Source organism: Marinicella meishanensis (genome assembly GCF_019931145.1).
Taxonomy (GTDB): Bacteria; Pseudomonadota; Gammaproteobacteria; order Xanthomonadales; family Marinicellaceae; genus Marinicella; species Marinicella meishanensis.
The window spans coordinates 115,343-171,565 of the sequence record NZ_JAIOUV010000011.1 but is presented as its reverse complement, the minus strand read 5'-3'; the positions used below and the strand labels follow the sequence as shown (position 1 = coordinate 171,565).

Genomic DNA, 56,223 nt, shown 5'->3' with positions numbered 1-56,223 from the left:
GGCCGCTGAAAACAATTGTTGACTGTCAAGACAGTTAATTGAGCCACAGCAAGTAAAGCTTCAGAATATCCGGGCCTGAACGTTTCTGACATATCCAAGCCATAGAGCCCGTTGGAGTGATTCGCCTTGTGTGATTTTTTGCGCCAAACAAGGATTGGCCTTGCCCTGACAGGACATCAGGGCAAAGTCGTTTCATTCACTGAAAATCGTCGGCATAGATCAAGTCGGTACACTCGGCGATCTGGGCTGGGTTGACCATAATGTGAAAGGCCGAATTGGGCAGCATGTCACTCAAGTCCTGGTTATAAATGCTCCAGCTGCCTGCTTCATAATACACCCCAATGGGCGCGTCATTGAACACCCCTTGCTCGCCACTTTGGGTGACTTGGAGTTCGGCACAAGCCACGCCATTGATCAAAGGGTGGTCCAAATAAGTGACTTGATCAAAGGTGTTGGCGGCACTGGCCACATGTTTGAACGCACTCTTGCTGGGTGGTTGGCTGTACACGTTGAAGTGGCTGTTGGCCGGGATGTTGGCCAAATCAAAGTTGGCAATCAGCCACGAGCCTGAAAAATACAACACGCCCACTGGATGCGGGTTGTATTCACCAATCCAGTTTTGCGTGACTTGTACGATGCGGTCGCTTTGATTGTTCAAACTGCTGTGGTCGATCACGGTGTTGTTGTTGCCGCCACTGGCGGTGTGTTCAATGGTGTTGGAGGTGTTGCCATATTGGTGCACATTGAAAGTGGCGTTGGGCTCAAAGGCGGTGAAGCCTTGGTTGAAGATGCGCCAAAAACCACTGGCATAGTAAATGCCTTCATGGTCGTTGTTGTAAACCCCGCTGCCACCGGGCGGGTTCCAGTTGGCGGTGACATGGATGTTGTCCAGGGCGCTGTTGTCATTGAAAGCATCGTTGTCCATGGTGCTGATGTGGCCGGCACTGTTGGTCACGTGGTTAAAAAACAAATCACCGCTTTCATAGGCCCCAATGTCGACCAATTGCGCGCCGACTGATGCGTCCCCTTTTTTGATTCGACTGGTGCCATCGGCATCGACAAATGGGGTGGCGCCCAAAGCCAACAAGGCCAGGCCATTGCCAGCCTCCAGGGCTGGAGAGCCCGGACGCAGGCGGCCATTGTGCAGGCCCATGATTTCGGGGTTGACATTCAAGTGGTTGGGACCTGGTATAAAATCTGGGTCTGAAAATGAATTCATGTAAGACAAATTGAAATCGTTGGTCAGGGTGGTTTGGCTGTCGGTATAAACAGCAGCGCTGCCATAGGCCATCAAATTGTTATACAGGTAGACATCGAGGGCCCCAGGGGTGGATTCATCGAAATTGAAAGCATCAAAGGCGCCCAAGGCGGTGTTGTTGACGATGTCAGCCGAGGTGGTGCCAGCAAATGACTGCAAAAACACCCCGCGGAACAATTCGCCGACAGCGTTGGCATAAAAAGCGTTGTTACCGATGTCCAAATCAACCAAAGCAGTACCGCCGGTGCTGAACGAAAACAAGCCACCGGTCTGACCGCCCCAGACCTCATTACCACCCACATCAAGGCTCAATTCAGTGTCGGCGTAGGTGAACAGTCCGATACCGATTGAATCAGGCCCTGCGGTGAACACACTGTTGCCATAAATGCGGCCAAAAGTGACCCCACTGCTGCCAGAAGTGGGGCTGAAACCGGTTTGTACGCGAATGGCACCGCGTGAATTGGAGCTGCCAGATGTGGCGGTGTAATGCACTTGGTTGTAATCCACATTGAGTGTCAGGGTTTGGTTGGAGAAGTTCAAGATGCGGATGCTTTCAAATTGGAAAGCATTGTCCAGCACCCGGTTGTTTCTGATGACCAAGGCGCCACCGGTGGTGGAGCCGGATTGGTGGTTATAAGCAATCCGTCCCCGCTCAAAAGTGAGGCCTTCAATGCGGGTGGTGCGATTGCTGTTGGCCACATGGGTCAATTCTACATGACGTCCAGCAGCAAACACCGGTCGATAACCGTTGCCAGCGACCAATGACACGGATTTGATGGCTGAGATGGACTCATCGATCACGGTTGACGTGTTGATGAAAATGGTTTCATATTCTGCCACCCCATCCACACAGGCTTGGAGGGTGGTGTTACAGGGCGCCACGGTGTCAGGCCAATTGGCGGCCTCGGTGAACCAGGCAAAGGTGAGTAAAATAATTGTGATCAGTTGTTTCATGATGGTCTCTTTGAATTTAAAATGACTTGTACTCAGGATTCGGATTTGTGACCAAAAAGATGACACATCACAGCGATTTCTTCGCCCATGGCCAGCAAGGGGTTGGGCCATGAGGCGGGTCTTTCAATGGCTGTTGTTGGGGCTGATTTGGTCACTGATGGCGGTGTTTTCGTGGGCCTATGTGGCGATACACGTGCATGAGCAAAACGCATCGCGTGCCGCGCAAATCAACAGCCAGTCCTTGGCTTTTTTCTGGGACCTGTCCAGCCGGGCACAGGTGGTTTCCAGTTTTCAAGACGAATGGCAAATGGTCGCGGACGGTTTGCTGAGTGCGGGGCCAGAACCGGCCATATCCATGCACTTCGCTGGGCAGTACCTGGATCCCCGATGGCAAGGGCTGTTGACCATCACCACCCGCGGCACGCTGCCTGAGGGCAGTCGTTTTCGACTTGAATTTTCAGACCAGACCACGCCGAGGTACTTTGATTCTGGTGAGCTGCCTGCTTCGAAGTTGAATCAAGCCATGGATTTGGCGCAATTGCGGTGGTCACAGAAAATGGGTGACGATGGCCATTGGTCAACCCAGTCAATGAATTGGTCTGACTTGCCCACATTGGATGCCTTGGTGGTGCGCTTTTACGGCCCAGCTGGCAGCACCTGGTCTTTGGGTTCCATCGAACTGGCCCAGTGGCCAGATACCCGCGGGCTGACCATTCAGGTCCAGCTTTGCCAAAACCAGCCATCGTGGTTTAACAGCGCGTGTTGGTTGACCAATCAAATGCACCACCATGATCAGCAGACCCAACGTGCTGGACTGAGCCAACAATTGGTGGTGCCGACATCACCGCTTGCACCGCTGTTGTGGCTGTTGTTTGCAGCGGGCTTGTTGTGGGTGGTGGTTGGCGCCTGGAGTCAGGCCTCACACCCGGTCAAACAGCGCCTGCGCCTGTTCGCTGTGGTGGGCTTGGTGCCTTTGGGTATCGGTTTGATGCACATCAAGTGGCCGTTTGATTTGGGCCAAATATTGTATTGGCTGGTGCCGTTGGGGGCGGTGGCTTTGATGTGGGGTTTCAGGACCCATTTCAAGCGCCCATCACAGTTTGGCTGGCCGGTGTTGATCGGGACTTTATTGGTGGCGCTGGTGATGTGGCTGTACTCAGGCCGGCACGGTGGCTTCATCACTGGTTTGCCCATGTATTTCCTGTGGGCCTGGGTGCAACAGCTGTTGTTGGGGCCGGTCATGACCGACCACTTGCGGACGGAATTAACGGTGTCAGATGGAACCCTTGCGGTGCTGGTCGGGGTGTTGTTTTCGGTGGTGCATGCGCCGAACCACATGCTCATGTTGGCCACGCTGGCTGGCGGTGTGGTGTGGTCCTACAGTTGGCTGCGCTACCGCAACCTGTACCTCAACAGTTTCTCACATGCCCTGTTGGCATTGATGTTCTATCAATTCATGAGCGACCCGTGGTTGGGCTCGGCGCGGATTGGGCATTTCTTTTTGTAGCGACTACGGGGCGATTTCAGGCGCGCAGTTTTTTGGCCATTTCGGCCATGCGTTTGCCTTGTGCCAGACACAATTGTTTCTCGTTTTTGTCGATGTCGCGATTGGATTCAAAGTCAGCCCAATGGGTGGCGCCATAGGGGGAGCCGCCTGATTGGGTGTACAGCAAAGACTTTTCGGAATAGGGCAAACCCATGATCAACATGCCAAAGTGCAACAGCGGCACCATCATGTTCATCAAAGTGGTTTCTTGACCGCCGTGCAAAGATGAGGCGGTACAAAACACACTGCCAGGCTTGCCTTCCATGGCCGCAGAAAACCACAGGTTGCCGGTGGTGTCGATGAATTTTTTCAAGGGTGAAGCCATGTTGCCAAAGTAGCTGGGGCTGCCCAGCACCATGCCGTCACAGTCGATCATGTCTTGTTCGGTGACCAGCACGTCATTGGGTGCCTCGGCATCGGGCAAGTCTGACTCCACGGTGCGCAACACCGCTTCACATCCGTCAATCGACTCAACGCCTCGGGCCATCAGCCGCGCCATGCGTTGGGTGTTGCCGTGTTTGGAGTAGTACAGGATCAGGATGCGGGTCATGAGAACAAATCCAGGACATTTTCGGGTGGGCGACCAATCACCGCGCGGTCTTGGTGCACCACGATGGGGCGTTCCAGCACTTTGGGATGCGCTTGTAACAAGGCCAGGACGCTGGCCTCATCGGCTTCGGCAAAGCCATGTGCTTTGTACTCGCTTTCTCCGCGTCGCAAAATGGCTTGCGCGGGCAGGCCCAAGGCTATGAGCAACTGTTGCAGGGTCGCAACCGAGGGTGGTTGCTCCAGGTACTTGATGATTTCGATGTCATCGGTGTGCGCTTGTAACAGCGCCAAAGTGGCTCTGGATTTGGAACAACGGGGGTTGTGATAAATGGTGTATTGGGCCATGTGGGTGGTGTGAGGCTTGGTCTTTAAAGCCCGCTATTTTACGTTATAATGGTGGCCTTGTCATGCCGTCAAGTTGACCCAAACCGATGACCGAATTCATGAGCCAACACCAACAAACCGCGGAACAGATTGAGCAGTTGCTGCTGCTATGGGGTGCTGCATCAGCCGCAGTCACCGACAACTCCCACTTGCATGTGGGGCATGCCGGGGCCCAATCGGGCGGGGGGCACTTTGCGGTGCGGGTGGTGGCCGATGCCTTTGCCGGCTTGAATCGCATTCAAAGTCATCGCCTGGTCTATCAACAACTGACTGACTTGTTTCAAAATGGCCGCATCCATGCCTTGGAAGTCGAGGCCCTCACCCCTAATGCCGTTTCACCCTAACCTGAATAAACCAAACCCATGAAATACCTGATGCTGTTGTTATTTGTTCCGCTGTTGGCTTGCCAACAAGAAGCCACCCAATCCATCGCTGATCACTCACCGGTGTTGGCACAAGTCGGCGACTGGGGCTTGACCGAGCAGTACCTGCAGACCTACCTGCAAAGCCAAGGCGTGACCGAGCCCAATGCCCAACAACGGCAACGGGCGCTGGATGAGTTGATCCAACAAATGGCTTTGGCCCACCAAGCCAAGGTCAATGACATCCAACCTGCATTAACTGAGTCGTTGCGCATGGAGATGGCCCGTCATCAAGTCATGGCGCAAGCCGCCATTGAGCAATACCTGGCGGACCGGCCCATCACCGAAGAAGCCATCAAGGAAGAATACCAACGGGTGACTGCAGAACTCAAAGGTGTGGAATACCACGTGCGCCACCTGTTGTATCAGGACGAAGTGGCCGCTTTGACCGCTTTGGATCAATTGGCCGCCGGGGCGTCTTATGTGGATTTGGAAGCGAGCTATTTGGCCGCTTTGCCGCAAGCCAAGAATGTCGGCGACATTGGTTGGGTCAACATCATGCAAGTGCCGGAAGCCTTCAGGGCGCCACTGGAGACCCTGCAGCCAGGACAACATTACGGGCAAGTGATCAACAGCCAGTTTGGTGTGCACGTGTTGTTTTTACAGGACAAACGGGCTTTGGCGGCACCGGATTATGAGCAGGTCAAAGCCGGCATCCAAGCCTCTTTGGAGCGTCAGTTGATTGAGCGTTATCGCCAGTTGGCAGTGATCAAAGCCAAAGTCCAAGTTCAGGACTGAACGCGGCCAGTCTATAAGCACAAAAAAAAGGCCTCAAGCAGAGGCCTTTTTTGATGTGGCTGTTAACCTGACAGATCAGTTCAAATCCATGAAGCTGCGCAACTGCTCAGAGCGGCTGGGGTGGCGCAATTTTCTCAGCGCTTTGGCTTCAATTTGTCGGATCCGTTCACGGGTCACATCGAATTGTTTGCCCACTTCCTCCAACGTGTGGTCGGTGTTCATGTCGATGCCAAAACGCATGCGCAACACCTTGGCTTCACGAGGGGTCAGGCCGGACAACAGGTTGGTCACGGTGTTGGTCAAGCCGTTGGCAGTGGTGGATTCCAGTGGCGACAGGATGTTGCCATCTTCAATGAAATCACCCAAGCTCGAATCTTCGTCATCACCAATTGGGGTTTCCATGGAAATGGGTTGTTTGGCAATCTTGATCACTTTGCGCACTTTACCCACCGGCATTTCCATCTCTTGGGCAATCTCTTCAGGCGTCGCTTCGCGGCCTTTTTCTTGCAACAACTGACGCGACACGCGGTTCAGTTTGTTGATGGTTTCAATCATGTGCACCGGGATGCGGATGGTGCGGGCCTGGTCGGCAATCGACCGGGTGATGGCCTGTCTGATCCACCAGGTGGCATAGGTCGAAAACTTGTAACCCCGGCGGTACTCAAATTTTTCCACCGCTTTCATCAAACCGATGTTACCTTCTTGGATCAAATCCAAAAATTGCAAACCCCGGTTGGTGTATTTCTTGGCGATCGAAATCACCAATCGCAGGTTGGCCTCGATCATTTCTTTCTTGGCCCGTCTGGATTTGGCTTCGTTGACCGTGACGTTGCGGTTGATTGATTTGATTTCCGGAATCAGCAATGAGTAAGTATGCTCGATGCGGATCAATTTGTTTTGCAGGGCGATGATTTCATCTTTGTAGATTTCCAGCATGGTCACCGAGTCGCCACCATCTTTGATGCGGTCATCGACCCAGGTCAAGTCGGTTTCTTTGTTCATGAACGAGCGGATGAACACCTGGCGGGTCAACTTACATTGGTTGACGGCGATGTCCAATATGCGGCGTTCGATTTTGCGGATTTCATCCTGTGCCGATTTCACATCGAAAATGATGTCGGCCATGGTGCTTGGGGCAAACTTGAACTCCACCAAGATGTCGGCGATTTGGCGCATGAAGTTTTTCTGTTTGGCTTCACCGATGCCATTTTTCTCCACCGAAGTCTGGAATTTTTTGAACAGTTTGTCCACCGCTTTGATGCGTTTGGCCACTTCGTCCATGTCCAGACCTTGGTCGACTTCTTCTTCCTCTTCCTCCTCGTCTTCATCCACAGGATCGGTGGGCTTTTTGACTTTGGGGATCACCGCTTCGGTGTGGGGGTCGTAAATGTCGGTGATGAATTGTTCAATTTTCAATTCTTCATCCAGCATGTCCTGATAGAACTCCAGGATGGTTTTGATGGTTTGCGGAAACAAGAAAGCCGACTCCATGATCAAATGATCACAGCGCTCGATGCGTTGGGCAATGGCGATTTCGTCTTTGCGTTCCAACAACTCTACCGAACCCATTTCGCGCATGTACATGCGCACTGGATCGGTGGTGCGTCCAATGCTGGGGTCCACGGCTGACAACACGGCCACGGCTTCTTCGGTGGCGGTGTCATCGTCTTCTTTGGCGGTGGAGTCATTCAGGATGATGCTGTCTTCTTCAGGGGCTTCTTCAAGCACTTGAATGCCCATGTCGTTGATCATCTGAATGATGTCTTCAACTGAATCGGTCTCAATGATGTCATCGGGTAAGTGGTCATTGACCTCGGCATAGGTGAGGTAGCCTTGTTCCTTACCTTTAAGGATCAGGAGTTTGATTTGTGAAGTTTGTTTTTCAGTTGCCATATGTTTGTCTAATTGTGGTTACGTTGGCGCAACAGTTGTACCAAAGTTTGTTTTTCTTCGTCACTCAGTCCGGACTGCATTTGTTTGATTCTCAAGCCTTCAATCTGAGCCTGGGTGGTCAGCTTAAGCAGGTAATTCATGATGTCATCAAATTCCATGGCTTGCTGTTGCTCATCCAAATGATCATATCGGCGCATCAATTGCCCCAGATATTGGCTGTATTCGCTGTCCCTGAACTTTTCCAGCATCGCCGCTGCGTTGATGTGGGGGTTCTGGCGATGAATTTCAACGATTTTATCAATAATTTCAATGCCTTTAAACGATAAATTTCTGAAGTTGAGTGCATTGGGGATTTTTTCACACAGTTGCGGTGAATTCAGCAACAAACTGATCACCTGCCGCATGGGGTTGTTGCTGAGGTTTTGCGGCTGTTTAGGCGCAGTCACGGCGGCCGATTTGGCATCCAGCGCCAGGCCGGTGATGCGGGCCACCTGTTCGGCCATCATGTTCTTGAAGGCTCCTTTGGGCAATTGATTGATGAAGGGTTTGGCTTTTTCTTGGAATTGGGCCTTGCCGTCGATGGTTTGGGTGTTGATTTGGCGTCCAATGATCTTCAGCAGCCGTTCTGACAAGGGCTCGGCATCGGCCAGCTGTTGGCGAAAAGCCTCGGCCCCATGTTGGCTGATGAAACTGTCTGGATCTTCACCCTCTGGCAAGAACAAAAAGTCAATGATGCGGTTGTCCAAATACAGCGGCAAAGCCGTCAACAGGGCTTTGTCAGCCGCTTGGACCCCGGCGGAATCCCCGTCAAAACAAAACACGATCCGGTCCCAGGTTTTGAACAGGTTGCTGATGTGTTGGGCCGAGGTGGCGGTGCCCAAAGTGGCGACCGCGTTGGTGATGCCATGTTCGTGCAAGGCGATCACATCCATGTAGCCTTCCACCACCAAGATGTGGTCTTCCTGGCTGTGTTTGCGGGCCAGGTGAAAACCATACAGTTCCTGGCTTTTGTGGAACAATTCGGTTTCCGGTGAATTCAGATACTTGGGCTTTTGCTCGGCTTCAATCGCACGTCCGCCAAAGGCAATCACCCGCCCCCGTTTGTCGTGGATGGGGAACATCAGGCGGTTGCGGAATTTGTCGTAAGTCCGACCGCGGTCATTGTGTGTGATCAAGCCCGTTTTGTCCAACAGCCCATGTTCTTCGGGGCTGAACCGTTTCATCAGGCCATCCCACTCATCCAGGGCGTAGCCCAGCTGAAACGTTTGGCTGGTGGTGCCTGAGATGCGCCGATTTTTCAAATAGTCGATCACCGCCGGGGCATTTTTCAGTTGATGTTGGAAGATGCGGGTGGTTTTTTCGGTGACGCTGTACAAATTGGATTTGTTCGATTGACCACCGGTGCCGCCGGTCATCGGCACCTCAACCCCGGCCAATTGGGCCAGGTCTTTGACCGCATCGACAAAATCCAGGCCCTCGTATTCCATCAAAAAGCCAATGGCACTGCCGTTCTTGCCACAACCGAAACAGTGGTAGAACTGTTTTTGTTGCGACACCGTGAAAGAGGGGGTGTTTTCGGCGTGAAACGGACACAAACCGGCGAAGTCCTTGCCGGCTTTTTTCAGCGACACGCGCGCGCCAATCACATCGCAAATGTCGATGCGATCCAACAACTCGTCGATGAATTCATTGGGAATGGATGCCACAAGCCACTACGCGGTCAAATCCATGATGATACTATAAGAGGGGGTTATGACAAAGCCGCCTTAACGATTTGGCTGACCTGGCCCATGTCGGCTTTCAAGCCCACTTTGGCTTTGACCTGGCCCATGACCTGACCCATGTCTTGCATGCCACTGGCGTTGGTTGCGGCAATGGTTTCAGCAACAATCGCAGTGATTTCTTCCGCGGTCAGTTGCTGGGGCAAGTAATGGGTCAAAATGGCAATTTCAGCCAGCTCTTGGTCCAACAGATCGGTTCTACCGGCTTGCTCAAATTGGTTGGCGGCGTCCTTGCGCTGTTTGATCATTTTGCCCACAATGTCCAACACGTCGGCATCAGCCAATTCGCGACGCTCATCCACTTCCACTTGTTTGATGGCGGCGGTGAGCATGCGAATGGTGCCAACGGTTGCTTTGTCCTTGGCTTTCATGGCACGCTTGATGTCATCCATGATTTGCGCTTTGAGCGTCATGATTGCTTTCCTGGGGTGGGTGATTGATTGGGCTTGATCGGTCAGATCAATACATTCTGCGTGGAATGCCTTCCTTCGCAACCCGTCTTTGCAGGCGTTTGACTGCAGCGGCTTTCTTTCTTTTGCGCTCTTGGGTTGGCTTCTCGTAATATTGGCGTTTGCGTGATTCGGCCAATACACCGGCTTTCTCGCAAGCCCGTTTGAATCTTCGCAGCGCGAAATCAAACGGCTCGTTGTCTCTGACTTTAACACTTGGCATAAGTTTGTGTTCTCCAAATGGTGCCATTCATGTGGCATTTTAGTTGGTTTTGAGCAAGCATTAAGCTGCCCGGAAAAAGACCGCGTATTTTAAGGGTTTTGTCTATAAATGCAAAGCTAAAATCCAACTTTTTTGGCGTGTTGCGGGCTTTTTGTGAACCCGATTGAGCATCGACCATGGCTGACGGGTGACAAGCACCGCCACGATCCGATAAAATGGCGGCCTGATCCAAGCCCGAAAATCGCCACCATCGATATGTCCAGATTGTCTGAAAACTGGCAACAAGTCCACCGCCGCATCTCCGCCGCTTGCCAGTCAAGTGGGCGCACTGAGGCGCCCCTGCTGTTGGCGGTGAGTAAAAAACACCCCGCTGAAAAAGTGGCGGCCCTGGCGGCCTTGGGTCAAGTGCATTTCGGTGAAAGCTATGCCCAGGAAGGGGTGGAAAAAATCAAACAGCTGGCGCATTTGTCCTTGGTCTGGCACTTCATCGGTCCGATCCAATCCAACAAAACCAAATTGATTGCCGAACATTTTGACTGGGTCCATTCGGTTGATCGTCCCAAGGTGTTGCAGCGCCTCAGTGATCAACGTCCAGCGGGTCACCAACCGCTGCAGGTTTTGTTGCAGCTCAAGGTCGGTGAAGAAGTCAGCAAGTCAGGGGCCGATGTGGCCACCCTCAAAGACATGGCTGATTGGGCCGCGAAATCTGCCAGCATTGAACTGCGGGGCGTGATGTGCATCCCCCCACCGAGCCCAGACCACGCCACCCAGTTGGCTTATTTGCGGCAAGCCAAAGTGGTGTTTGATGATTTGCGGCAACAACACCCAAAAATCGACACATTATCCATGGGCATGAGCCAAGATCTGGCGGCGGCCATCGAAGCCGGTTCGACCTGTCTGCGGGTGGGGACGGATTTGTTGGGTCCCAGAGAATACTGATTATTGAGGTGTTTGAGTGGCGCTATTTGAGCGGGCGTCAGAACACGGTCCAGTTCATTTTCCACCAATCCAAAAACTCATCAAAGTCGATTTGTTCGTTGTGATCGGCATCAATGGTGGCAAAGCCACGGACCGCATTGTCTTGGCTGGCATCTGGCGCCAACACCTTCAATAACTGACAGAATTCATCCAGGTCGATCAGGCCACTGCCATCCTTGTCAAAAAAGTCAAAGTGGTCCTTAATTTCCGCGATTTCTTCTTGGCTGAGTTGTGACATGGTTGGGTGTTCCATTCAATGACTGAAAGGCGCTATTATAAAATGATTCAAGCGGATTTGGCAGTTAATTATTGCGTCTATTTACCATCTGGCCAACCACTCAGAGGGCGGAATTGGGGCCCGGCAGATGGTGATGGGTAACGCCTGATGGTTTCTTGTGGTAAAATCCCGCCACTTTTTTTTACCGGAACAAACCATGGGTTTCAAATGTGGCATTGTGGGCCTGCCCAATGTGGGCAAATCAACCTTGTTCAATGCGTTGACCAAAGCCGAGATTGCGGCCGAGAACTATCCTTTTTGTACCATTGATCCGAATGTTGGCATTGTTGAAGTGCCTGACCTGCGGCTGGATCAATTGGCGGCCATTGTGAAACCGCAAAAAGTGATCCCCACCACCATGGAATTCGTCGACATCGCGGGTTTGGTGGCTGGCGCTTCCAAAGGCGAGGGTTTGGGCAATCAGTTTTTGTCGCACATCCGCGAAACCGATGCCATTGCCCATGTGGCCAGGTGTTTTGAAGACGATGACGTGGTGCATGTGGATGGCAAGATCAACCCCTTGTCAGACATCGAAACCATCAACACAGAATTGGCCCTGGCCGATTTGGAATCGGCTGAGAAATCCCTGGTCAGGACCCAAAAGAAAACCCGATCAGGGGACAAGGAAGCGGTGAAACGGGCCGCCATCTTGGAAAAAATCGTGGCCCATCTGAGCGAAGGTCTGGCCTTGCGCACATTGGATTTGGGTCCAGATGAATGGGCGGCGGTCAAAGAATTCAGTTTCATCACCGCCAAACCCATGATGTACATCGCCAATGTCGATGACCAAGGGTTTACCGACAACCCCTTGTTGAATCAGTTGCATGGATTTGCCGAACAAGAAGGCGCCATGGTGGTGCCCGTTTGTGCCGCCATTGAAGCCGAGATTGCCTTGTTGGATGATGAGGACAAGGCCGAGTTTTTGGCAGAAATGGGGCTGTCAGAAGCGGGCCTGAACCGGGTGATTCGGGCGGGTTATGAGTTGTTGGGTTTGAACACCTATTTCACCGCCGGGGTCAAGGAAGTGCGGGCCTGGACTTTTGTCAGCGGGGCCACCGCGCCACAAGCCGCTGGGGTGATCCACACCGATTTTGAAAAGGGCTTTATCCGCGCCGAAACCATGGCGTTTGATGATTTCATCCAATACCAAGGTGAGTCGGGTTGTAAAGAGGCCGGTAAGCTGCGCTTGGAAGGCAAGGATTACTTGGTCAAAGAAGGGGATGTGCTGCACTTCCGCTTCAATGTGTGAGCCCATCTGACGGAACTGACGGCGTCAATCCTGAGTGTCGCCGCTGAATTCAAGGCACAAAAAAGCCGGCCACAACAGGGCCGGCTTTTTTTGTGGGCTTGGCTTATTCGAAATCGCTGGCGAAAATCAAATCATCCGGTAATGGATCGCCGGTGATGCGGTAAATGTCACCGCTGCGGCGGACGATGTAAACGTTGCCGTCTTCATCCTCGCCAAAACTGGTCAGCTGAAAACTGAAGTTCACACCACCGGTGTTGCTCCACTCGTCTTCGGTCCAGGGGCCGCCGGCATTGTTGGCAAACCAAATCTGACCTGAACAATAATCCCCATAGATGTAATCGCCTTGGATGCTGCCCACCGGTCCGCGGTAGCGGTAACCGCCGGTGATGGAACAGCGAGAGCTGCCGTGGGTTTTCACCAGAATTGGCGCGGTGTAAGCGCTGGAATCAGGACAGCCGTTGTAGGCGATGTCGCCTTCGCGGCAATTCCAGCCAAAGTTTTCACCGCCACCATTGGCTGGTTGGAAACTGATTTCTTCGCGGGCGCCTTGTCCCACATCGCCAATGAACATGTCGCCGGTGTCACGGTCAAAACTCCAGCGCCAAGGGTTGCGCAAGCCATAGGTCCAAATTTCCGGACAAGCTCCAGCGGTACCCACAAATGGGTTGTCGGCCGGGATGCCATACTGGCCAGCGCCATCTTGGGGGCAGACATGGTCTTCATTCATGACCGGGGCAGGGTGGTTGGGTGCGTTGTTGCCGTCCACATCAATGCGCAACATGCTGCCCAAGGCTGAACCGAGGTTCAAGCCGCGATCCAATGGATCACCACCGCTGCCGCCGTCACCCATACCGATATAGAGGTAACCATCAGGCCCAAACAAGATGTTGCCACCGTTGTGGTTGGCAAAATCCTGGATCACGCGCATGATCACCACCCCGGAGTTGGGATCGGCCACATTGGCATCTCCGGCTGATACCGAGTAGCGTTCAATGATGGTGTCACCGGAGTTGCTGCCAGATTTGGTGTAATTCACATAAAAATAGCCGTTTGAGCTGTAATTGGGGTGGAAGGCCAAGCCCAACAGGCCTTGCTCATTGCCGCCGGAATTAACCTTGGCATCGATGTCCAAGAACGGTGTGGCCAGCAAATTGTCTTGGTCGTCGATGACCCGGATGGCGCCGTCCTGGTTGATGACAAACAGGCGGCCGCTGCCATCACCGGCGTGTCTGACGCCCATGTTGCCACTGACGCTATTGACCAATTCCAGGCCCACATCGGTGGGCACTTGTGCCAGTGAGGTCGAGGACCAAAAGGCCGCAATCAAAAGGCAAATTTTTTTCATGTTGAACTCCCGTTTTTATGGCCAATCTGGCAGTGGTCTCTGGTGCTTGAGGCCCACTGCGGAAGTGCGCAGCTGGGTGGTCAAATTGGCGGTTATTTATGTGGCTTTAAGGGGGCTGCGCAGCAGCCGGTTAATGGTTTAAAATCAGACGCTTAAGTGGCACTTCAGGCCGTGATTTAACGACCGGGTCAATCACTTAATGCGCTTCACTTTGACACTTCGATTGCCGTCACCTTTCATCAACCAAGAACCCAGCATCGCCGGCTCGATGGTGATCACTTGACGGCCGTCTTTTTTCAAGAATATGGAGCCGGCTGAAATGCGTTTCCAGATTTGACCGTTGTCCAATTCATAATAGGTGTCGCCCAATTTGTCATCGTATGATTTTTCCAGTCTGGCCCGGATTTCGCGGCGCTCAGTGTGCTGTCTGCGGGCTTCAAAACCGGCATCTCGCTGTCTGATTTCACGATCAATTTCTCGCTGCTTGTTGTTAAACCACTGGCTCAGATTATTCAGTTCTTCGTCGGTCAATTTGTGCAGCCCGGTGACTTGTTTTTCCTCTTCAGTCATGTCACTCAAATCAGGGGCTTTGGCCATCACCAACCCACACAGCATCAACTGGGTCAAAAAGAACAGTTTTTTAGTCATATTTACACTCGAATTTAACAAGATGACAAATATACATCAATCTTGACAAAATTTCGCCGGATTATTGGTTAACTGATCACAAAAGTGCCGGTTTTTTTGTCAATTAATGTGCCGAATAACAAACTTTTAACACCAAAATCTAAAATTTTAGTAAAATGCGGGTCAGAAAACCCCAAAAGAAAAAAACGTTACTCAATACTGAAAGGTAAAATTTGAAATGAACAAACTTAAATCCAGCACGGTTTTGATTCTGCTCACTGCTGCATTTGTCCCTCCGGTAATGGCTGAAATCACCCTTGAGATGGACCGTGATTTGGTCATCGGTCAACAGCAGGTTGTGCCCATCTTTCCGTTGGCCGGAAACACACAATACCAAGTCGGTGCCAGAGAAGTCAATGTGCGCACCACGCACGCCGTGATTTGTAACCGCATTGACAACTATCAACCGGTGTCGAATGTGCACGTGCGGGTTTTGGATCCCAACGGCGAGAACAAAGGAGATCATGGTGGCACTTCAGTGATGGGTGTCCAGTCCAACGTCAACTACAGTTTGAACCGCCGCGCTTTGGTGCTGCGTTCGGAAAACCGCAGCAAGTCAATTTGTCTGTCGGCCGAAGAATTTGACGTGATTTTTGCCACGCCTTTTGCCGATGAGCCGGTGCAAACCAACACCGACATCACCTATGAATTCACCAATGAGCCTCCCGGTGGGTATACGGCAGGTGACATCATGTCTTATGAGTTGACTTTCACCAATAACACCGGCAGTGAGCAAATGCTGGATTTTGTGGAGTATTATCCATACAACAACTCGCTCCCTGCTTACTTCAACAAAGGCGGTAACATTTCATGTTCGCTCTTAGACAGCAACAATGATCCGATTCAAGGTTCCTTTTGTTTGAGCGCCAATGGCGTGGTAAAAGACGTGGTGCTGCAGCCAACTGAAAAAGTCAGGTTGACTATTGCCAGACAAATCAGTTCCAACGCCGCCGTAGGTGCCAATCTGCAAATGATGGCAGCAGCCTTCCCCAAAGTGTCGACCATCGACAGCGTCGGCAGCAGTTATTCATTTGCGGGATTTGATATGGATTACCGCCTGGTCGAGGTGGTCAAACAATAACTGTTTGAACGAATCGATACACAATCAAAAACAACCAAGAGCAGCCACGGCTGCTCTTTTTGTGTGCCCAATGATTGAACCATGACCCCAGAACGCTTTCATAAATTGCAGCAAGTGCTGCAAGCCAGGCAAACGGACCTGACCGTGGTGATGGACTGGGTGCACAAGCCACACAATTTTAATGCCATCATCCGCACCTGCGATGCCGTGGGGGTGTTTGAAACCCATTACATTCCAGTGGAAGAAGGCTTTCGGCCGCTGACCAACACGGCCAAAGGCTCACAGAAATACGTGCTGGCCCACCAACATGATTGTTTTGCTGATGTGGCCAAGCAGCTGCAACAATCGGGGCACCAACTGTTGGCAGCCCACCTGTCGGCTGAGGCGGTTGACTACCGTCAGATAGACTACACCCAACCCACAGCCATTGTGATGGGGGCTGAATTGGAAGGGGTGTCACCGGACACCGCCGCCCAAGTGGATCAGCACATCGTGATCCCCATGGTGGGAATGGTGGAGTCATTGAATGTGTCGGTGGCCTGTGCCTTGGTGTTATATGAAGCCCAACGACAACGTCAGGCGGCTGGCATGTATACAAGCCAGTCCTTGGACCAAGCCACCTTTGAGCGGGTGCTGTTTGAATGGTGCTGGCCAAAAATTGCCCGGATGTGCCAACGACAAAACAAACCTTATCCGGTGTTGGATGAGAATGGCGAATTCAGCCAATTCTGAAAACGCGGGTCTTGCCACACTTCTGCAATGGCATGCATGGGCTTGCTGAATTCGGCTTGGGTCGTGCCGATGGCTGACCAACGCGCCGCCAAGGACTGGATGAATCGTTGATGCTTTTGGGATTGAACCCATTGCTCGGCCAATAAACTGACCTGGGCATTACTGGCCGCACACTCGTTCATCATGTTGATGCTGTCGGCAGTGACGTAGATGTGTTGGGCGCTGCTCAATATGGTTTGATAGGGGTTGTCACCGTCATTGGCATTGAACCAGCTCCGGTCACCAGATTGCAGCCATTGTTTGATGCGCTTTTGCTCATTATCCGGTAAGCGGGGGCTGCCACAAATCAGCAAGGGTTGGCGGTCATGGGCTGCTTTGATTTGTTTTAAATCAGTGACCAGTTGTTGTTTGAAGTAGGCTTTGGCTGGGTGTCCCAACAACACCGCAATGGGTCCGGCCTGTGGTGATCTGCCACTGCTTTTTTGTTCGAACCAAGCGGCATCATATGGGTGGATGCTGCCAGTGAATGGGATGATGTTGTCGCCTTGGCGACCATCGTGCTTGGGTAACAACAACCATTGGTAGTTGGCCGGGTTGTCTTTGGGATTCAGAATTTGGATGTGGCTGATGGTTTGTTGCTGCTGCCGATAACGTTGGCACACGTATTTACCCACCGCCGCGGCTTGGCGTCCGGTGGTGATGATCACCTCGGGTGGGGTGCTAAATTGGGGTTTGCCATCCAGCCACCGCAAGCCGGCATGAAATCCCGGGATCAATCGTGGCGCCATGGTGGCCCAGGGTTGGCGCAGAATAAAGCGGTGGATTTGGCTGCTGGTGCCCAAATGCTTGGCCAACGTTTGACTTTGGATCTCATGACCCAGCCGGCAATCAGACAACACCCAACACAGATTTACTTTATTCAAAGGCTTTCACGGTTTATAATATTGGGTTCATTATAGTGGTCAAGATACGGGCTGAAAAGAACCGTTTGTCGGTATTGAAATGGCCTTTTCTGCACAGTCAGGCTCACATGTCAGATTGTATGAACGAACTTACATTTGGATTGAACATGGGTCTCAAAGAAGCCAACACAGAAAAAGTTTATCACGTCAAATCGTCCGATTTACCCATTTCATGCCCCACCAAAGAAATGGCTGTGTGGAACTCACATCCAAAAGTCTACTTACCGCTGGAACAATCCGGTGAGGCCGTCTGTGAATACTGCGGCGCCAAGTTCATCGTCAAAGACGACTGAAACAGCACTTGGTTCCAGTGTCCACAACCCAAGCTACGGGGTGACTCCAGATGGTACCCTCCGCACCCAGTTCGAACGAGCCGGCTCTGACCGTCATGCAGGTGTTGCCGCAGTTGAAAGTGGGTGGCGTGGAACGCGGCACCATCGAATTTGCCCAGTACCTCAAGCGCCAAGGCCACCAACCTTTGGTGGTTTCTGCAGGCGGTCCTTTGGTGGGTGAGCTGGTCACCCATGACATCACCCACATCAATTTGGAGGTCGGGAAAAAATCCTTGACCACTTTGCGGGCCGTGAAACAGCTGCGCCGCTTGATGCGCGATTGGCAAGTCGATGTGGTCCATGCCCGTTCCCGTTTGCCAGCCTGGTTGTGCCTGCGCGCACTGCAAGGCATCAAGCACCACCGTCCGAAGCTTGTCACCACCTTACACGGTTTGCACTCGGTGAACCGCTATTCTTCGATCATGGCTCGGGGTGACCGGGTCATTGCGGTGTCAGAAACGGCCTTGGCTTATTTGCAGAGAAATTTCAAAAGGTACCTACAGCAACCGCCGGTATTGATATACCGGGGGGTAGACCCCCAATTCAAGCATGGTCATTCACCCAATTCCGATTGGTTGCAACATTGGCAGCAACAACACCCACATGCAGCCAAGCGCAAAAAAGTCTTGCTGCCAGGGCGCTTAACCGCCATCAAAGGGGTGAAAAACCTGCTGCATTGGCTGCGCCACACCGCAGTGGATTGTCAGTTGTTGCTGACCGCCCAAGCCGATCAATCCAGCCATTGCAAAAAAATCAAGCAGCTGTTTGACCAGCATCAATTGAGTGACCGGGTGTCTTGGTTGGGGGTGGAACGGCAGATTGCCAACTTGTATGCTCTGGCAGATGTGGTGGTGTCGGTCAATGAAAAGCCCGAAAGTTTTGGCCGCACGGTGTTGGAAGCCCTGACCATTGGTACGCCAGTGGTGGCCTTTGCCCACGGTGGTGTGGCCGAGGTCATGCAGGCAATCTTTCCTGAAGGGCAAGTCGAACCCGGTGATGTGGTGACACTGGCAGCCCGCATCGATGAATTTTTGCAGCACCCACCCACCGTTGAGCCACATGGCTTGTTTGCCAATGACACCCTGTTCAGCCAGACCCTGGCGGTGTATCAGGGATTGCTGAGAGATTCGCGTGATTCCAGTTAAGGTCAACAAAGCGGTGGCGGGTTTGTTGTTGGCGGTGGTTGGCTTGTTGCCCTTCGGCCGCTTGTCCGAGATCCCGGTGCTGTTATTGGCCTTGGGTGGTTTGTGGTTGCTGATCAGTGATCACCGGAGCTTGTGGCAAAGCCGCTGGTTCAAACCATTCACGGCTGTGTTCGCTGCTTATTTTTTGTTGGCCGCCACCGCTTCGATCGATTCTTATTGGCCGGCCAAGAGTTGGTTGATCACCTGGGGTGCCTGGCGATTCTATCTGGCCGGGTTGTTGGTGATCCATGTGCTGGATGAAGCCGACATGGACTGGCTCAGCAAAGGGGTCACGGTGTTGTTGCTGTTTTGGTCATTGGATGCCTTGTTGCAAAGTGTCTTGGGGTACAACATCCTGGGACAAGCCTCTTATCCTGGCCGCCTGACTGGCTTGTTTGGGCAAAACGTCAAACTCGGTCCGGTGTTGGCCTTGTTTGTGCCGGTGTTGATGTTGTGCGTTTGTCGTTACCGCACCTGGCTGCGCTGGTCGGCCGTGGGGTTGGTGTTGTTGGTGGTGACCCTCAGTGGCACCCGTTCGGCTTGGTTGATGATGGGTTTTGTGTTGTTGATGTTTTGGTGGCACCACGTACATGGCCGCCGCTGGCTGCTGATGCTCAAATCTGGCGCCTTGATTGGGGTTGGGGTGTTGCTGTTGTGGTTGACTTCCACTGATTTTCAACAGCGGGTGGACCGCTCTTTGCAGTTGTTGCAAGGGGAGCAAAGTGCCATTGATTTCGCCCTGGCCGATCGCTTGCCGATTTGGCACACGGCTTGGAACATGTACCAAGCCCATCCGCTCAATGGGGTCGGACCACGGGCCTTTCGCCAAGTGTATGCCGAATATGCCGAGCCCGGTGACGTTTGGGTGGCGCAACAAGGTGGCGGCTTACATGCCCACCATTGGGTGTTGGAAATTATGGCCGAGACCGGTACCATAGGCATGGTGTTGATGTTGCTGATGTGGGTGATGATGTGGCGGTATGTGCGAGGCCATTTCAATCAAAATCAAGTGTGGCCTTACGGGGTGGCCTTGTTGGCTGCTTTCTTACCGGTGGTGTCGCTGTACTCACTGTTTTCTTCGTTTTGGTCCATTTGTTTGTGGTGGCTGTTGATGCTGTTGTTCGCTGGGGTGAAAAATGCCAGTGACTAACCCCATCACCGCTGTGGTCACCTGTTTCAACTCGGCCAAAACCATCGGCAAGTGCCTGGACAGCGTGGCTTGGGCCGATGAAATCATTGTGCTGGACTCATTCAGTGAAGATGACACCGTATCGATCATTGAATCGATGCCCCAGGTGATCTTAAAGCAACAGGCATTCAAAGGGTTCTCTCAACAGAAACAAGACGTCATTGATCTGGCCACCCACGACTGGGTGTTGCTGTTGGACGCCGATGAATGCCTGACCCCGAAAGCGATCAAGAAAATCAAGCAATGGCAGCAGAGGCCAGCCCCAGCGGCGGGATACAACCTGCCCAGGGTGGAATGGGTGTTTTGGCATTGGGCCCACCCCTGGGTGAAACGCAATGAATTCATTCGCTTGTTCAACCGCCAGCACGCTCGGATGAGCCAGGATCTGGTGCATGAATCGGTTCAGGTCGATGGTCGGGTCAAGCGCTTGTATGCTCCTTTCAAGCATTACGGCGAAACCTCCATCCGAGTCAAACTGGACAAGATCAATCGCTATTCGGCCTTGGCCGCCCAACAAAAATATGACCGCGGCAAACGCTGCAGTGCCTTGCGTTTGTTTTTTTATCCGCCGTTTTATTTTTTCCGTCAATACATCATCAAGCGGCAAATTTTCAATGGCGTGGCCGGGGTGATCAATGCCACCTTGAACAGTTATTATGCCTATTTGAAATACGCCAAACTGTATGAGCTACAGCAAAACAAAGACTGACATTCAAGTCGCTGTGGCCAAGTGGTTGGCCCGCCGGTCGGTGCCCACCTTGATGCTCATGGGTTCGCTGCTGGGTCGGTTGTTTGGGTGGTTGCCGAACCGCCGCAAACGGGTGGCGCGCACCAACTTGTTGCTGTGCTTTCCTGAGCTGGATGACGCGGCGCGGCGCGGCTTGCTGCGACAAAACCTCAGATCAACCGGGCAAGGGGTGATGGAAATGCTGGCGGCCTTGTGGGGCCATGATCGGCAATTGCAAGATCGCTTCACCATCAACGGTTTGTCCCACCTGACCGACGCCATGGCCGATGGCCAGGGATGTTTGTTGCTCAGCTGTCACACCACGTCCATCGAGTGGGGCATCAAAGGCTTGAATCGGGCCTTGCGGGAAGCCAAACTGCCAGTTGGACACATGTTGGCCAGGCAACACAACAACAAACTGCTCGAAGCCCATTTTGAAGCCGCGCGGCTGCAGTTTGTCGACAAGTTGATCGACAAGAAAAATTTACGCAGCTTGTTGCGTTCGGTGCAAAGCGGTCACTCGGTGTATTATGCACCGGACCAAAATTTTTCTTACCAAGTGGCCTTTGCCGAATTCTTTGGCCAGCCAGCGGCCACCACTTTGGGCACCCAAAAGTTGGCGGAGAAGGGCATTCAGGTGATTCCATGGTTTTGTTTTCGGCTGCGTCCTGGGCAGTGGGAAATCACCATCTTGCCGGCGATGACAGACCTGGTCGGGGTGCCAGCTGCCCAAGCTTGCCAGCAGGTCAATCAATTGTTTGAGCAACAGATCAGGCGCTACCCAGAACAATACCTGTGGGTGCACCGGCGCTTCAAGAACCAGCCCGATGGCGCAGGCAGCCCGTATGATTGACCGCAGCTCAAGATTGCGGCTGGCTGGCCCTCTGCGCGACCATGGGGTCGCTGGGGTTTGAGATGGCCTTGAGAATCGAACACCGCAAGATGTACCGATCGAATGGATTGATTGATGATTTTGTGGTCTATGGCGCCCCCGAAGAGTACCTGCTGTTTGCTTATCTGGTCGATAAGGCCATTGCGGCCACGCAACCCATCATGATGCTCACAGAATCAAACATCACCGTTGAAATCAATTGTGCAGACTTCATCAAAGATCAGTTGTTCACCACCTTAGAAAATGAGCAGGGCGAATACCTCACCCATGCAGACTGGGAAGCACGGGATCGGCTGCGGATTTATGGCAACCCAACAATCCTCAGGGCCTTGCAACAATTTTTGATTGACTTGTCTGGCCGCGGCAAGGGCTACAGCTATTTGTGTGAATACTCAACCACCCACCCATACGCTGCGGATTCGCCTGAGTGGCGCTTGCATGTGGTACCCTGAGTCACTCACTTCCAGCCACAGCTGACGATGACCCCAATCCAGGCACAATGGATTTTGGTGCCGTATTTGGTGGTGAACGTCTTGGTCACTGTGATGCGATCAAAAAAGCGCTCCACATGACCCTCGATGCCCGCGGCATAAAAACGCATTTGCAATTGGGGTTTATCCACCGACTCATCCAGGTATGGGATGTCGGCGTACCAATCGGTGACCTGCACAGCAGGCCTGAAAAAATCAGTGGCCGGGCCACTGCGGGCTTCAAATTCCGGGGTGATTTCAATGGAAGGGCTGTTTTTGCTCATTTGAATCAACTCTGCCCCAGTCACCGGCTGGCTCTGTGGGGGCGCTGCTGCAGGAGCTGGCTCGCTTGGAACTGGTGGCGGTGGCTCGTTGCTGGGTTGGGGTCTGGTGTCCACTGGCTCAGTCGCCCTGACTGGGGGTGTTGTGGGCCTTGGCTCGGCGGGGACTTTTTTGACCGGTGGTTCTGGGGGCGATTCGATGAGGATCGGGTCTGTTGGTTCAGCGGTGGGGCTCTTGGGAACATCTTCGACCAGCTCCAGCGTCAACACCGGGGTGAGCTCTGGGTACAGCATGGACCAGGGGTGGGGCAGTGCCAGCGCCAGGGCCAATAACAACAGCGGCAACACACTGTGCTTGAGCCAATGCGTCAACGGTTGTTCGGGGTGCCATGTGCGGGTGTCAGAAAAGGCCAAAGCGGGCAGCGTTCACAAATCAAACCATTATAAAAACGGTTCGTTAAGTGCCCGTAAAGAATTTGTGATGATATCGCTGGGAGGAGCTGATTGGGTGGTGACGGATCAGCAGCGCCTCACAAGCGAATGTTGAACCACTTGAACACCACCCAAGCTGGACCAATCAACAGGAATTGCAAGTCTTGGTAAAACGAGGGTTTTTGACCTTCGATGTGGTGACCGATGAACTGACCAATCCAGGCCGCCACAAACACCACCACCGCGGTGATGACCAACGGCAAGGACTGCATTTCAAACCAATAATTCAAAGCCAAACAAGCGGCGGTGAAAACCAGCATGGCGGCAAACACTTTGACACTCTTGAGCAAATAATACAGCATCAACATGGCGGTCACCACCAGGGCCAGGTTCATCACATAAGGCAGCTTCACTGCCCACATCAGGGCCGAAATGGACCAAAAGATCAACGGCACACAGACATAATGAATCAATTGGTTGGTGCGATTGACGTGAGACTTGTGGTACTCCGTCATCAGGTATTTCATGTGGTCAGTAGGACTGGCCGGTGATTCTGCGGTAGGCTTCATGGTATTTCTCTGCCGTTTTGTTGATCAATTCTGCTGGAATCCTGGGTCCGGGAGGTTGTTTGTTCCAGTCCAAAGTTTCCAAATAATCACGAATGAATTGTTTGTCATAACTTTCGGGGCTGGTACCAACCAAATACGTTGATTGGTTCCAAAACCGCGACGAATCCGGGGTCAACACCTCATCCATCAACACCAGTTCATCGTCTGCATCCAGGCCAAATTCAAATTTCGTGTCCGCTATGATGATACCATTGTTCTCCGCGTGGGCTTGGGCCTGGTGATATATTTTCAATGAAACATCGCGAATTTGTGCCGCCCGCTCGGTGCCAATCAAATTGCCCATTTGGGCGAAGGTGATGTTTTCATCGTGGTCACCCACCGCGGCTTTCGAAGAAGGGGTGAACAAAGTTTCGGATAATTTGGCGGCTTGTTGCATGCCTTTGGGCAGGGCGATGCCACAGACACCGCCGGTGTTCAGGTAGTCTTTCCAGCCAGAGCCAATCAGATAGCCCCTGACAATGGCTTCACATGGCAAGGCTTTGAGCTTTTTGACCACCACGGCCCGTTGTTGCAAATCTTCATCGGCGTCGGGAATGACTTGTTCCACTGGTATTCCAGTCAAGTGATTCTTTATAATGGGCCGCATCATGTCAAACCAAAAGTTGGAGATTTGTGTCAACAAGGCCCCTTTTTGTGGAATCACATCAGGCAACACCACATCAAAGGCACTGAGTCGATCACTGGCCACCATCAACAGGTGCTGATCATCGACTTGGTACACATCTCTGACCTTGCCTTGATGGATTTTGGGTAATTGAATTTGCATGCTTTGTGCCACAGATACAAAGCACGTATTTTAGCCACGGAAAACAGACTAAGCAAATAAATCGTATGGGTATCATCATTGGCGCCATCATTGGTTATAAATTCGGCAACATACCAGGCATGTTGCTGGGTGCGTGGGTCGGCTATTGGTTGGAACGGCAGCTGACTGGTGGGCCACAAGTCAGCGACAAAAAGCGCATTCAAGAAGCCTTTTTCAATGCCTTGTTCATGACCATGGGCCGTTTGGCCAAGGTGGATGGTCGGGTTTCTCCGGTCGAAATTGAACGCACCGAAGGCATCATGAAGCACATGAACCTGAACCCGGAAATGCGGCAAAAGGCGATCGATTTGTTCACCCAGGGTAAACGGCAGGGCAGTGACATGGAAGGGATGCTCAGGCGCTTTGGTGCGGAGGCCAAAAGGGCCTTGTCACTGAAGCAAATCTTTTTGGAAATGTTGGTCGATGTGGCCGAGGCCGATGGCATGATCTCCCGGGCTGAAATGGACCTGATGATGCAGGTTTGTCAACTGATTGGCTACCCACCCAAATTGTTGGAAGCGATGCTGAAAATGCGCAGCTTTCATGCCCAAGGGGGTTATCAGCAACAGCGCCAATCGTCATCCAGGCAATCCCGCCCCAGCAACCGCCACGCCCCATTCAATCCATACCAAGTGTTGGGCGTGACCGCCAATGACAACAAGATCACCGTGCGCAAGGCGTACAAGCGCTTGATGAGCCAACACCACCCAGATAAATTGGTGGCCAAAGGCCTGCCGCCAGAAATGATGAAAGTGGCTGAGGAAAAAGCCAAACAGATCCAACTGTCCTGGGAAAAAGTCAAAGAGCTGAAAGGCTGGTGATCGAGCCATTGCCGGTGTTGGTGGCGGTAATTATTGACATTCGTGATGGGCAGTGACAAACTCAAACTTCATCGCAACCAGCTGCCATTCACATGAACGATCACATCATAGCCCCCTCCATTTTATCTGCTGATTTCGCCCGTTTGGGTGAAGACACCCAAGCCGTGTTGGATGCCGGGGCAGATTGGGTGCATTTTGATGTGATGGACAACCACTATGTGCCCAACCTCACCATCGGGCCATTGGTGCTCAAAGCCTTGCGGGATTATGGCATCACGGCACCGATTGATGTGCATTTGATGGTCAAACCGGTGGACCGCATCATCGGCGACTTCGCTGAGGCTGGGGCCAGCATGATCACTTTTCACCCAGAAGCCTCCGAACACATCGACCGTTCCCTGTCATTGATCAAAGATTTGGGCTGTCAGGCCGGTCTGGTGCTCAATCCAGCCACCCCGGTGCAGGTGTTGGAACACGTGATGGATAAACTGGACATGATCTTGTTGATGAGCGTGAATCCTGGCTTTGGCGGGCAGTCATTCATTGACAGCACTTTGCCCAAATTGGCCACGGTCAGAAAGCTGATTGACCAATCCGGTCAGGCCATCCGTTTGCAGGTGGACGGTGGGGTGAAAGTCAACAACATTGGACAAATTGCCCGGGCCGGCGCCGACACTTTTGTCGCCGGTTCAGCCATCTTCAACACCCCGGATTATGCCAAAACCATCACAAATATGCGCCAAATGATTCAGCAGCAATTCAGCGAAGTGGGTTAAAATGGTGACATGAAAGCCCGCACCTTCATATATTTTTGTTTACTCTCGCTGACTGGTATGGCCAGTGTGGCGGCTGCTGTGAGCTTGGAAGAAGCCGTTAATCAAGTGAAACATGAAGGTCGTGTGTTGTCGGCCAAAACCATCAACGGACAACATGAAATCAAGGTGCTGACCCCATCAGGCACCGTCAAAACCTTCAATAAAAGCGCCGGCAAGCCGTCTGCAGAAGCCCAGCACACCAGACCCGAGTATTACAACCGGGGAGGTCGGTCCATGCGCGATCGCAAAAGCAACCAGGCGATCCCCAACCGCTTCAAGTCAACGACCAATGACCGCCGCAGAAACAACCGGCAAATGGACTTACAGCCCATGATGCTGGAGCCCAAAAACAACCCGAGCAAAAACAGCAACAAGAACAAAAACAAAGACAAGTAAAGCATGCGAGTATTGTTAATTGAAGACGATGAAAACCTGCGCAATACCCTGATCAAACGCTTTGAAGAGACGGGTTATGTGGTGGATGCCGCAGACAATGGCGAAGACGGCCTGTACAAAGGCCAGGAATACCCGGCCGATGTGGCGGTGATCGATTTGGGATTACCACGCATCTCTGGCATGGAAGTGATCCAAACCCTCAGGCAAGATGGCATCGAGTTTCCCATCATTGTGCTGACAGCCCGAGGCTCCTGGCAAGACAAAGTCATGGGACTGGACGCGGGGGCCGATGACTACTTGGTCAAACCGTTCCACTTCCCAGAATTATTGGCCAGGGTCAATGCATTGGTGCGGCGGGCCAGTGGCAACACCACCCCAGAAATTGCCTGTGGCGATTTGTCGATGAACATGAGCACGCAGGAAGTGAAGCTCAGGGGTCAGGCATTGGACTTGACCTCTTACGAATACAAGGTGCTGGAGTACCTGTTACACCACCAAAACGAAGTGGTGTCCAAAACCATCCTCACGGAACACATCTATCACCAAGATTATGATCGCGACAGCAATGTCATCGAGGTGTTTGTGGGCCGTTTGCGCAAAAAACTGGCCAAAATTGATCCCGACACCAAGTACATCGAAACCTTGCGTGGTCGTGGGTACCGCATGCGCTCAGCCGACTGATGGTCACCGTTGCCAAACGGGTGTCACTGACCAATCGGGTGTTGGTGACTTCGTCGGTGGCACTATTGGCGGCATTGGCGGTCATTGGCTTGGTGATGGACCAAGCATTCAAGGAAAAAACTTTGCATCTGGTCAAAGAGCGTCTGGAGAGCTATGTGTTGGCCATCATCACCAACACCGAAGTGGAAGACAACAGCCTGGTTTTTCCAGAATATTTCCCCACCCCCAGGATGGACCAACCCGGTTCCGGCATGTACGCCCAAGTCATCGCCGGTAACCAAAGCTGGGAATCGCCGTCGGCCTTGGGCCAAACCTTACCTGAAGTGCTGCCAGTGGCGGTCAATGAACGGGTTTTTGATGCGCCGTTGGAGTTTCAGGGTGAACGCCTGTTTCGCATGCGCCAAGGCTTTGCGGTAGAAACCGATGATGGGCCCATTGAGTTGACCTTGGCGGTGACTGAACACGCCGGAAACTTCTACCGTGAATTGTCAGAATTTGAAGAAAACCTGTTGACCTGGTTGGTCATCATCAGCTCGGTGCTGGTGTGTGTGCAATGGGTCATCATGTATTGGGCCACCAAGCCACTGAAGCAGCTGATGCAAGACCTGTTGAAGCTGGAAAAAGGCGATGAGTTGATCTTTTCTGAGGATTACCCCAGTGAGCTGCGGGGTTTGACCGCCAGCCTCAACCGCTTGATTGAAAATGAACGCAGCAATTTGTCACGACAGCGCCGCACTTTGGGTGATCTGGCCCATTCTTTGAAAACCCCCTTGGCGGTGATCCATGCCGAACTGGAAAAGGGAGGGGTGGACAAAGACCTGATTCAACAGCAGGTCATGAACATGGATGAGATCGTGGCTTATCAGTTGAAGCGGGCAGCGGTCGCAGGACACCGCACTTTTGTCACGGGCGTGCCGGTGATCGATGTGTTGGACAAGTTGATCAACACCCTGAAGAAAGTAAATCCCAATCGCCGCATCGAAGTCAAAACCCAAATTGCCCCTGGGGCTGAGTTTTATGGTGAAAAAGGTGATTTGATGGAAGTCTTGGGTAATTTACTGGAAAACGCTTTCAAATGGTGTGACCAACAAATTGATGTGTTGGTCAAAACCTTGTACATGGAGGGCCGCAAGCGCACCGGTTTGGTGATTGAGATCGGCGACGACGGACCGGGCATTCCGGTGGACAAACGCGCCGAACTGCTGCAGCGTGGCGTGCGGGGTGATGAGCAGGTCAAAGGCCATGGCATTGGCTTGTCCATCGTCGCGGACATCGTTGAGTCGTATCAGGGAGAGCTCGAGATCAAAACCCACCCAGTCCTGAATGGGGCCTGTTTTAAAGTCATCTTACCGCCTTAACATCGGATCAACATGAAACAATTGCTCGACATCATGCGCCAACTGCGTGACCCCGAATCGGGTTGTCCTTGGGACTTGGAACAAAATTTTGCCACCATTGCCCCCTACACCATTGAAGAAGCCTATGAAGTGGCCGATGCCATCGCCCAAAACGACATGAGCGGCTTGCGGTCAGAATTGGGTGACTTGCTGTTTCAGGTGGTGTTTCATGCCCAGATGGCCAGTGAAGCCGAGTTGTTCAACTTCCAGGATGTGGTTCAAGGCATCAGCCAAAAAATGATTGAACGGCACCCACATGTGTTTCAACCCGAAGCCCCCAAATTGACCGCCGCCGAACAGACCGAAGCGTGGGAAAAAGCCAAAAGCCTGAACAAAGACAGCGTGTTGGATGGCATTGCCCGCAACCTGCCAGAATTGCTCAAAGCGGTCAAATTAACCAAATACGCCGCGGTGACTGGCTTTGATTGGCCCAACATCCAAGACGTGTTTGATAAGCTGGCCGAGGAAACCGAAGAACTGCAAGAAGCCGTGCAATCGGGTCAGCGTGAGGCGATGGCCGAGGAATTGGGTGATTTGTTGTTTGTCTGTGCCAATCTGGCCCGGCACATGCAAATTGATCCAGCGGCTGCACTGCGGGGGGCCAATGCCAAATTTGAACAACGTTTCAGGGAAGTGGAAAAAAGGGCGAAAATTCAGCACCCCAAAAAAGAAAACTTTGACCTGAAAGTTCTTGACGAACTATGGAATCAGGTCAAAGCAGAACAAAAAACTCATGAGCCTTGAAAGGCACACCTCAAGTGTGTGTGCGTGTGTGTAAAGGCATGCCTTCCAACACATCAATGATGTTCTATTTAATGAGCTATACTTAAATACCGCAGCTCTGTTTCGTTATTATTACTCCCTCTCCTTGTTCTGGAGTTGAGCGCTGTTGCAGGCACTCAACCCCTCACAAGCTTACAGTCATGAGACTGATATTTTTATCGGTGTGTGTAGTGTGTGTGTAAATAAAAATACCAGTCTGCATTGACATTCTTTTGTGCAGTCATCAATCGATGTCTGCATTCATAAACAATTGGCTTGCTCCCCATTGATATTAACTTCGCTGTTCATAACAGCCACATCTCCATCCATGTACTCTATGCTCACATGGTTGTTAGATTGACCGGCTTTGGAACTGCAATTCAAATTGATGGAAATCAAAAATTCTTTGCTGCCACCAGTGCCGTCATCCGATGAGTCTCTGCCACCGGTTCCGTCATCAGAAGATTCGTTGCCGGTGCCGTCGTCAGAGGATTTATTGCCCGTGCCATCATCAGAAGATTTGTTGCCGGTACCATCATCTGATGATTTGGGCTCACCCTCTGGTGGAATGCTGATTCCTCTGAATTCTCCATCTTCCATATAACCTTGTATTTGATGAAGTTGGTTATTGGCTTCATCATGATACAAGCCATGAAAGGCACCATCAGATTCTGTTGAAGAGAATAAATGAAGCGAATTGGCCAGTGCCAAGTTGGAGACCAATAAACACATCACAACAATGGCCGTATTTCTGATGCCAGTTCCTTCAGTCTCAGATTTCATTCTTTGACTGATTCCAGTTCCTTCAGATTCAGATAAAAGTGACTGGCTGATGCCGGTGCCTTCACTTTCTGATACATGGGTCATGGTTGGTTTGTTGCTTTTCATTCTCTTTCTCCGGATGTGTTTTGATTAGTCTTGAAAGTAAAATACACCCAACCCAACAGGTGAATTCTTCTCTCTAGAATTAAGGGATTCAAATTGGCTTTCGATTTTGTCAAACTCGGGAGTGATCACTTCTTTATAGACTTTTCTGATCATGGCATTGACTTGCTTCTTGAATTCAGGAATTTGTTCTTCTTTTATGCGGATTGAATACAAGTTGCGTTGAAAATTGGGGGCTTCTTGACTGTAAAAATTGTGATGAATGGTGTCGACGATTCTTCTGATCGAAGCCGATGCAATGTGAGTCATTTCCATGCTCACACCAGAAGGTGGGGTGTATGATTTATTCAGGAAATGAACCCTATTGTCTCTGATTTCTACACAGTTGGCTTCCAGCAAAGACTCCAAAATGGGGCCATGGCTGATGTTTTTTCCAAATCTTTGGCACAATGTTTCAAATGACAGCCCTTTGCCACTGCGTTTCAATGGTAAAGGGTTGCCTTGCTCGTCACAAAATGGGGGCATGTGCTTCCAATGCTCCAGAATGTTGGCTTCGCGAGACCGGTTTTGCTCCAAAATTTTACTGTCATTGGTGTTTTGGTTCATGATTTTGGAGACTTCGCGTCGATCCAAGCCGGTTTGGTAGGCGATGGAAGAAATTTTGCCGCGGCTGTTGTTGGAGGTCTCTTCAATGTGTTTTTCGGCTTCTTCGACAAACAAGCGTCGCACCAAATTCTGGAATGAGTTGAATTCCACTTTCTGCTTGACCAGAATTCGCACCAACGGCCTGAGGCAGGTGGAGATGAACCCAAGCCAGTAGGAATCAAAGGATAAATGAGGCGATTTAGCGCTTGGATTATTCATTGAAGTACCACCCTTGAAAGTTTTTAAAACCTTGTTTCAGTCCTTTTTCATAATCGATGTGATTTTCCACCCCTTCTAAGACGGTGTTGATGCCCATGGCATGGGCAAAGCTGGCCAGTCCCAACGTGAAACCAGCCGTGACGTTTCGATATGACAGGTTTTGGTTGGCCACTTTGATCACATCAATCAAACCCATTTGCAGCAATTCCCAATGGGCAAAGCCCGACCCAAAATCGTCCAAGGCCACCAGGCCGCCGTATTCTCTGAAGTACTTCAAGAGCTCTATGGAGCTGGAGCACAACGGTGGCATGGAATGGATTTCGACGATTTCAATGCACAAGTGGCTGGGATCAATCAAGCCGGCATCGATCAGACCGATGAACCTGTTTTTGAAGGCATCGCTTAACAAGCTGATTGGCATCAGGTTGACACTGAGGCGGTCCAGCGGATGCGCTTCCTGGATGTCAGGTATTTGTTCAAAAATCTGGATGTCCAGATCCACTTTTTGTTGGGTGCTGAGTGAATGGAAAAAATGTTCGGTGTTGGGATGTCCCATCAGATTTTGTGGGCGGTAGAGCATTTCAAACCAGTTTTGCGGCTGACCGTCCATGCCAACGATGTCCTGAAATTGGAAATGCAATTTCTGACTGATGGCAGATTGGAAGGCAGCTAAATTCATAAACATGGTCAAGATTGAACAGGTTTATTATGTCGCACAATGGGGTGGCTGTAAACTGTTTTGTTAAAATTTTGAAAAAAAAGTGAATGCCGCTGAGTCAATTTGAATTGTGATCACCGGCACATGACAAAAATTGTCACATAATGCTTCTGCAATCATGCACAAAATTAAGTTCGGGATGGGTGAATGTTGGTCGAGTTGGTAACTGGCGGAGCCATGGGGGAATGCTTGGCTGGCCGCGGGTTTTGTTGTCAGGAGGGCGCGCCCTCCACACTGGGTTCAGGTGTTGTTGGTTCTATTCAGTAAATATTCGGTGATGGTTGCATTGGCCGGGGGCAGTGGCACCGAAGGCAATTCAATGATCGGTACCCAGCGCATGTTTTGCTGTTCGGCTGAATGTACCGAAGCTTGGGGGTTGTGTTCATGAAACACATGCAAACAAACCCGCTTGTTGGGGTATTGGTGGGGGATTTCTAAAATGGGGCTGGGATTGATGGGGCGGTAACCCAACTCTTCCAGGCATTCTCGTTGTAGCGCTTGTTGTCGGGATTCACCGGTTTCGACTTTGCCGCCGGGGTATTCCCACAAGCCGGGTAAATGCTGGTGGGATTGGCGCTGGGTTAACAGCACTTCGCCCTGGCCATTTTGCAAGACCAGGACGACGACATGGGTGGTGTTGGCGGTCAGCTCAGGCGACCGTGGCATTGTTTGAATTTCTTGCCTGATCCGCAAGGACAGGGGTCATTGCGCCCGACTTTCTGTCCATCGCGCACAAAGGTTTCCACTTTTTGGGGTTCACTGCGCGTGGGCTGACTGGGTGATTGGTGCTGCAACTGGACGTTCTGGCTCTCTCTTTGTTCCATGGCATTGACGTCGCCTTCTTCCTGCACCCTGACCCGGGCAATGATGCGGGTGGTCTCGTATTTGATTTTGTCCAGCAAGTCTTTGAACATTTCAAATGATTCACGCTTGTATTCTTGAATCGGTTGTTTCTGTGCATGTGATCGCAAACCAACCCCTTGGCGCAAATGATCCATTTGGGCCAAATGCTCTTTCCACAATTGGTCCAAGGTATTCAGATAGGCGGCTTTTTCGAAGTGACGCATGACTTCGGCACCGGTCATGGCTTCTTTCTCTTTGAAGAAGCGATCGATGTGGTCATGGATTTTGTCGCATAAGCCATCGTCATCCAAATCGTCATCCCGCTCAAGGATGCGGGTGATGTTGATTTCAATGCCAAACTCATGGGCCAACACGCGTTCCAGTTGGGGGATTTGCCATTGTTCTTCAACGCTTTCCAGCGGGATGTGTTGGCGGATGACATTGTCAAACACCTCTTCCCGGGTGTCGGCGATGTATTCACCGATCTCATCGGCTTCCAACAAATCGGCCCGTTGTTGATAAACCACCATTCTTTGGTCGTTGGCCACGTCGTCGTATTCCAACAAGTGTTTGCGGATGTCAAAGTTGTGGGATTCCACTTTGCGTTGGGCATTTTCGATGATGCGGGTGATCCACTTGTGCTCGATGTATTCATCTTCTTTCATGCCAAAGCGTTTCATGTTATCCATCATGCGACTTTGGCCGAAGACGCGCATCAGGTTGTCTTCCAAGGATATGTAAAAGCGGGATGAGCCCGGATCGCCTTGGCGGCCAGCCCGTCCGCGCAATTGGTTGTCGATGCGGCGAGATTCGTGGCGTTCGGTGCCAATGATGCGCAGACCGCCATTGTCCAAGACCAATTGGTGGCGGGCCTTCCAATCGGCTTCCAGCTGTTCCTTTTGCGAGTCGCTCAGTTCGCCTTGGCTTTCCATTTCAACCGCCAGGTTGCCACCCAACACAATGTCGGTACCCCGACCGGCCATGTTGGTGGCGATGGTGACGGCACCGGGTAAACCGGCTTCGGCCACGATCAAGGCTTCACGTTCGTGTTGTTTGGCGTTCAACACATTGTGTTTGATTTTGCGTTGTTTCAATTGAGTCGACAGAAATTCTGAGACTTCGATCGACGCGGTACCCACCAACACCGGTTGTTGTCGTTCATAACAATCACTGATGTCTTCGATGATGGCTTCAAATTTGGCTTTTTGGTTGAAATAAACCAGATCCCCTTGGTCGTCACGAATCATCGGTTTGTGGGTCGGGATCACGATCACTTCCAGGTTATAAATGGTCTGGAACTCATAGGCTTCGGTGTCAGCGGTCCCGGTCATACCGGACAGCTTGGGATAAAGCCTGAAATAATTCTGGAAGGTGATCGAGGCCAAGGTTTGGTTTTCTTTTTGAATCGGCACGTTTTCTTTGGCTTCCACCGCTTGGTGTAAGCCGTCTGACCAACGTCGGCCTTCCATGGTGCGGCCAGTGAATTCATCGACAATCACGATTTCGCCGTCCTTGACGATGTAGTCCACGTCTTTCTCAAACAAATGATGCGCTTTCAAAGCGGCACTGACGTGATGCATCAAACCAATGTGTTGGGAGTCATACAATGAATCGTCGGCCCCCATCAGGCCGTTTTTCTTCAGCAAATCTTCGGCATTCTGCATGCCTTGTTCGGTGAGGAACACTTGTTTGGATTTTTCGTCCACCGAAAAGTCGCCATCGGGTTCGGGCATACTTTGCTTGTTCAGGACGGCTTGGGTGATTTCTTTTTGATCAGGCTCGTAGGTGGACTTTTCCAGCAATGGTACCAGTTTGTTGACCCGGTTGTAGACTTCAGGTGATTCATCGACCTGGCCCGAAATGATCAATGGGGTTCTGGCCTCGTCAATCAGGATGGAGTCGACCTCATCAATCACCGCAAAGAAGGGCTCACGTTGTACTTTGGCTTCCAGGCTGAAAGCCATGTTGTCACGCAAATAATCAAACCCCAATTCGTTGTTGGTGGCGTAGGTGATGTCGCAGGCGTAGGCGGCCCGTTTGGCTTCATGACTCAAACTGGGAATCACCACACCCACGTTCATGCCCAAAAAGTTGTATAAGGGCTCCATCCATTTGGCATCGCGGTTGGCCAGGTAATCATTGACCGTCACCACGTGGACACCTTGTCCAGCCAGGGCATTCAAATAGGCCGGCAGGGTACACATCAATGTTTTACCTTCACCGGTGCGCATTTCGGCAATTTTGCCGTTGTGAATGACCAAACCACCGATCAGTTGCACATGGTAATGGCGCATGCCCAAGGTTCGCACCGAGGCTTCCCGCACCAGGGCAAAAGCTTCCGGCAACAACTCATCCAAACTTTCTCCTTGGGCGAAGCGGTCTTTTAAGGCCTGGGTTTGCTGAGGAAAATCGTCATCAGTCAGGGCTTGAACCTGTGGTTCCAGCGCTTCGATTTTGTCGGCAATTTTGTCCAATTGACGGACGTATCTTTGGTTTCTGCTGCCGAAAAGTTTGGTGAAAAGTGAGTTTTTAGCCATAAGTAATCAGATGTGCGCATGCTGGATGAATCAATGTGGATTCAATCATTCAATATTCAAGTCATGGGGCACATAAATATGAGATTTTTTGCCCCGGTGTGCTTCGTTCTGTTTGTTCAGGAATTGATGAACGGCAGGGGGTTGACCTTGTGGCCATTTTTCAGAATTTCAAAATGCAAATGTTCTGAAGTGGCCCGGCCTGATTTACCCATCACCGCAATGGCGTCACCGGCAGTGACTTTTTGTCCCAATTTCACGTTGATCGAACTGGCATGGGCATAGCGGGTCATGAAGCCATTACCATGGTCGATTTCAACCATTTGGCCATAACTGCCGCGTTTGCCAGCCCAGACCACGACGCCGTCACCGGCGGCCAGGATTTTGGAATGATAGGCCCCGGAATAGTCCATGCCGGCATGGTTGGCTTGTTGACCGGTGAAGGGGTCTATGCGTTTGCCGTAGTATGAGGAGATCCAACCTTTCTCAATGGGCAACACGTGTGGGGTGGCTTGCTGGTCGACCGTTTGTTCGTTCAGCAATTGTGCCAGGATGTTGAAATTCTCTTGTTGCTTGATGAACGCATCTTCCAAATTAAACAGGTTGGCATAAAGGTTCTGTGGGGTGTTGATTTCGCCGGTCAATTCCATGGCGGCGCCACCCAAACCGGGCTCAGCGGCCAGGTTGAAATCTTCGGTGTTGATTTCGGCCACTTCGGTCAGCCGTGAACCCAGGGCGTTTAAACGGGTGGATTGGGCCATCAACTTGCCGATTTGTAAGGTCATGGAGTCGATGTCATATTGAATGGACTTTTTGTGTTCAATCAACTCTTGTTGGCTGGCATCGACCAAAGCCTGTAATTCTTTGACTTTGTCCTGATTGTCGGTGGGACTGGCAAACCAGGTGGCCCCGATTAAAGTGCCTGTGGCGATCATCAAAACAGCAAACATGCCCACCAAAGAGAACATTTTGAATTTGACGGATTGATCACTCAATGCATATTGAACGATGCCGGTTTTTTCATGTTTGATCAGCGTATATTTATTCATAAAAAAAACTTGCTAACTTGGTCGATAAATCATCAAATAGGCCCATGCGAAAGTCCAGCGGATTTAACTCAATCACTGAAAGTATCTCTCAAGATAAAAATCTATCTGGACTCATACGTCGTGCCACCCAGCTCAATCGGCTGAATCAAGAGCTTCAATTGCGCCTGCCTGCCCAGGTTAAGGGGATGTGCCACTTAGCCAATATCAAGGACGAAACAGCTGTTTTTATTTGTTATTCACAAATGGAAGCCAGCAAAATTCGCATGTACAGCCGCAGCATTTTACAGATAATGCAGTCAGAATTCAAAATATCCGTGAAGAAACTGCAACTGAGCGTAGAAATCAAGCGATCTTGACCCCCAAATTGGTCCATGCCAAGGGTGTATTGTGTCTGGCGTCAGTTTATAATGCCCCATTCTCAAAACATTTGACCCACCATGAATTTAGCCGCACAAATCGAGGCCGCTTGGCAGGCCAAAAGCGAATTGACGCCAGCCCAACTCAAAGCCGAATATGGAACCGCCGTTGAACAGGCATTACAGGGACTGGAATCCGGCCAATGGCGCGTGGCAGCCCCCCAAGGTGATGACTGGGTGGTCAATGAATGGTTGAAAAAGGCCGTGTTGTTGTATTTCACCATTACAGACAATCAAGTGATGCCTGGCACCACCCACAATTATTGGGACAAAGTGCCGTGCCGTTTCGCCGGTGCCGAAGCCAGTGACTTTCATCAAGTCGGGGCCCGCATTGTGCCGCCGGCCACCGTCCGTCGCGGAGCATTTCTGGGCAAAGGGGTGGTGTGCATGCCATCCTATGTCAACATCGGCGCCTTTGTCGATGCCGGCACCATGGTTGACACCTGGGCCACCGTTGGCAGTTGTGCCCAAATTGGCAAAAATGTGCACTTATCCGGCGGGGTCGGTATCGGCGGTGTTTTGGAACCGCTGCAAGCCTCGCCCACCATCATAGAAGACGGCTGTTTCATCGGCGCCCGCAGTGAAGTGGTCGAAGGTGTGCGCATCGGCAAAGGCAGCGTGATTTCGATGGGCGTGTTCATCGGCCAAAGCACCAAAATCTATGACCGCGAAACCGATGAAATCACTTACGGATACGTGCCACCAGGCTCGGTGGTGGTGTCCGGCACCTTACCGGCCAGCAACGGCAAATACGCCCTGAATTGTGCGGTCATCGTGAAAAAAGTGGATGAAAAAACCCGCGCCAAAACCTCCATCAATGAGTTGCTCAGATCATGATCATTTACGGCATCAAAAACTGTGACAAAGTGCGGGCGGCGATGAAACAAGCGACGGCCAATGGGCAGTCACCCCAACTCCACGATTTCCGGGTCGATGGCATCGATGCCGACTTGGTGTCTCGCATGCTGCAGGACATTGATCTCAATCAGCTGTTGAACAAGCGCAGCACCACCTGGAAACAATTGGATGAAGCGACCAAAGCAGCCGCCGATGCGGCGGTGTTGGTGGCCCATCCCACCCTGATCAAGCGCCCGGTGGTGTGGACCGGTGATCACTTCAAAATCGGATTGTAAGCATGGAACCCGAAGTCATCACCCTGGCCAAACAGCTGATTCAAAAACCCTCCTACACCCCGGATGATGCCGGCTGCCAGCCCTTGTTGATGAACCGCTTGGGCGGTCAAGGATTCAGCGGTGAACACCACCGCTTTGGTGCGGTCGACAACGTGCTGATGTGGCACGGTGAACCAGCCGGTCCGGCCTTGCTGTTTTTGGGTCACACCGATGTGGTGCCACCCGGTGATTTGGATGCTTGGGTTCATGACCCTTTGTCCGGTCTGGTGCAAGATGGCGTGTTGCACGGTCGTGGCGTGGCGGATATGAAAGGGTCGGTGGCGGCGATGGTCTTGGCCATGGAAAAATTTGTCGGCGAACACCCCAATCACCCCGGTAAAGTCGCCTTGATGTTGACCAGTGATGAGGAAGGGGAAGCCGTGGATGGCATCAAGCGCTTCATGCCCAAGATCGCAGAACAGCATCATTTTGATTATTGTTTGGTTGGCGAACCCAGCAGCTCCGAGGCCTTGGGTGACACGGTGCGGGTGGGGCGCCGGGGATCCCTGCATGTAGAGATTGAAATCCGGGGCAAACAGGGTCACGTGGCCTATCCGCAAAATGCCGACAATCCGGTGTTCAAAGCGGCGGCCGCCCTGGATGAACTGGGCCGCTTTGCCTGGGATGACGGGATGACCGATTTTCCCCCCACCAGTTTTCAAATTTCGGCCATCGAAGCCGGTGCCGGCGCGCCCAACATCATTCCGGGCGTGATGACCATCACCGGTAACTTCCGCTATGCGCCGGTGTCCTCTCAGGACAGTTTGGCGGCGCAATTGACCGCTTTGTTGGAACGGCACGGCTTGGATTATTCCTTGCAATGGACTTTGTCTGGCGAACCCTTCTACTGTGAAGATCCCAAGTTTCGTCAGGCGTTGGCGGCATCGATCGAAGCCATCACCGGCCGCCAGCCCGAATTCAACGCCGCCGGCGGCACCTCCGATGGTCGTTTTGTGGCCCCCTTTGGCATCGCCACCATGGAGCTGGGCCCAATCAACAAAACCATCCACCGGGTCAATGAACAAGAAAAAGTCAGTCACCTGGTGCAGTTGGAAAACATCTATCTGGATCTGATCAAGCGCTTGTTGTTGTCATGAACGCAGCCATCGATCGACGTTTGGCGGTGGCCCCGATGTTGGACTGGACCGATCGCCATTGCCGCTATTTCCATCGCTTGATCTCAGATCGGGTGTTGTTGTACACCGAAATGGTGACTTGTCCGGCCATCTTGCGTGGTGACCGCGACAAATACCTGGGCTTTTCTCCAGAGGAAAATCCGGTGGCCCTGCAGTTGGGTGGCAGCGATCCTGCCGACTTGGCCGCCTGTGCCCGCATTGCCGAAGACCTGGGCTATGCCGAGATCAATTTGAATGTGGGCTGCCCCAGTGACCGGGTGCAAAAAGGCCGCTTTGGCGCCTGCCTGATGAAAGAGCCTGAATTGGTGGCGGAATGCTTTGCGGCCATGCAAAATGCCGTTACAATACCGGTCACCATCAAATCCAGGATTGGGGTGGACGATGACGACGCTTATGAATCATTTGTGTCATTCATCACCACGGTACAAGCGGCGGGCTGTGACACATTCATCATCCATGCCCGCAAAGCCTTGTTGCAAGGCTTGAGCCCCAAACAAAACCGAACCGTACCACCGTTGAAGTATCATTATGCCCATGACCTCAAGGCGGCCCATCCGGAGTTGACCGTGGTGGTCAATGGTGGCATAGACACCGTGGCCGTGGCCCAAAGCCATTGGCAACAGGTGGATGGGGTGATGGTCGGCCGGGCTTTTTGGAATGACCCGTGGTTGATCCGAGAGATGCACGAGGCCTTGGGTTTCGCCCCCATGCAACGCGACCGGGATGCCGTGTTGACCGCCTATGTGGCGTATTGTCAGGCCATGTTGCAACAAGGCCTGAGTTTGCATTGGCTGATTCGGCCGATATTGGGGTTGTTCCACGGCTTGCCGGGCAACAAAAAATGGAAATCACATTTGGTCACCGAAGGACCGCGCCGCAAAGACGACGTGTCGGTGATCGCAGAAGCACGAGAGTGGGTGAAACATGTTAGTTAAAACAGTTGAAGAATTCAAAGCGGCTGTGGTCAATCAGCCTTTTCCAATCAAACAAGCCGGCAGCATGAAAGCCGCCTTCATGGTCAGTCCCATCGGTTTCCGTTTGGACCAACAAACCGCTCAGGACAATGAATACATGTTGATGGATCAAGCAGTCGACGTGCAACTGGCCATGTATCAGCACCAACACCTGGCCCGCGCCATCACCGATGTCGGCGTGCCTGTGGTGACTTTTCCTGGGTCCGCCGACACGCCCGATGCGGTGTTCCCCAATAACGCCTTTGCCACCACCCACCACAACCGCTATGTGATCGGCTCCATGAAATACGACAACCGCCAAAAGGAAACCGAGCGGGCGGACATCCGCCAGTTTTTTGGTGAATTGTTGGGCTATGAAAAATATGAAATCGATCACGCCAAAGCGGTGGCAGAATTGACCGGGGTTCTGGTGCCCGACAGGGCCCGCAACATCGGTTTTGTGGGCATGACTGAACGGGTTGATGACGCCGGTGTGGTGGCCTTGGATGAAGCCTTTGCCACGGATTTGATGTTCCAATTTGATTTGGCCCCCGGTGAGTACCACACCAACGTGGTGATGGCCTGCTTGGCCGGTCATGCTTGTGTGATGCACCGCGATTCATTTGCCGATCCAGCGGTGGTGGATGCGATCGCTGAGTTCTATCAGGACCGCACCTTGTTGATCACAGATGAAGAAAAACTGGCCTTTGTAGGCAATTGCATCTCAATCACTGAGCGGGATGTGTTTTTCTCGCAAACGGCCTTGGATGCCTTGCGCCCTGAGTCGAAACAAACTTTGGAATCTTGGGGGTTTGTTTTACACGGTGTCGATGTCTCAGAGTTAGAAAAGGCCGGAGGGAGCCTCCGCTGCATGATCGGCGAAATCTTCTGACTCAGGACGATTTTGGGAGCGAATCCCGGCGTTGGATTTTAAGTTTTGACGGTCACGCACACATGAGTGCGCTCCCGACTAAAACTTAAAATCCGCCTTGATCTTCTCACCCAAAATCGCCCTCAGGACTGAAATTCTACTCTCTGAATTCCTTGATCTATTGGCCCGAAATTGTCCTGAGTCATTAAAGAAATCCTCTGGGTTGGGGTTAGGTATTTGGTCTGTCACGCACACTTGAGTGCGCTGGCCCACAAGGATGTGGGTCTGTCGCGAGAGCAGGATGCGGCAGCGGCCGAGACTAAAACTTAAAATCCGCCTTGATCTTCACCCCCAAAATTACCCTCAGGGCTGAAATTCAGGTTTCATTTTGATCTTGATCTTCAGCCCCTAATTTCTCTCAGTAAAAAATCAAGATCGTCATTGCGAGGCTGCTTTGCAGCGGCGGTAATCTCATATAACAGCATATCTGCATTAACAGGATTCAACTGACGTGATTTATGGCATCAATGCACACAATGCCAGATCATTATGCGGACAATAAATCCTTTAAATGCTATAAATCAAAGACATACAATGTTCAACATTAATATACATGCGAGAATGTCTGGTAAATATCAGGATAAGTGGCATAAATGCATTAAAAATAAATTGTTAACTATTAGAAAATGAATATACAAGAATTCCAAGAACAACTTTCTCATCTAATTTATATTGAACTTCTACATTGGCGCGGACGGTTCCAAAATGAAACCATAAATGTTATGGCATTAGACTGTTACCCATGGAATGAAGGCTTGGAATTGTCATTCTTAGTTGAAAGTGATGAAGATGGAAACGAGGACAAAACAGATAGTGCTGCTTGGCGATGGTTCCAATTCACCAATACATCAGTCGGAGGTTGGCCAGCAGCAAATAATTTGGCGAAACAAATGGGACAGTCTTATTCCAAAAAAGAATTAGATCCAAAAGTGCTCTTTGAAACAAGTGCAAAAGCACTAATGAGTGACAAAGTGAAAGATGGCTTGAAAGGCTATAATCTATCGGACAGTTTTGAGTTTGTTGTAAGCGATCCAGACGATCCAAAAGCTAATAACTATTGTATGGGTGTAACAAACAGGTAAATCTGATATAAAACACTCCTTCGATGAATTTATAACAAAGTTACTTCGGATGTTATGCACATTAGGGTATAAAACTAATGACTTTATATACCAAGAAAAGAACAATTGATTATTTAATCGAAAATAATTTCCCTAAAGTTTTTATTCGTCAGTTTACTGATGAAGAAGAGAAAATTCACAAGCACTTACATTTATGGGTTGGAGTGCCCGAGGAGCTGTATCTATGTGATGAGCTGGAGCAATCTGAACTCATACCACAAGGATACGAACCGCTGTGGGATGATGGGAATTTCGATTCAATATATTGCGTCAATAAGAATGACGGGACAATTAGACAAATATTTGTAGAAGGTGGCGGTAGAACTTATAGAAATTATCTCGAGCTTGCAGCTGATTTAGTCCTAACAGCATGGGAAAATGAATATGAATTTATCATTGAATTAGCTAAAGACATTGAGTTTCCTTTTCTTTCTCAAACAATAGAGTTCTTAGAGGGTTCCTATGAAAAACTGGGATTTGAAGAATTTAGGAAAGAGTTTAGTGAATTTATCGTACGATTAGAATTTGAAAACTCAAAATAAGCAAAAGCAGCCTCACCTTTCTGGCTCGATGCGCTAACTCGTATAGCTTGAGGCGTTCAATCAATAAGAACTGAAGACACTGATGCATTAATTTTAAATTTTTACTGATAAAAGGACAGATATGAACTTCTCAACCAAGTTAATGTTATTGATACTGATTTCCACCCATGTTCATGGGCAACCAAGCAGTGACTCTGCGGAGGTTGGGTTTGATGCCTTAAAACTGCTTGTTGGCACTTGGAAAGTCCAAGGTTCTGAAACTGATTTCAGAATTCAATTTGAGCTGACCGCCAATGAAACGGTGCTCATGGAAACCTGGTTGTCGAAAGGCAAAAAGCATTCTCTGACCGTGTATCATCTGGATGGAAAGCGGTTGATGGCAACCCATTACTGTCCGCAAGGCAACCAACCAAGACTGGTAATGAGCGGTTCCTTTAAAGAAGGAAAAATTGAATTTGAGTATTTGGACGCAACGAATCTAGGAAGCATTGAGGATTCACACCAACACCATTTGGCTTTTGTGATGCCCAAAGGGTTTAAACACATTGAACGCATCGAGTCCTATTTAACTGCAAATAAAGAAAACACCGACCAATTGGTCCTTGAAAGAGATCAGTAACAAGACCAAAAAATTGACCAAGCTGCTTAGTGTAAAAGTTAACGGCATGGGTTCAGATGTCTTTCTTAGACTACATCGCTGCCGCGGCAACTTCTGAGGTCACTGAGCTTGTCGAAGTGCATTTTTGTTTTGGTAAATGCTCAAGCATCAACTTCGCTTCGACAAGCTCAGCGATCTTAAGTAGTGTTATATTGAGCGAGCAAAGGTTATTGAATGGGCAGTCATATATCAATGGTCAATGGTAATCAGGCGACATACAATGGGATTGACTGAACAATGAAGAGGAACCGTGATGTCCGAATACACTGCTGAAATCAAATGGACCCGTGGTAAGGACGAGGGTTTTATTGACAACCGATACAGCCGGGGTCATAGCTGGTCGTTTGATGGTGGGGCTGTGGTGGAAGCGTCGTCTTCGCCGCAGGTGGTGCCGCTGCCTTATTCGGTGGCAGCCCATGTGGATCCTGAAGAGGCCTTTGTGGCTGCTTTGTCCAGTTGTCACATGTTGTTTTTTTTGTCGATTGCGGCCAAACGCCAGTTCATCATTGATCAATACGTGGACCACGCCGTGGGGGTCATGCAAGCCGATGACCACAAAAAAATCTCCATGACCCAAGTGACCTTGCGACCCCAGGTCATATTTTCAGGTGATCGTCAGCCCACGATTGAGCAAATCGAAAAAATGCATCACCAGGCACACGAACAATGTTTCATCGCCAATTCGGTGAAAACCGTGGTGTTGATTGAAGTTGTGAGTTGATCAAGGGCTGTGGTCGTTTATGTCTGAACTGAATGTTTGAATCAACATTGCTGACCATTGGACTGGCGATAAAAGAAATCAGATGAAAAAACTGGGTGAAATCCATTTCGAACAAGTGGACATGACAGACAGCATTGTTTTGGGCTGGGACTGCACCGCGCGTGCGTTTCGCATCAGGCTTGATGTTTCACTGTTGGCTGAGCACCCCAAATATGACACACCTCCTCGCCAACATCGTTCCTGTTTTGTCTCTGGTGAACTGGTGTTCGATAAGCTCACCGCTGTCTCCGGTTTGCATTCCATGGATGAGGTGTCGCCAACCACAGATGCCGATGGATCGATTGATTATGATACGCTGCATGGCCTTTGGAAGGTTGAGGGTGGCTTCTGTGTTGAGGGTGAATTTGGTGAGGTGCGCCTGTCATCTGATCCCCCAATACTCAGGATTTCAAGTTTGGATGAAATTTTTCATTGTGTGATCAATGACTGAATGTCTTCTACCCGCAAGCCTCGGTTGGCTTCTTGGCCAACATCCATGCGTGCGCTTCGCCTGGGGAAAAGGCCTTTCTTTCGTTTAATCCGAATCACTTCTGGGATAGGGGGTTGGATGCTTTTTCATGTGATTAATGGCATCACCCGTTGCTGATGGAGATTGCTTCGCTGCGCTCGCAATGACCGCAATATTTGGGATGTCATATCGAGGCTGCATTGCATCTGCGGCAACCATTCTACGCTGGCTGTGATCATCAATGCTGTACTTAAGTGGTGACTTCTAATTTTTCGTTGTAGACCACGACTTGGTTGCGGCCTGTGGTTTTGGCTTCGTAAAGTGCTTTGTCGGCCAGGTCGATGAGGGCGAAAACGTCTTTGGCGCTTTGGATGGGTTGGCTGTTGGCGAAGGCCACGCCGATGGACACGGTGGTTTTTTCAGGTTGGTTTTCGGTGTGGCTGCGGATGTTTTCTGCGGCCATCAAGGTGTGTTGTTGGTCGGTTTTGGGCATGATCATAAGGAATTCTTCGCCGCCATAGCGGGCCACCAGGTCCTGCTTACGTTTGATGCGGGTCAGCAAGGATTGGGCGAATTTTTCCAGCAATTGGTCGCCGGCCAAATGGCCCTGGGTGTCGTTGTAACGTTTGAAATGATCCATGTCCATCATGATCACCGCCAGCTGTTCGACTTGACCATCGATCAGGTCATTGATGTACTGGTCCAGAAACAGGCGGTTGGACAAACCGGTCAAGGGGTCTTTGTGGGCCAGGTCCTGTAAGGCTTCGTTGGCCAGTTTCAGGGCCTGGGTTTTTTCATTGATGATGGCCTTCAACGCCCGTTTTTGTTCTTCGTGTTTGCGTTCCCGCCACCACAGGTAAACCCTCAACAGCAGCCAGAGCAACAACAAGGTGGCGATGAACCAGGCGGTTTTGGCCAAAGGGGTCAGATACCAATGCGGCTCGACAGTGAAAATCAGTTGCGGGCTGCTGTGGTCTTGGCCATTGACGTCTTTGGCCCGCACCTCGAAAGCGTAATCGCCTGCCGGCAGTTCCAGAAAACTGGCTTGGGTGTTGTGGCTGTAAGGCGACCACTGGTTGTTGTGACCCACCAAGCGGTATTGGTATTGGGTGGCGGTTTGGTGTTTGATGTCGGTGAATGAATACTGGATGGTCAAGCCACCCACATCGGCACCGATGGTGAATGGGGTGGAGCCGGAGACCGGGAAGGCCACCGGCCCAGAGCCGTCTTTGGGAGTCAGGGAGGCCGCGGTGATCAGCATTTTGCCACTGACCGGCGCTTGGTCATGGGGGTGATTGAGTAAGTAACTCAAAATCACGCTGTTGGCGGCGATTTTGATTTGGTCGGCCATGAACTCAACCGCATAAATGCCACCTTGGATGTGTTCTGAAGCGTCAATGGTCAGCCATTGTTGTTCATCCAACAAGTAAATGTGGTCACTGCTGGACACCCAAAACTGTCCGGTCGGACTGAGCCCCATGTTGGACAGTTGATCCGGAGGCAACAAAGCGCCCAGTCCCAGCATGTCGGAACTTGCCAGTTGGTTGTCGGCGAATTCGTAGTAGGCGTTTTCTGTCTGCCCGAAAATGCGCTGGTTGGGGCCTTCGTAAAGGGTCAGTTTCGCGGTTTCACTGGCCGGAATCCCGGCTTGGTTGTGCATTTCAACCGTGGCTTCCACCGCATCCAGGGTGTCGTTCAAAATCACTTTGAAAAACCGGCCTTCGACCGTGGTGATCAGCAAAGTGTCGGGAGTCAACTCAATCACATTGCGTGGTTTGCCGGGTGCCACCACCCAATCGTGCCATTGTTCACCTTGTTGGGACAGCAAACGGGTGTCCAACTCGGTGTGTAAGTAGATGCGATCGGGGTGGAATTTGGAAGGTTGAAACACCCGGGGATAAATGACGTCGGTTAAGGCCTGTTTGCTCTGATCTGTCTTGATCAAATAAGCCCGGTGTGACTCGGCCAATAACATTTCCTCGTCATTCAGAGGCAGCAAATTCCAGGCCTCTTGGTGGGTCCAGTCCAGGGTTTTGAAGTTCTTACCCTGGCCGGTTTGTTGTTGGGACACTTCCATGTACACACCGGCTCTGGAGGTGGCATACAAATGGTCATTCCACACCGCCAGGTCAAAAATGTCACTGCTCAAACCGGCATCGCGGTTCTGGATGCGCCAGGGGCTGGGCCAGGTGAGGTGGTAGATGGTGAAGTTCGATAAAATCAACAGGCCCCCATCGTTGGCACGGATGATGGCCGAGATCCAGTCATTGGACAGTTGGAAAGATTGTGCGGTGAAGTCATTGAAATTGAGGAAGGTCAGGGCCCCATCTTTACCACCCATGACCACCTGGTTGTCGCTCAAAGTCAATGAGTTGGCAAAGCTGCCCAAAGGTGGCAATGGGGTGTCGAAGGCAATGGTTTCCACCTCGTGGCCATTGATCACCCGCCAATTGTCGGATTGGGAGTGGATGAAAACCCGGCCGTCATCCAGGGTTTGTAAATCATAAATCAGGCTGTTGTCTTGCAGCTGAATGGGGCTGTCTGCCCAGACCCCGTCTTGCAACACTTTCATGCCTTCGGTGCGGTCTTGTAACCACACCTCACCGGCATAACAGATGATGTCACCCAGTCGGCCTTCAAAAGACCAGGAGTTGATGTTACCTGTTTGGGGGGCGTATTGAAACACGTGGTTCAAGGCCCGGAAATAGATCAGGCCCTGACAATTGATGATTTCCCAAATGCTGGCAAATTTGATTGGGTTGTTGTCAGGCGTGAGGTCTATGAACACGTATTGACCCAGTGCATTGCGTTCCACGCGGCCAAAAAAATCATACCCACCCGCGTAGACCGTTCCGTCTTCATCGACCAACAGTTCGCGGGTCAAAATGGTGTCAGGGATCAACACGGTGTGCCAGCGGTTGCCATCAAACACTTGCAAACCTTTGTCATTGGTCAGGTAAATGACGTTGTTGTGGTCTTGAGCCATGTCAAACACGGTGATGTAAGGCTCAGCTGGGATGTGGATTTCAGTCAGTGGCGGGGTACCGACGATGGTGGCGCGGGCGGTCAGCTGAATCATGATCAGACTCAGCAGCACCCAACCCAATTGATGGTGGCATTGACTTAGTCGCACGTTTCCCCGATGTCGCTTCTGGTTGATTAGAATTAACAGGATAACAGAAAATGACCGGTCGATTGTTCATTTTTTCACGGTTCACTGGGCCCGGCCCAGCAAAAAAGCCATGCTGGAGGGCATGGCTTTTGGCTTTCATGGGTGCGATACGGGTCAGGCTTCGCGGCTGGCGCGCTTGCGTTCGTGTTCCAACAAATGGCGTTTGCGGATGCGGATTTCATCCGGTGTCACTTCCACCAACTCATCGTCCTCGATGAATTCCATGGATTGTTCCAAGGTCATTTTGATCGGTGGCACCAGGTTCAAGGCGTCGTCTTTGCCGGCGGCCCGGACGTTGGTCAGTTGTTTGCCTTTCAATGGGTTGACCGTCAGGTCGTTGTCCCTGGAATGGATGCCGATGACTTGGCCTTCGTAGACTTCGACGTTGGCATCAATCAACAAACGGCCTCGGTCTTGCAGGTTGAACAAAGCATAACCCAGGGCTTTGCCCGTGCCTTTGGCAATCAACACGCCGTTTTTGCGGCTGCGTTCGATGGTGTTCAACTTGCGGCCATAATGATCAAACACATGGGTCAAAATGCCCGAACCCGAGGTGGTTGTTTTGAATTCAGATTGGTAGCCAATCAAACCGCGCGCCGGAATCACAAAATTCATCCGCACCCGGCCGGTGGCATCCGGCACGATGTCTTTCACCTCGGCGCGGCGGCCGAGTAACTGTTCCATCACCGAACCCTGGTGTTCTTGTTCGATGTCCACCACCAAGTCTTCATAGGGCTCGCACAATTGGCCATCGATTTCCCGGTAGATCACCTGGGGACGGGAAATGGCCAGCTCAAAACCTTCGCGGCGCATGGTTTCGATCAGCACCGATAAATGCAACTCACCGCGACCAGAGACTTTGAATTGGTCGGAGTTTTCGGTTTCTTCCACCCGCAGTGCCACGTTGTAGGTGGTTTCGCGTTCCAGACGGTCTTTGATTTGACGTGAGGTGAGGAACTTGCCGCTTTTACCGGCAAAGGGTGAATCGTTGACACAGAACAACATCGAGATGGTCGGCTCATCCACCGTTAAGGGCGGCAAGGCAGTCACATGCTCGCGGTCACACAGGGTGTCAGAAATGCCGATGCCGTCAATGCCAGAAATGGCCACGATGTCGCCGGCCGAGGCCTTATCCACTTCAATGCGTTCCAGGCCTTTGAAACCAAAAATTTTCAGGATGCGGCCATTGCGGGTTTGTCCTTCGGAGTCAATCACCGTCACCGGGGTGTTGGTTTTGACCGAGCCTTGTTTGATGCGGCCGATGCCGATCAAGCCCAGGAATGAGTTGTAATCCAGGGTCGATACCTGCATTTGAAACGGCGCTTCGATGTCCACGTCGGGCGGGCTGACCTTTTGGGTGATGGTTTCAAACAACGGGCGCATGTCGCCTTCGCGGTTTTCGTCATCCTCTGAAGCATAGCCATTGATCGCCGAAGCGTAGATGATCGGGAAGTCCAGCTGTTCGTCGGTGGCACCCAAAGAATCAAACAAATCAAAGGTCTGATCAATCACCCACTGAATGCGGGCACCATCGCGGTCCACTTTGTTGACCACCACCACCGGGGTGAAGCCCATTTCAAAGGCTTTTTGGGTCACGAAGCGGGTTTGGGGCATGGGCCCATCCACCGCATCGACCAACAACAGCACCGAGTCCACCATGCTCAACACCCGCTCCACTTCGCCACCGAAGTCGGCGTGACCTGGGGTGTCGACGATGTTGATCTTGTAGCCTTCCCACTCAATCGAAGTGTTTTTGGACAAAATGGTGATGCCGCGCTCTTTCTCTAGGTCGTTGGAGTCCATCAAGCGGTTGGGGTCTTCGGCGCGGTCACCCAAGGTGCCTGATTGCTTGAGCAATTCATCCACCAAGGTGGTTTTGCCGTGGTCAACGTGGGCGATGATGGCGATGTTTCTGATGTGTTCGGTCGACATGGGAATTCCAGAGGGCCAATAAAAGCCGCGCATTATAGCCCAAACGCCCGTGACAAAGGCGTTTGTTTGCCGAAAGGGGCGACTTATTTTCGCTTTTTCGATCAAACAGGACTTCTGGCCCCCTTGTGGAATGAAAATTTGCACTTATTTCATCATGTGTGGTCTATGATGACCGTTGATATCAACCCTAATTGCAGGTACAAAAATGAAAAGAGTTTTGTTATTTGTGGCCACCAACATCGCCATTTTGGCGGTGATTTCGGTGGTGATGCGGATATTCGGTTTTGACAGTTATTTAACTGCCAATGGCCTGGATTACCGCGCGTTGGCCGTGTTCTCTATTTTGTGGGGATCGATCGGTTCTTTCATCTCCTTGGCCATGTCCAAGTGGATTGCCAAGAAAAGCATGGGTGTGCAGGTCATAGAACAACCGCGCAATGCCGACGAACAATGGCTGGTCGACACCGTCAGACGCCAAGCCGAAGCCGCCGGCATCGGCATGCCTGAAGTGGGGGTGTTCAACTCACCCAGTCCCAATGCCTTTGCCACCGGTATGAAGAAAAATGATTCTCTGGTGGCCGTCAGCACCGGTTTGTTACAAACCATGAAGCGCAATGAAGTCGAGGCGGTGTTGGGTCACGAAGTGGCTCACGTGGCCAACGGCGACATGGTGACCATGGCCTTGATCCAAGGGGTGCTCAACGCCTTTGTGATCTTCTTCTCTCGCGTCATCGGTTACGCCATTGCGGCGGCCATGCGTGATGACAAAGGCGGCGGTTACAGCATGGGCTATTTCATCGGCACCCTGATTGCGCAAATCATCTTGGGCTTTTTGGCGGCCATCATCATCAACTCGTTCTCCAGATGGCGTGAATTCCATGCCGATGAGGGCGGAGCCCAATTGGCCGGCAATCAAAACATGATCGATGCTTTGAAAGCGCTGCAACGCAGCACCCGCACCGAAAAGTTGGAAGGTGAATTCGCTGCCTTCGGTATTTCGGGTGGTAAAGCCACTTTGGCCAAACTGTTCTCCACCCACCCACCATTGGCAGACCGCATCGCGGCTTTGGAACAAGCCAAGTATGGTGACAACACCGTGGTCAGCTGATTGGCCACATCCAATGAAGCAAAAAAGCCGGCTTGATGCCGGCTTTTTTTATACGATGAACTGATTCAAATGTTCAATTTCAGGCACCGATTGTTGGGCCCTGACGGGCAAGGATTTGGCCTCGGTTTTGAGTCTTTCTGCTTCTTGCAAAAACTGCTGGTATAAGGACTTTCTCAATAAGGGAGCCAGCGGTTGTGGGTTGTCTCGGTCTTGTTTAAAGGCCTCGTCTAAGGACAACTCAGGACATTGGCCATCATCATGGATGTGTTGCCAACAGGCTTGTTTCAGACAAAATTTATACCAGGGCAAAAATTCGGCGCCGTTGTCGGCAATGAAGTTCACACAATCAATGATGTACTGAACTTCGGCTTGGTCCATGATGTAATGAAATCCGACCCGACACCAACCCGGTTTGATGCCATGATAGCCTTTTTGAATCAAGGCGCGGTATTGTTCTGATGTCTCCTCATCGATGCCCAGTAACTGGTGGCCGTAAGGCCCGGCACAGGAACAGCCAGCCCTGGATTGGATGCCAAACAAGTCGTTCAACAGCACGGTGATGAATTTGGGGTGCAAATATTTCCCAGAAGCGGTTTTGATGTTGAAGGACACAATGCCAACGCGATTGGCGGGATCCTGATCACCCAAAATTTCAATCCGGGGGTGATTCTGCCAAGCGCTGAAGGCTTGTTGCAGCCACTGTTGTTCAATGTTGTGAATTTGTTGGACACCGAACTTTTCTTTGACTTCAAAACACAAGGCGGCGCGCATGATTTGGAGCACACCTGGGGTGCCGGCTTTTTCGCGTTCCTCAATGTCATCAAAGAAATCATGGTCATGTCTGGCCACATAGCTGACGGTGCCGCCACCCGACACGGTTGGTTTCAGTGCCGCTTGGTAGATGTCTTTGTTGAACACCAAGACACCGGTTGAGCCCGGACCGCCAAGGAACTTATGCGGCGACAGAAACACCGCGTCGTAATAACCCAAGGGGTCATCCTTGGGGTGCATGTCAATTTCCACATAGGGTGCACTGGCGGCAAAATCAAAAAAGGCCAAGGCATCATGCTGGTGCAACAATCGGGCGATTTTTCGGGTGTGAGAAATCAGTCCGGTGACATTGGAAGCGGCAGAAAAAGAACCGATTTTCAAGCGGTTTTGGTATTGGTCTTGTTGCAGCAATTCGGTCAATTGATCCAGGTCGGCATGGCCCTGGGCATCCAGATCCAATTCCACCACCTCGCACAAGCCATCGCGCCAGGAAATTTCATTGCTGTGGTGCTCATAAGGCCCAACAAACACCACCGGCGATTGGGCCAGGATCTTGTCCAAATCACAGGCGGCCGAACGCTCAATCTGCGCGCGGGTGGCTGGTGGCAAATAAGTGCCCAGGATCTGTTGGATCTTGGTGATGGCGCCGGTGGCACCGGTGCCGGTACAAATGATGCGGTCTTGCTCGGTGGCTCCCAAAGAGTCTTTGATGCGTTGTTCGGCATCATGCAATAAGCGGGTCATGGAACGCCCGGTCATGTCGTCTTCGGTGTGGGTGTTGGCGTAATGCCGTTGCAGCTTCATCAGGTATTTCTCGATGAAGGTCAAGGTGCGCCCCGAAGCGGTGTAATCACAGTAGGTCATCAAACGTTGACCAAATGGGGTGCAGAAGGGGGCATCGACGCCGATGATGGCTTGGCGCAGACAGTCGGGTTTTAAATTGTTGGCGGTGACATTCATGTTGGTTGCTGAATCAATCAGCCATGCATTGTAGGCGAGTTTGTGGTCAAAGCAAAGCCGAATTGATCAAATATTAGCAATCACTTAATTAGGGTCTGTTAACACCCACTGAAAGGCGACTGCTGGATCGTATTTTTCAGCCATCAAGGCATCAGTCGTGAGGTGTGGTCACTCCAGATGAGCGACTGAATAACGCCGAGGGGTGGAAAATACGATTCAGCCCCATGGGTTCAGCCTACAAAGGCCACACCCGGCGTTGCTCATCGCTCGATTGGAGTGACCAAACCACGCTTTTCGCGCCTTGATTGTGACCTTTGTAACCTGAACAGTGGTCATTCAGTGGGTGTTAACAGGCCCTAAAAAGAACGCCGCTCACTGCAACACCACTGTGCTTCACTGCTGGATGCCACTGTGGCGGTTCCGCTTGGCTACACTGGGGGCTCCATTCCAGAGGAGAAGAATCATGAAATTTGATCACATGGTGGGCCTGTTGTTGGGTTTCGCCGCCAGCACCGAAGTCGTTGAATACCCCTACGCCGTGGGACCGCAACAACCCCATGGCCAACTCAATCCAGCAGCGCCCAAGCAATTGGCCGATTTTCAGCCCATGATTGGGTCCGCGTCCTGTGAATCGGTGGTGCGGGTTGATCAGCAGACCTGGGCTGAACCGGTGGCCATGACCTGGGTGTTTCAATACATCATGAATGGCATGGCGGTGCAAGACATCACGCTCAAAGCCGATGGCGGCCACAGTGGCAGCATCCGCCAATATGATGTGGCCAATGAGCAATGGAACATCCATTATTTCAGCACCAGCACGCCCACACCACAGTTGCCGGTGTGGACCGGCGGCAAAGCCGGGGAGCGCCTGGTGTTCTGGCGTGAACAAGCAGCCCCCAATGGCATGAGCGGTCATTACCGCCTGACTTTTTATGACATGACCGCCAGTGGCTACCGTTGGATCGGTGAATGGGTCAGCGAGGATTTGAGCATCACTTACCCGACCTGGAAAATCAATTGCAAAAAAGTCATTGATGTAGCCAATCACTCAAGTCCATGAGGTCAGTCAATATGGAACTGGAATCCAGTGGCAAATATACTGTCAGGCAATATCCTGAACTCAAAGACTTTGTTGTCAGCGCTCACATACAAATGATTGTTGAATAAATTCATGTGTGCACCAAAATGACGGGTTTGATTGGCTTGGTCTTGTTGCAATTGGCCTATCAATGTCCATTGATTGGTGTTGTTTTCATACACATTCACAAAACCGCCAAGATTTCGAGTGGGTGCTCCAATGGCCAGGAGGTCGCCATGAATTTTGATTGGAGAGCCAAAATAGTCATTCGCTTCAGGATCATCGTTCATGATTTTTTGTGTTGCTGTCCACAATCCATTCACCTTTTCAAAAACATACGCTGAACCAACTGAGTCAATGCCGTTGGTGTTGTCCCTGTGTGAACTGATGAGTAAATGTCCATTTCCCTTGCTGACGGCTTGACCAAATAAGTCGCCAGCTTCCGCATCTGAAGCAAACAATGATTGCGCTTCTTCCCATTGGTCATTGACCAGTTCATAAACATAGGCAGTGCCTGCATTCATGGCTTGGGTGTCGTCACCTTGTGCGCCTATGATGATGTTGTCACCATCTATGTCTGCTGTAAAAAGTCCAAAAAAAGACTCGTAGAATCCTCCGGATGGGATTAATTGGGTTTTTTCTTGCCATTGAATGCCGTTGTATTCAAATACATAAGCTTTGAAGCCCCTGCCTTTACCTGTTACGAAGTTGGTTTGGGCAGTCACCACAACCTGATTGCCTTCGATGGCAACAGCCCTGCCAAAATGGGTGATGTTCTGAGGGTCAGAAGGATACAGCCTTGCGGTTTCTTGCCAAACACCATTCAAGCGTCCAAAAATGATGGCCGAATCACCCCTGACACCGAACACAGCCTGGTTTTCCTCTGAGTCCACTTGGATTGAATGGTCAGTAATTAAAATGCCCAGTTCGGTTTTTAGGGATTCGACCCAAGTGGTGCCGTTGTGGTCATAAAAGTAAACCGTTCCGGAATTTTCACAATGGGCTGTGATGATGGCAGTGTCAGCAGCAAAAGCGCTGGTTTTGCCATAACCACAAGCAACACCCTGAGCAGAGGACTCCAACACATCGTTGGGTCTCAATCTGCTGGAGTCAGATGTGATTGAAGTTTGACTTTGGGCGAAGGCAGTTAATGGTGACATCAACCACAGCATCAAAATTCCATTAAAAAAATGAGAATTTGAAGTAAGCATTTATCAACATCTCATTTGCATGAATGATTGATCTTAACACATTTTCATTGCAATGCTTTGACCACGTCCAAAGTGGCTTTGGCCCGATTCAAGGTGTAGAAATGAATGCCATTGACGCCTTGATCCAGCAATTGTTGACACAGTTTGATGGTGAACTCGGTGCCGAATTGTTGAATCGATTTGCGGTCATCGCCATAGCTTTGCAGTTTGTATTGCAACCAGCGGGGCATGTCGGTACCACAAAATCCGCAGAAGCGTTTGATGTTGGCAAAGTTGGTGATGGGCATGATGCCGGGGGTGATCGGCGTGTCGATGCCGGCTTTTTCACAATGGTCAATGAAGTTGAAATAAGCTTCGGGATTGAAAAAGAATTGGGTGATGGCCCGTTCCACGCCAGCCGCTGTTTTTTGTTTGAAGTATTTGATTTCGGATTCCAATGATTCGGTTTCCGGGTGCACCTCAGGGTAACAGCCCACCGTGATCTTGAAGGTGTTGGGGTAGGTCTCATGAATGAATTCAATCAATTCATTGGCATAGCGAAAATAGCCCACCGAGCCCATGCCTGAGGGCACGTCGCCGCGCAAGGCCAGGATGTCGGTGATGCCGTGTTCCAGGTACTTGTCCAACAGTTCTTTGATTTCTTCCGGGGTGCCACCCATACAGGACAGGTGGGGGATGACCTTAGGTGTTTCGTGCTGATTCAATTCCAACACGGTGTCAGCGGTGGCGGTGATGGTTGAGCCGCCGGCCCCAAACGTGACCGAAAAGAAATCGGGATCCAGTTGGCGCAGTTGTTCCTGGGTGTTGAGCAGAATGACTTTTTGTTCGGCCGTTTTGGGCGGGAAAAATTCAAAGCTCAGACCAAATTGATGTGACTTATGCATAATGGTTATACCTCAAAAAAAAGCCAGGCATGTGCCCGGCTTTTTCTGCAGTTCAAGTTGGAAAACAAGTCTTCCATCAGTAGCGATAGTGCTCAGGCTTGTATGGGCCTTCGACTTCAACCCCGATGTACTTGGCTTGTTTTTCGGTCAAGGTGGTCAACTTGGCACCGACGCGGTCCAAGTGCAATTTGGCCACTTTTTCATCCAAATGCTTGGGCAACACGTACACGTCGTTTTGGTAGTTGTCACCGCGTTGGAACAATTCGATTTGTGCCAGCACTTGGTTGGTGAATGAGTTGGACATCACGAAGCTCGGGTGACCGGTACCACAGCCCAAGTTCACCAGGCGGCCTTTGGCCAACAAGATGATGCGCTTGCCGTCTTCAAAGATCACGTGATCAACCTGGTCTTTGATGCCTTCCCACTCACAGTTTTTTTCCAAGGACGCGACATCGATTTCGTTGTCAAAGTGACCGATGTTACAAACGATGGCCTGGTCTTTCATGGCCTTCATGTGTTCAAAGTTAATGATTTGGTAGTTACCGGTGGCGGTGACGAAAATGTCGGCATCTTTAACGGCGTCTTCCAGGGCCACCACGGGGTAACCTTCCATCGATGCTTGCAAGGCACAAATCGGGTCGATTTCAGTGACCGACACGATGGCGCCCAAGGCACGCAGTGAAGCGGCCGAGCCTTTGCCCACATCACCGAAGCCACAAACCACGGCTTTCTTAC

59 protein-coding genes (1 of these 59 running past the window's edge) are annotated in these 56,223 nt (G+C 51.3%); 32 read left to right on the top strand and 27 right to left on the bottom strand.

The annotated features are described in order from the left end of the window. Positions 1–196: 196 nt before the first annotated feature. Positions 197–2,212, bottom strand: coding sequence for a DUF7452 domain-containing protein (locus tag K7G70_RS17235; RefSeq protein WP_223789904.1), 2,016 nt, complete (start codon positions 2,210–2,212; stop codon positions 197–199). A 109-nt stretch (positions 2,213–2,321) separates the two neighbouring features. Here K7G70_RS17235 and K7G70_RS17230 point away from each other — a divergent pair, with 109 nt between their 5' ends. Beyond that, on the top strand, positions 2,322–3,719 hold the full coding sequence (locus K7G70_RS17230; protein ID WP_223789903.1) for a CPBP family intramembrane glutamic endopeptidase: 1,398 nt from the start codon (positions 2,322–2,324) through the stop codon (positions 3,717–3,719). Between the two features lie 16 nt (positions 3,720–3,735). Here the strand turns inward: K7G70_RS17230 and wrbA are convergent, their stop codons facing one another. Next, positions 3,736–4,308: an NAD(P)H:quinone oxidoreductase gene (wrbA, locus tag K7G70_RS17225; RefSeq protein ID WP_223789902.1), complete on the bottom strand. Its 573-nt coding sequence runs from the start codon at positions 4,306–4,308 to the stop codon at positions 3,736–3,738. After that, positions 4,305–4,652 carry an arsenate reductase (glutaredoxin) gene (gene arsC, locus K7G70_RS17220; RefSeq protein WP_223789901.1) on the bottom strand — a complete coding sequence of 116 codons (348 nt, stop codon included), beginning with the start codon at positions 4,650–4,652 and terminating at the stop codon, positions 4,305–4,307. The genes wrbA and arsC overlap by 4 nt, the downstream gene beginning before the upstream one ends. 86 nt (positions 4,653–4,738) lie before the next feature. Here arsC and K7G70_RS17215 point away from each other — a divergent pair, with 86 nt between their 5' ends. Then, positions 4,739–5,035, top strand: coding sequence for a BolA family protein (locus K7G70_RS17215; protein ID WP_223789900.1), 297 nt, complete (start codon positions 4,739–4,741; stop codon positions 5,033–5,035). Between the two features lie 18 nt (positions 5,036–5,053). After that, positions 5,054–5,851, top strand: a complete 798-nt coding sequence (locus K7G70_RS17210) for a peptidylprolyl isomerase (protein ID WP_223789899.1) — start codon at positions 5,054–5,056, stop codon at positions 5,849–5,851. A gap of 75 nt (positions 5,852–5,926) precedes the next feature. On the opposite strand, the gene rpoD is transcribed toward K7G70_RS17210, so the two are convergent. Genes rpoD through K7G70_RS17185 form a run of 5 tightly spaced genes read right to left on the bottom strand, consistent with a single transcriptional unit; the run spans position 5,927 to position 10,429 of the window. Beyond that, on the bottom strand, positions 5,927–7,744 hold the full coding sequence (gene rpoD / locus K7G70_RS17205; RefSeq protein ID WP_223789898.1) for an RNA polymerase sigma factor RpoD: 1,818 nt from the start codon (positions 7,742–7,744) through the stop codon (positions 5,927–5,929). Positions 7,745–7,752: 8 nt separating this feature from the next. Beyond that, positions 7,753–9,450, bottom strand: coding sequence for a DNA primase (gene dnaG / locus K7G70_RS17200; RefSeq protein WP_223789897.1), 1,698 nt, complete (start codon positions 9,448–9,450; stop codon positions 7,753–7,755). A 44-nt stretch (positions 9,451–9,494) separates the two neighbouring features. Beyond that, a complete protein-coding gene (locus K7G70_RS17195) occupies positions 9,495–9,938 on the bottom strand; it encodes a GatB/YqeY domain-containing protein (RefSeq protein WP_223789896.1) in 444 nt (147 codons plus the stop codon). 46 nt (positions 9,939–9,984) lie between these two features. Then, positions 9,985–10,197 (bottom strand): 30S ribosomal protein S21, encoded by a 213-nt coding sequence (gene rpsU, locus K7G70_RS17190; RefSeq protein ID WP_154224574.1) that lies wholly within the window; start codon positions 10,195–10,197, stop codon positions 9,985–9,987. Then, positions 10,184–10,429, bottom strand: a complete 246-nt coding sequence (locus K7G70_RS17185) for a hypothetical protein (protein WP_223789895.1) — start codon at positions 10,427–10,429, stop codon at positions 10,184–10,186. Before K7G70_RS17185 ends, rpsU begins: the two co-directional genes overlap by 14 nt. A gap of 23 nt (positions 10,430–10,452) precedes the next feature. Here K7G70_RS17185 and K7G70_RS17180 point away from each other — a divergent pair, with 23 nt between their 5' ends. Next, positions 10,453–11,136 carry a YggS family pyridoxal phosphate-dependent enzyme gene (locus K7G70_RS17180; protein ID WP_223789894.1) on the top strand — a complete coding sequence of 228 codons (684 nt, stop codon included), beginning with the start codon at positions 10,453–10,455 and terminating at the stop codon, positions 11,134–11,136. Between the two features lie 37 nt (positions 11,137–11,173). On the opposite strand, the gene K7G70_RS17175 is transcribed toward K7G70_RS17180, so the two are convergent. Further along, positions 11,174–11,428, bottom strand: a complete 255-nt coding sequence (locus tag K7G70_RS17175; protein ID WP_223789893.1) for an EF-hand domain-containing protein — start codon at positions 11,426–11,428, stop codon at positions 11,174–11,176. A gap of 181 nt (positions 11,429–11,609) precedes the next feature. Between K7G70_RS17175 and ychF the strand changes: the two genes are divergently transcribed. After that, positions 11,610–12,701 (top strand): redox-regulated ATPase YchF, encoded by a 1,092-nt coding sequence (ychF, locus tag K7G70_RS17170; RefSeq protein WP_223789892.1) that lies wholly within the window; start codon positions 11,610–11,612, stop codon positions 12,699–12,701. A 103-nt stretch (positions 12,702–12,804) separates the two neighbouring features. Here the strand turns inward: ychF and K7G70_RS17165 are convergent, their stop codons facing one another. Then, positions 12,805–14,046, bottom strand: a complete 1,242-nt coding sequence (locus K7G70_RS17165) for a PQQ-dependent sugar dehydrogenase (RefSeq protein WP_223789891.1) — start codon at positions 14,044–14,046, stop codon at positions 12,805–12,807. Positions 14,047–14,238: 192 nt separating this feature from the next. Next, positions 14,239–14,694 (bottom strand): hypothetical protein, encoded by a 456-nt coding sequence (locus tag K7G70_RS17160; protein ID WP_223789890.1) that lies wholly within the window; start codon positions 14,692–14,694, stop codon positions 14,239–14,241. 280 nt (positions 14,695–14,974) lie between these two features. Between K7G70_RS17160 and K7G70_RS17155 the strand changes: the two genes are divergently transcribed. Together K7G70_RS17155 and trmH are read left to right on the top strand one after the other, a co-directional pair. Continuing rightward, complete coding sequence (locus tag K7G70_RS17155; protein ID WP_223789889.1) at positions 14,975–15,814, top strand: hypothetical protein; 840 nt, start codon at positions 14,975–14,977, stop codon at positions 15,812–15,814. Between the two features lie 81 nt (positions 15,815–15,895). After that, positions 15,896–16,546, top strand: coding sequence for a tRNA (guanosine(18)-2'-O)-methyltransferase TrmH (trmH, locus tag K7G70_RS17150; protein WP_223789888.1), 651 nt, complete (start codon positions 15,896–15,898; stop codon positions 16,544–16,546). Here trmH and K7G70_RS17145 read toward each other — a convergent pair. After that, positions 16,504–17,469 carry an ELM1/GtrOC1 family putative glycosyltransferase gene (locus K7G70_RS17145; RefSeq protein WP_223789887.1) on the bottom strand — a complete coding sequence of 322 codons (966 nt, stop codon included), beginning with the start codon at positions 17,467–17,469 and terminating at the stop codon, positions 16,504–16,506. The two genes, trmH and K7G70_RS17145, sit on opposite strands and share 43 nt — an antisense overlap. 146 nt (positions 17,470–17,615) lie before the next feature. On the opposite strand from K7G70_RS17145, the gene K7G70_RS17140 reads away from it, so the two are divergent. The 6 genes from K7G70_RS17140 to K7G70_RS17115 all read left to right on the top strand — a co-directional run bounded on the left by K7G70_RS17140 (position 17,616) and on the right by K7G70_RS17115 (position 22,284). Then, entirely contained in the window at positions 17,616–17,801 is a 186-nt protein-coding gene (locus tag K7G70_RS17140) for a zinc-finger domain-containing protein (RefSeq protein WP_223789886.1), read from the top strand. A 50-nt stretch (positions 17,802–17,851) separates the two neighbouring features. Then, a complete protein-coding gene (locus tag K7G70_RS17135; RefSeq protein ID WP_223789885.1) occupies positions 17,852–18,985 on the top strand; it encodes a glycosyltransferase in 1,134 nt (377 codons plus the stop codon). Then, complete coding sequence (locus K7G70_RS18080) at positions 18,972–20,174, top strand: O-antigen ligase family protein (RefSeq protein ID WP_223789884.1); 1,203 nt, start codon at positions 18,972–18,974, stop codon at positions 20,172–20,174. The genes K7G70_RS17135 and K7G70_RS18080 overlap by 14 nt, the downstream gene beginning before the upstream one ends. Beyond that, a complete protein-coding gene (locus tag K7G70_RS17125) occupies positions 20,161–20,922 on the top strand; it encodes a glycosyltransferase family 2 protein (RefSeq protein ID WP_223789883.1) in 762 nt (253 codons plus the stop codon). The genes K7G70_RS18080 and K7G70_RS17125 overlap by 14 nt, the downstream gene beginning before the upstream one ends. Then, positions 20,897–21,793 (top strand): lysophospholipid acyltransferase family protein, encoded by an 897-nt coding sequence (locus K7G70_RS17120; RefSeq protein WP_223789882.1) that lies wholly within the window; start codon positions 20,897–20,899, stop codon positions 21,791–21,793. Before K7G70_RS17125 ends, K7G70_RS17120 begins: the two co-directional genes overlap by 26 nt. 62 nt (positions 21,794–21,855) lie before the next feature. Further along, on the top strand, positions 21,856–22,284 hold the full coding sequence (locus K7G70_RS17115; RefSeq protein WP_223789881.1) for a hypothetical protein: 429 nt from the start codon (positions 21,856–21,858) through the stop codon (positions 22,282–22,284). A 5-nt stretch (positions 22,285–22,289) separates the two neighbouring features. Here K7G70_RS17115 and K7G70_RS17110 read toward each other — a convergent pair whose 3' ends face one another. The 3 genes from K7G70_RS17110 to K7G70_RS17100 all read right to left on the bottom strand — a co-directional run bounded on the left by K7G70_RS17110 (position 22,290) and on the right by K7G70_RS17100 (position 24,410). Next, positions 22,290–22,997: a hypothetical protein gene (locus K7G70_RS17110; RefSeq protein WP_223789880.1), complete on the bottom strand. Its 708-nt coding sequence runs from the start codon at positions 22,995–22,997 to the stop codon at positions 22,290–22,292. Positions 22,998–23,113: 116 nt separating this feature from the next. After that, positions 23,114–23,542, bottom strand: coding sequence for an Mpo1 family 2-hydroxy fatty acid dioxygenase (locus K7G70_RS17105; RefSeq protein WP_223789879.1), 429 nt, complete (start codon positions 23,540–23,542; stop codon positions 23,114–23,116). Positions 23,543–23,546: 4 nt separating this feature from the next. Continuing rightward, positions 23,547–24,410: a phosphoribosylaminoimidazolesuccinocarboxamide synthase gene (locus K7G70_RS17100; RefSeq protein ID WP_223789878.1), complete on the bottom strand. Its 864-nt coding sequence runs from the start codon at positions 24,408–24,410 to the stop codon at positions 23,547–23,549. Positions 24,411–24,475: 65 nt separating this feature from the next. Here K7G70_RS17100 and djlA point away from each other — a divergent pair, with 65 nt between their 5' ends. The 6 genes from djlA to mazG all read left to right on the top strand — a co-directional run bounded on the left by djlA (position 24,476) and on the right by mazG (position 29,303). Then, complete coding sequence (gene djlA, locus K7G70_RS17095) at positions 24,476–25,270, top strand: co-chaperone DjlA (RefSeq protein ID WP_223789877.1); 795 nt, start codon at positions 24,476–24,478, stop codon at positions 25,268–25,270. A gap of 92 nt (positions 25,271–25,362) precedes the next feature. Next, positions 25,363–26,046 carry a ribulose-phosphate 3-epimerase gene (gene rpe, locus K7G70_RS17090; RefSeq protein ID WP_223789876.1) on the top strand — a complete coding sequence of 228 codons (684 nt, stop codon included), beginning with the start codon at positions 25,363–25,365 and terminating at the stop codon, positions 26,044–26,046. Between the two features lie 9 nt (positions 26,047–26,055). Continuing rightward, entirely contained in the window at positions 26,056–26,481 is a 426-nt protein-coding gene (locus tag K7G70_RS17085) for a hypothetical protein (protein WP_223789875.1), read from the top strand. Positions 26,482–26,484: 3 nt separating this feature from the next. After that, positions 26,485–27,162, top strand: coding sequence for a response regulator transcription factor (locus tag K7G70_RS17080; RefSeq protein ID WP_223789874.1), 678 nt, complete (start codon positions 26,485–26,487; stop codon positions 27,160–27,162). Further along, complete coding sequence (locus tag K7G70_RS17075; RefSeq protein ID WP_223789873.1) at positions 27,162–28,520, top strand: ATP-binding protein; 1,359 nt, start codon at positions 27,162–27,164, stop codon at positions 28,518–28,520. Before K7G70_RS17080 ends, K7G70_RS17075 begins: the two co-directional genes overlap by 1 nt. Before the next feature lie 12 nt (positions 28,521–28,532). After that, positions 28,533–29,303: a nucleoside triphosphate pyrophosphohydrolase gene (gene mazG / locus K7G70_RS17070; RefSeq protein WP_223789872.1), complete on the top strand. Its 771-nt coding sequence runs from the start codon at positions 28,533–28,535 to the stop codon at positions 29,301–29,303. Between the two features lie 279 nt (positions 29,304–29,582). Here the strand turns inward: mazG and K7G70_RS17065 are convergent, their stop codons facing one another. The 6 genes from K7G70_RS17065 to K7G70_RS17040 all read right to left on the bottom strand — a co-directional run bounded on the left by K7G70_RS17065 (position 29,583) and on the right by K7G70_RS17040 (position 36,214). Further along, positions 29,583–30,209: a hypothetical protein gene (locus K7G70_RS17065; protein ID WP_223789871.1), complete on the bottom strand. Its 627-nt coding sequence runs from the start codon at positions 30,207–30,209 to the stop codon at positions 29,583–29,585. A gap of 24 nt (positions 30,210–30,233) precedes the next feature. After that, entirely contained in the window at positions 30,234–31,070 is an 837-nt protein-coding gene (locus tag K7G70_RS17060; protein WP_223789870.1) for a DUF6502 family protein, read from the bottom strand. Next, on the bottom strand, positions 31,063–31,749 hold the full coding sequence (locus K7G70_RS17055; RefSeq protein ID WP_223789869.1) for an EAL domain-containing protein: 687 nt from the start codon (positions 31,747–31,749) through the stop codon (positions 31,063–31,065). Before K7G70_RS17055 ends, K7G70_RS17060 begins: the two co-directional genes overlap by 8 nt. A gap of 279 nt (positions 31,750–32,028) precedes the next feature. Then, a complete protein-coding gene (locus K7G70_RS17050) occupies positions 32,029–32,454 on the bottom strand; it encodes a (deoxy)nucleoside triphosphate pyrophosphohydrolase (RefSeq protein WP_223789868.1) in 426 nt (141 codons plus the stop codon). Beyond that, the gene (gene secA / locus K7G70_RS17045; protein WP_223789867.1) at positions 32,433–35,168 is read right to left on the bottom strand and encodes a preprotein translocase subunit SecA; all 2,736 of its coding nucleotides are present in this window, start codon (positions 35,166–35,168) and stop codon (positions 32,433–32,435) included. The genes K7G70_RS17050 and secA overlap by 22 nt, the downstream gene beginning before the upstream one ends. 116 nt (positions 35,169–35,284) lie before the next feature. Next, a complete protein-coding gene (locus K7G70_RS17040; protein WP_223789866.1) occupies positions 35,285–36,214 on the bottom strand; it encodes a M23 family metallopeptidase in 930 nt (309 codons plus the stop codon). A gap of 44 nt (positions 36,215–36,258) precedes the next feature. On the opposite strand from K7G70_RS17040, the gene K7G70_RS17035 reads away from it, so the two are divergent. The 11 genes from K7G70_RS17035 to K7G70_RS16985 all read left to right on the top strand — a co-directional run bounded on the left by K7G70_RS17035 (position 36,259) and on the right by K7G70_RS16985 (position 44,354). After that, a complete protein-coding gene (locus tag K7G70_RS17035) occupies positions 36,259–36,570 on the top strand; it encodes a DciA family protein (RefSeq protein WP_223789865.1) in 312 nt (103 codons plus the stop codon). Positions 36,571–36,651: 81 nt separating this feature from the next. Continuing rightward, the gene (gene dapD, locus K7G70_RS17030; protein ID WP_223789864.1) at positions 36,652–37,467 is read left to right on the top strand and encodes a 2,3,4,5-tetrahydropyridine-2,6-dicarboxylate N-succinyltransferase; all 816 of its coding nucleotides are present in this window, start codon (positions 36,652–36,654) and stop codon (positions 37,465–37,467) included. Continuing rightward, complete coding sequence (locus tag K7G70_RS17025; protein WP_223789863.1) at positions 37,464–37,763, top strand: ArsC/Spx/MgsR family protein; 300 nt, start codon at positions 37,464–37,466, stop codon at positions 37,761–37,763. Before dapD ends, K7G70_RS17025 begins: the two co-directional genes overlap by 4 nt. Positions 37,764–37,765: 2 nt before the next feature. Beyond that, on the top strand, positions 37,766–38,899 hold the full coding sequence (gene dapE, locus K7G70_RS17020) for a succinyl-diaminopimelate desuccinylase (protein ID WP_223789862.1): 1,134 nt from the start codon (positions 37,766–37,768) through the stop codon (positions 38,897–38,899). Next, positions 38,896–39,873 (top strand): tRNA dihydrouridine(20/20a) synthase DusA, encoded by a 978-nt coding sequence (gene dusA / locus K7G70_RS17015; protein WP_223789861.1) that lies wholly within the window; start codon positions 38,896–38,898, stop codon positions 39,871–39,873. Before dapE ends, dusA begins: the two co-directional genes overlap by 4 nt. Continuing rightward, complete coding sequence (locus tag K7G70_RS17010) at positions 39,863–40,783, top strand: arginine deiminase-related protein (RefSeq protein WP_223789860.1); 921 nt, start codon at positions 39,863–39,865, stop codon at positions 40,781–40,783. Before dusA ends, K7G70_RS17010 begins: the two co-directional genes overlap by 11 nt. A 665-nt stretch (positions 40,784–41,448) precedes the next feature. After that, the gene (locus K7G70_RS17005) at positions 41,449–41,904 is read left to right on the top strand and encodes a hypothetical protein (RefSeq protein ID WP_223789859.1); all 456 of its coding nucleotides are present in this window, start codon (positions 41,449–41,451) and stop codon (positions 41,902–41,904) included. A 77-nt stretch (positions 41,905–41,981) separates the two neighbouring features. Then, positions 41,982–42,485, top strand: a complete 504-nt coding sequence (locus K7G70_RS17000) for a hypothetical protein (protein WP_223789858.1) — start codon at positions 41,982–41,984, stop codon at positions 42,483–42,485. Positions 42,486–42,606: 121 nt separating this feature from the next. Continuing rightward, the gene (locus K7G70_RS16995) at positions 42,607–43,104 is read left to right on the top strand and encodes a hypothetical protein (RefSeq protein WP_223789857.1); all 498 of its coding nucleotides are present in this window, start codon (positions 42,607–42,609) and stop codon (positions 43,102–43,104) included. Between the two features lie 292 nt (positions 43,105–43,396). After that, positions 43,397–43,864 carry an OsmC family protein gene (locus tag K7G70_RS16990; protein WP_223789856.1) on the top strand — a complete coding sequence of 156 codons (468 nt, stop codon included), beginning with the start codon at positions 43,397–43,399 and terminating at the stop codon, positions 43,862–43,864. Between the two features lie 82 nt (positions 43,865–43,946). After that, positions 43,947–44,354, top strand: coding sequence for a hypothetical protein (locus K7G70_RS16985; RefSeq protein WP_223789855.1), 408 nt, complete (start codon positions 43,947–43,949; stop codon positions 44,352–44,354). Between the two features lie 268 nt (positions 44,355–44,622). On the opposite strand, the gene K7G70_RS16980 is transcribed toward K7G70_RS16985, so the two are convergent. Together K7G70_RS16980 and typA are read right to left on the bottom strand one after the other, a co-directional pair. Further along, positions 44,623–47,451, bottom strand: coding sequence for a ligand-binding sensor domain-containing diguanylate cyclase (locus K7G70_RS16980; RefSeq protein WP_223789854.1), 2,829 nt, complete (start codon positions 47,449–47,451; stop codon positions 44,623–44,625). Positions 47,452–47,658: 207 nt separating this feature from the next. Next, entirely contained in the window at positions 47,659–49,476 is a 1,818-nt protein-coding gene (typA, locus tag K7G70_RS16975; protein WP_223789853.1) for a translational GTPase TypA, read from the bottom strand. A 205-nt stretch (positions 49,477–49,681) separates the two neighbouring features. Between typA and htpX the strand changes: the two genes are divergently transcribed. Further along, complete coding sequence (gene htpX, locus K7G70_RS16970) at positions 49,682–50,584, top strand: protease HtpX (protein ID WP_223789852.1); 903 nt, start codon at positions 49,682–49,684, stop codon at positions 50,582–50,584. Positions 50,585–50,632: 48 nt separating this feature from the next. Here the strand turns inward: htpX and K7G70_RS16965 are convergent, their stop codons facing one another. After that, a complete protein-coding gene (locus K7G70_RS16965) occupies positions 50,633–52,315 on the bottom strand; it encodes an aminotransferase class V-fold PLP-dependent enzyme (RefSeq protein ID WP_223789851.1) in 1,683 nt (560 codons plus the stop codon). A 463-nt stretch (positions 52,316–52,778) separates the two neighbouring features. Here K7G70_RS16965 and K7G70_RS16960 point away from each other — a divergent pair, with 463 nt between their 5' ends. Continuing rightward, positions 52,779–53,375 (top strand): hypothetical protein, encoded by a 597-nt coding sequence (locus tag K7G70_RS16960; protein ID WP_223789850.1) that lies wholly within the window; start codon positions 52,779–52,781, stop codon positions 53,373–53,375. Positions 53,376–53,377: 2 nt separating this feature from the next. Here K7G70_RS16960 and K7G70_RS16955 read toward each other — a convergent pair whose 3' ends face one another. The 3 genes from K7G70_RS16955 to ahcY all read right to left on the bottom strand — a co-directional run. After that, complete coding sequence (locus K7G70_RS16955) at positions 53,378–54,286, bottom strand: FG-GAP repeat protein (protein WP_223789849.1); 909 nt, start codon at positions 54,284–54,286, stop codon at positions 53,378–53,380. 362 nt (positions 54,287–54,648) lie between these two features. Beyond that, positions 54,649–55,488, bottom strand: coding sequence for a methylenetetrahydrofolate reductase [NAD(P)H] (gene metF / locus K7G70_RS16950; RefSeq protein WP_223789848.1), 840 nt, complete (start codon positions 55,486–55,488; stop codon positions 54,649–54,651). A gap of 76 nt (positions 55,489–55,564) precedes the next feature. After that, positions 55,565–56,223: the 3' end of an adenosylhomocysteinase gene (gene ahcY, locus K7G70_RS16945; RefSeq protein ID WP_223789847.1), read on the bottom strand. 763 nt of this gene lie beyond the right edge of the window; only the last 659 of its 1,422 coding nucleotides appear in the window; the start codon falls outside the window, past its right edge — the gene reads right to left on this strand; it ends in the stop codon at positions 55,565–55,567.

Bases quoted from the DNA above. Each gene is read 5' to 3' on its own strand.
- K7G70_RS17235 (WP_223789904.1), bottom strand. From the start codon at position 2,212: ATGAAACAACTGATCACAATTATTTTACTCACCTTTGCCTGGTTCACC.
- K7G70_RS17230 (WP_223789903.1), top strand. From the start codon at position 2,322: ATGAGGCGGGTCTTTCAATGGCTGTTGTTGGGGCTGATTTGGTCACTG.
- wrbA (WP_223789902.1), bottom strand. From the start codon at position 4,308: ATGACCCGCATCCTGATCCTGTACTACTCCAAACACGGCAACACCCAA.
- arsC (WP_223789901.1), bottom strand. From the start codon at position 4,652: ATGGCCCAATACACCATTTATCACAACCCCCGTTGTTCCAAATCCAGA.
- K7G70_RS17215 (WP_223789900.1), top strand. From the start codon at position 4,739: ATGACCGAATTCATGAGCCAACACCAACAAACCGCGGAACAGATTGAG.
- K7G70_RS17210 (WP_223789899.1), top strand. From the start codon at position 5,054: ATGAAATACCTGATGCTGTTGTTATTTGTTCCGCTGTTGGCTTGCCAA.
- rpoD (WP_223789898.1), bottom strand. From the start codon at position 7,744: ATGGCAACTGAAAAACAAACTTCACAAATCAAACTCCTGATCCTTAAA.
- K7G70_RS17195 (WP_223789896.1), bottom strand. From the start codon at position 9,938: ATGACGCTCAAAGCGCAAATCATGGATGACATCAAGCGTGCCATGAAA.
- rpsU (WP_154224574.1), bottom strand. From the start codon at position 10,197: ATGCCAAGTGTTAAAGTCAGAGACAACGAGCCGTTTGATTTCGCGCTG.
- K7G70_RS17180 (WP_223789894.1), top strand. From the start codon at position 10,453: ATGTCCAGATTGTCTGAAAACTGGCAACAAGTCCACCGCCGCATCTCC.
- K7G70_RS17175 (WP_223789893.1), bottom strand. From the start codon at position 11,428: ATGGAACACCCAACCATGTCACAACTCAGCCAAGAAGAAATCGCGGAA.
- ychF (WP_223789892.1), top strand. From the start codon at position 11,610: ATGGGTTTCAAATGTGGCATTGTGGGCCTGCCCAATGTGGGCAAATCA.
- K7G70_RS17165 (WP_223789891.1), bottom strand. From the start codon at position 14,046: ATGAAAAAAATTTGCCTTTTGATTGCGGCCTTTTGGTCCTCGACCTCA.
- K7G70_RS17160 (WP_223789890.1), bottom strand. From the start codon at position 14,694: ATGACTAAAAAACTGTTCTTTTTGACCCAGTTGATGCTGTGTGGGTTG.
- K7G70_RS17155 (WP_223789889.1), top strand. From the start codon at position 14,975: ATGGCTGAAATCACCCTTGAGATGGACCGTGATTTGGTCATCGGTCAA.
- trmH (WP_223789888.1), top strand. From the start codon at position 15,896: ATGACCCCAGAACGCTTTCATAAATTGCAGCAAGTGCTGCAAGCCAGG.
- K7G70_RS17140 (WP_223789886.1), top strand. From the start codon at position 17,616: ATGGGTCTCAAAGAAGCCAACACAGAAAAAGTTTATCACGTCAAATCG.
- K7G70_RS17135 (WP_223789885.1), top strand. From the start codon at position 17,852: ATGGTACCCTCCGCACCCAGTTCGAACGAGCCGGCTCTGACCGTCATG.
- K7G70_RS17125 (WP_223789883.1), top strand. From the start codon at position 20,161: ATGCCAGTGACTAACCCCATCACCGCTGTGGTCACCTGTTTCAACTCG.
- K7G70_RS17120 (WP_223789882.1), top strand. From the start codon at position 20,897: ATGAGCTACAGCAAAACAAAGACTGACATTCAAGTCGCTGTGGCCAAG.
- K7G70_RS17115 (WP_223789881.1), top strand. From the start codon at position 21,856: ATGGCCTTGAGAATCGAACACCGCAAGATGTACCGATCGAATGGATTG.
- K7G70_RS17105 (WP_223789879.1), bottom strand. From the start codon at position 23,542: ATGAAATACCTGATGACGGAGTACCACAAGTCTCACGTCAATCGCACC.
- K7G70_RS17100 (WP_223789878.1), bottom strand. From the start codon at position 24,410: ATGCAAATTCAATTACCCAAAATCCATCAAGGCAAGGTCAGAGATGTG.
- djlA (WP_223789877.1), top strand. From the start codon at position 24,476: ATGGGTATCATCATTGGCGCCATCATTGGTTATAAATTCGGCAACATA.
- rpe (WP_223789876.1), top strand. From the start codon at position 25,363: ATGAACGATCACATCATAGCCCCCTCCATTTTATCTGCTGATTTCGCC.
- K7G70_RS17085 (WP_223789875.1), top strand. From the start codon at position 26,056: ATGAAAGCCCGCACCTTCATATATTTTTGTTTACTCTCGCTGACTGGT.
- K7G70_RS17080 (WP_223789874.1), top strand. From the start codon at position 26,485: ATGCGAGTATTGTTAATTGAAGACGATGAAAACCTGCGCAATACCCTG.
- K7G70_RS17075 (WP_223789873.1), top strand. From the start codon at position 27,162: ATGGTCACCGTTGCCAAACGGGTGTCACTGACCAATCGGGTGTTGGTG.
- mazG (WP_223789872.1), top strand. From the start codon at position 28,533: ATGAAACAATTGCTCGACATCATGCGCCAACTGCGTGACCCCGAATCG.
- K7G70_RS17065 (WP_223789871.1), bottom strand. From the start codon at position 30,209: ATGAAAAGCAACAAACCAACCATGACCCATGTATCAGAAAGTGAAGGC.
- K7G70_RS17060 (WP_223789870.1), bottom strand. From the start codon at position 31,070: ATGAATAATCCAAGCGCTAAATCGCCTCATTTATCCTTTGATTCCTAC.
- K7G70_RS17055 (WP_223789869.1), bottom strand. From the start codon at position 31,749: ATGAATTTAGCTGCCTTCCAATCTGCCATCAGTCAGAAATTGCATTTC.
- K7G70_RS17050 (WP_223789868.1), bottom strand. From the start codon at position 32,454: ATGCCACGGTCGCCTGAGCTGACCGCCAACACCACCCATGTCGTCGTC.
- secA (WP_223789867.1), bottom strand. From the start codon at position 35,168: ATGGCTAAAAACTCACTTTTCACCAAACTTTTCGGCAGCAGAAACCAA.
- K7G70_RS17040 (WP_223789866.1), bottom strand. From the start codon at position 36,214: ATGAATAAATATACGCTGATCAAACATGAAAAAACCGGCATCGTTCAA.
- K7G70_RS17035 (WP_223789865.1), top strand. From the start codon at position 36,259: ATGCGAAAGTCCAGCGGATTTAACTCAATCACTGAAAGTATCTCTCAA.
- dapD (WP_223789864.1), top strand. From the start codon at position 36,652: ATGAATTTAGCCGCACAAATCGAGGCCGCTTGGCAGGCCAAAAGCGAA.
- K7G70_RS17025 (WP_223789863.1), top strand. From the start codon at position 37,464: ATGATCATTTACGGCATCAAAAACTGTGACAAAGTGCGGGCGGCGATG.
- dapE (WP_223789862.1), top strand. From the start codon at position 37,766: ATGGAACCCGAAGTCATCACCCTGGCCAAACAGCTGATTCAAAAACCC.
- dusA (WP_223789861.1), top strand. From the start codon at position 38,896: ATGAACGCAGCCATCGATCGACGTTTGGCGGTGGCCCCGATGTTGGAC.
- K7G70_RS17010 (WP_223789860.1), top strand. From the start codon at position 39,863: ATGTTAGTTAAAACAGTTGAAGAATTCAAAGCGGCTGTGGTCAATCAG.
- K7G70_RS17005 (WP_223789859.1), top strand. From the start codon at position 41,449: ATGAATATACAAGAATTCCAAGAACAACTTTCTCATCTAATTTATATT.
- K7G70_RS17000 (WP_223789858.1), top strand. From the start codon at position 41,982: ATGACTTTATATACCAAGAAAAGAACAATTGATTATTTAATCGAAAAT.
- K7G70_RS16995 (WP_223789857.1), top strand. From the start codon at position 42,607: ATGAACTTCTCAACCAAGTTAATGTTATTGATACTGATTTCCACCCAT.
- K7G70_RS16990 (WP_223789856.1), top strand. From the start codon at position 43,397: ATGTCCGAATACACTGCTGAAATCAAATGGACCCGTGGTAAGGACGAG.
- K7G70_RS16985 (WP_223789855.1), top strand. From the start codon at position 43,947: ATGAAAAAACTGGGTGAAATCCATTTCGAACAAGTGGACATGACAGAC.
- K7G70_RS16980 (WP_223789854.1), bottom strand. From the start codon at position 47,451: ATGATTCAGCTGACCGCCCGCGCCACCATCGTCGGTACCCCGCCACTG.
- typA (WP_223789853.1), bottom strand. From the start codon at position 49,476: ATGTCGACCGAACACATCAGAAACATCGCCATCATCGCCCACGTTGAC.
- htpX (WP_223789852.1), top strand. From the start codon at position 49,682: ATGAAAAGAGTTTTGTTATTTGTGGCCACCAACATCGCCATTTTGGCG.
- K7G70_RS16965 (WP_223789851.1), bottom strand. From the start codon at position 52,315: ATGAATGTCACCGCCAACAATTTAAAACCCGACTGTCTGCGCCAAGCC.
- K7G70_RS16960 (WP_223789850.1), top strand. From the start codon at position 52,779: ATGAAATTTGATCACATGGTGGGCCTGTTGTTGGGTTTCGCCGCCAGC.
- metF (WP_223789848.1), bottom strand. From the start codon at position 55,488: ATGCATAAGTCACATCAATTTGGTCTGAGCTTTGAATTTTTCCCGCCC.